General features: G+C 58.3%; 59 protein-coding genes and 1 pseudogene (1 of these 60 running past the window's edge). 39 read left to right on the top strand and 21 right to left on the bottom strand.

The window, feature by feature from the left end:
* Positions 1-97, bottom strand: partial view of a transcriptional regulator FtrA gene (gene ftrA / locus ABLV30_RS10345; RefSeq protein ID WP_109240408.1) — the 5' portion only. 914 nt of this gene lie to the left of the window's left edge; the window shows 97 of its 1011 coding nt (coding positions 1-97); the start codon lies at positions 95-97; its stop codon lies beyond the left edge, outside the window.
* 67 nt (positions 98-164) lie between these two features.
* Here ftrA and ABLV30_RS10340 point away from each other — a divergent pair, with 67 nt between their 5' ends.
* The 7 genes from ABLV30_RS10340 to urtE all read left to right on the top strand — a co-directional run bounded on the left by ABLV30_RS10340 (position 165) and on the right by urtE (position 7496).
* Positions 165-557 (top strand): rhodanese-like domain-containing protein, encoded by a 393-nt coding sequence (locus ABLV30_RS10340; RefSeq protein ID WP_048263392.1) that lies wholly within the window; start codon positions 165-167, stop codon positions 555-557.
* A gap of 149 nt (positions 558-706) precedes the next feature.
* Positions 707-1810: a cobalamin-independent methionine synthase II family protein gene (locus tag ABLV30_RS10335; protein WP_032719179.1), complete on the top strand. Its 1104-nt coding sequence runs from the start codon at positions 707-709 to the stop codon at positions 1808-1810.
* Positions 1811-1987: 177 nt separating this feature from the next.
* Positions 1988-3259, top strand: a complete 1272-nt coding sequence (gene urtA / locus ABLV30_RS10330; RefSeq protein ID WP_014229499.1) for an urea ABC transporter substrate-binding protein — start codon at positions 1988-1990, stop codon at positions 3257-3259.
* 84 nt (positions 3260-3343) lie between these two features.
* Positions 3344-4918: an urea ABC transporter permease subunit UrtB gene (gene urtB, locus ABLV30_RS10325; RefSeq protein ID WP_187228219.1), complete on the top strand. Its 1575-nt coding sequence runs from the start codon at positions 3344-3346 to the stop codon at positions 4916-4918.
* Complete coding sequence (urtC, locus tag ABLV30_RS10320; protein ID WP_014229497.1) at positions 4918-5991, top strand: urea ABC transporter permease subunit UrtC; 1074 nt, start codon at positions 4918-4920, stop codon at positions 5989-5991. Before urtB ends, urtC begins: the two co-directional genes overlap by 1 nt.
* Positions 5991-6788, top strand: coding sequence for an urea ABC transporter ATP-binding protein UrtD (gene urtD, locus ABLV30_RS10315; protein WP_025105756.1), 798 nt, complete (start codon positions 5991-5993; stop codon positions 6786-6788). The genes urtC and urtD overlap by 1 nt, the downstream gene beginning before the upstream one ends.
* Before the next feature lie 9 nt (positions 6789-6797).
* Positions 6798-7496, top strand: a complete 699-nt coding sequence (gene urtE, locus ABLV30_RS10310) for an urea ABC transporter ATP-binding subunit UrtE (protein WP_014229495.1) — start codon at positions 6798-6800, stop codon at positions 7494-7496.
* 500 nt (positions 7497-7996) lie between these two features.
* Here urtE and ABLV30_RS10305 read toward each other — a convergent pair whose 3' ends face one another.
* Together ABLV30_RS10305 and ydeE are read right to left on the bottom strand one after the other, a co-directional pair.
* On the bottom strand, positions 7997-8467 hold the full coding sequence (locus tag ABLV30_RS10305) for a helix-turn-helix domain-containing protein (RefSeq protein ID WP_009654748.1): 471 nt from the start codon (positions 8465-8467) through the stop codon (positions 7997-7999).
* 117 nt (positions 8468-8584) lie between these two features.
* Complete coding sequence (gene ydeE / locus ABLV30_RS10300; protein ID WP_032719177.1) at positions 8585-9778, bottom strand: efflux MFS transporter YdeE; 1194 nt, start codon at positions 9776-9778, stop codon at positions 8585-8587.
* 192 nt (positions 9779-9970) lie between these two features.
* Here ydeE and eamA point away from each other — a divergent pair, with 192 nt between their 5' ends.
* On the top strand, positions 9971-10870 hold the full coding sequence (gene eamA, locus ABLV30_RS10295) for an O-acetylserine/cysteine exporter (protein WP_014229493.1): 900 nt from the start codon (positions 9971-9973) through the stop codon (positions 10868-10870).
* A 32-nt stretch (positions 10871-10902) separates the two neighbouring features.
* Here eamA and marB read toward each other — a convergent pair whose 3' ends face one another.
* Genes marB through marR form a run of 3 tightly spaced genes read right to left on the bottom strand, consistent with a single transcriptional unit; the run spans position 10903 to position 11984 of the window.
* On the bottom strand, positions 10903-11121 hold the full coding sequence (gene marB / locus ABLV30_RS10290; protein WP_004851184.1) for a multiple antibiotic resistance protein MarB: 219 nt from the start codon (positions 11119-11121) through the stop codon (positions 10903-10905).
* Between the two features lie 30 nt (positions 11122-11151).
* Positions 11152-11532, bottom strand: coding sequence for an MDR efflux pump AcrAB transcriptional activator MarA (gene marA / locus ABLV30_RS10285; RefSeq protein WP_004102351.1), 381 nt, complete (start codon positions 11530-11532; stop codon positions 11152-11154).
* Between the two features lie 17 nt (positions 11533-11549).
* Complete coding sequence (gene marR / locus ABLV30_RS10280) at positions 11550-11984, bottom strand: multiple antibiotic resistance transcriptional regulator MarR (protein ID WP_004102349.1); 435 nt, start codon at positions 11982-11984, stop codon at positions 11550-11552.
* 261 nt (positions 11985-12245) lie between these two features.
* Between marR and ABLV30_RS10275 the strand changes: the two genes are divergently transcribed.
* The gene (locus ABLV30_RS10275; RefSeq protein ID WP_004119839.1) at positions 12246-12914 is read left to right on the top strand and encodes a MarC family NAAT transporter; all 669 of its coding nucleotides are present in this window, start codon (positions 12246-12248) and stop codon (positions 12912-12914) included.
* Positions 12915-12990: 76 nt separating this feature from the next.
* Here the strand turns inward: ABLV30_RS10275 and ABLV30_RS10270 are convergent, their stop codons facing one another.
* Positions 12991-14190, bottom strand: a complete 1200-nt coding sequence (locus ABLV30_RS10270) for a sugar transporter (protein WP_014838591.1) — start codon at positions 14188-14190, stop codon at positions 12991-12993.
* Positions 14191-14395: 205 nt separating this feature from the next.
* On the opposite strand from ABLV30_RS10270, the gene ABLV30_RS10265 reads away from it, so the two are divergent.
* Together ABLV30_RS10265 and ABLV30_RS10260 are read left to right on the top strand one after the other, a co-directional pair.
* Positions 14396-15187 carry a PhzF family phenazine biosynthesis protein gene (locus tag ABLV30_RS10265; RefSeq protein ID WP_187228218.1) on the top strand — a complete coding sequence of 264 codons (792 nt, stop codon included), beginning with the start codon at positions 14396-14398 and terminating at the stop codon, positions 15185-15187.
* 9 nt (positions 15188-15196) lie between these two features.
* A complete protein-coding gene (locus ABLV30_RS10260; RefSeq protein WP_064381067.1) occupies positions 15197-15985 on the top strand; it encodes a PhzF family phenazine biosynthesis protein in 789 nt (262 codons plus the stop codon).
* Positions 15986-16104: 119 nt separating this feature from the next.
* Here the strand turns inward: ABLV30_RS10260 and ABLV30_RS10255 are convergent, their stop codons facing one another.
* Positions 16105-17049, bottom strand: coding sequence for an L-lactate dehydrogenase (locus ABLV30_RS10255; RefSeq protein ID WP_187228217.1), 945 nt, complete (start codon positions 17047-17049; stop codon positions 16105-16107).
* A 145-nt stretch (positions 17050-17194) separates the two neighbouring features.
* Here ABLV30_RS10255 and ABLV30_RS10250 point away from each other — a divergent pair, with 145 nt between their 5' ends.
* A complete protein-coding gene (locus tag ABLV30_RS10250; protein ID WP_014229488.1) occupies positions 17195-17677 on the top strand; it encodes a GNAT family N-acetyltransferase in 483 nt (160 codons plus the stop codon).
* Here ABLV30_RS10250 and ABLV30_RS10245 read toward each other — a convergent pair.
* Positions 17631-18509: a LysR family transcriptional regulator gene (locus ABLV30_RS10245; protein ID WP_004851166.1), complete on the bottom strand. Its 879-nt coding sequence runs from the start codon at positions 18507-18509 to the stop codon at positions 17631-17633. The two genes, ABLV30_RS10250 and ABLV30_RS10245, sit on opposite strands and share 47 nt — an antisense overlap.
* 105 nt (positions 18510-18614) lie before the next feature.
* On the opposite strand from ABLV30_RS10245, the gene sad reads away from it, so the two are divergent.
* From sad to ABLV30_RS10210, 7 genes are all read left to right on the top strand, one after another.
* The gene (sad, locus tag ABLV30_RS10240; protein ID WP_049083833.1) at positions 18615-20000 is read left to right on the top strand and encodes a succinate-semialdehyde dehydrogenase; all 1386 of its coding nucleotides are present in this window, start codon (positions 18615-18617) and stop codon (positions 19998-20000) included.
* 204 nt (positions 20001-20204) lie between these two features.
* Positions 20205-21131 carry a glutaminase B gene (gene glsB, locus ABLV30_RS10235; RefSeq protein WP_014229486.1) on the top strand — a complete coding sequence of 309 codons (927 nt, stop codon included), beginning with the start codon at positions 20205-20207 and terminating at the stop codon, positions 21129-21131.
* A complete protein-coding gene (locus ABLV30_RS10230; protein ID WP_004851158.1) occupies positions 21131-21505 on the top strand; it encodes a DUF4186 domain-containing protein in 375 nt (124 codons plus the stop codon). Before glsB ends, ABLV30_RS10230 begins: the two co-directional genes overlap by 1 nt.
* A 107-nt stretch (positions 21506-21612) precedes the next feature.
* Complete coding sequence (locus ABLV30_RS10225) at positions 21613-23025, top strand: GGDEF domain-containing protein (protein WP_004851155.1); 1413 nt, start codon at positions 21613-21615, stop codon at positions 23023-23025.
* An 89-nt stretch (positions 23026-23114) separates the two neighbouring features.
* Complete coding sequence (locus tag ABLV30_RS10220; protein ID WP_134898115.1) at positions 23115-23645, top strand: GNAT family N-acetyltransferase; 531 nt, start codon at positions 23115-23117, stop codon at positions 23643-23645.
* Between the two features lie 111 nt (positions 23646-23756).
* On the top strand, positions 23757-25208 hold the full coding sequence (locus ABLV30_RS10215) for a tagaturonate reductase (RefSeq protein WP_064357368.1): 1452 nt from the start codon (positions 23757-23759) through the stop codon (positions 25206-25208).
* Positions 25209-25537: 329 nt separating this feature from the next.
* Complete coding sequence (locus ABLV30_RS10210) at positions 25538-25978, top strand: GNAT family N-acetyltransferase (RefSeq protein WP_038424555.1); 441 nt, start codon at positions 25538-25540, stop codon at positions 25976-25978.
* Positions 25979-26211: 233 nt separating this feature from the next.
* Here ABLV30_RS10210 and tam read toward each other — a convergent pair whose 3' ends face one another.
* Complete coding sequence (tam, locus tag ABLV30_RS10205) at positions 26212-26964, bottom strand: trans-aconitate 2-methyltransferase (protein ID WP_187228215.1); 753 nt, start codon at positions 26962-26964, stop codon at positions 26212-26214.
* 184 nt (positions 26965-27148) lie between these two features.
* Here tam and ABLV30_RS10200 point away from each other — a divergent pair, with 184 nt between their 5' ends.
* The 6 genes and pseudogenes from ABLV30_RS10200 to ABLV30_RS10175 all read left to right on the top strand — a co-directional run bounded on the left by ABLV30_RS10200 (position 27149) and on the right by ABLV30_RS10175 (position 34885).
* Positions 27149-27949 (top strand): MBL fold metallo-hydrolase, encoded by an 801-nt coding sequence (locus tag ABLV30_RS10200; RefSeq protein WP_025105744.1) that lies wholly within the window; start codon positions 27149-27151, stop codon positions 27947-27949.
* 240 nt (positions 27950-28189) lie between these two features.
* Positions 28190-28609, top strand: a complete 420-nt coding sequence (locus tag ABLV30_RS10195) for a hypothetical protein (RefSeq protein ID WP_004851141.1) — start codon at positions 28190-28192, stop codon at positions 28607-28609.
* Positions 28610-28681: 72 nt separating this feature from the next.
* Positions 28682-29050: a copper-binding protein gene (locus ABLV30_RS10190; protein ID WP_025105743.1), complete on the top strand. Its 369-nt coding sequence runs from the start codon at positions 28682-28684 to the stop codon at positions 29048-29050.
* 13 nt (positions 29051-29063) lie between these two features.
* Positions 29064-30306, top strand: a pseudogene (locus tag ABLV30_RS10185) (TolC family protein).
* Positions 30306-31775 carry an efflux RND transporter periplasmic adaptor subunit gene (locus tag ABLV30_RS10180; RefSeq protein WP_187228213.1) on the top strand — a complete coding sequence of 490 codons (1470 nt, stop codon included), beginning with the start codon at positions 30306-30308 and terminating at the stop codon, positions 31773-31775. The pseudogene ABLV30_RS10185 and the gene ABLV30_RS10180 overlap by 1 nt, the downstream one beginning before the upstream one ends.
* Complete coding sequence (locus ABLV30_RS10175; RefSeq protein WP_064392449.1) at positions 31772-34885, top strand: efflux RND transporter permease subunit; 3114 nt, start codon at positions 31772-31774, stop codon at positions 34883-34885. Before ABLV30_RS10180 ends, ABLV30_RS10175 begins: the two co-directional genes overlap by 4 nt.
* Positions 34886-34920: 35 nt before the next feature.
* Here the strand turns inward: ABLV30_RS10175 and ABLV30_RS10170 are convergent, their stop codons facing one another.
* Both ABLV30_RS10170 and ABLV30_RS10165 read right to left on the bottom strand, forming a co-directional pair.
* On the bottom strand, positions 34921-35211 hold the full coding sequence (locus ABLV30_RS10170; RefSeq protein ID WP_009654750.1) for a hypothetical protein: 291 nt from the start codon (positions 35209-35211) through the stop codon (positions 34921-34923).
* 192 nt (positions 35212-35403) lie between these two features.
* Positions 35404-36594 (bottom strand): MFS transporter, encoded by a 1191-nt coding sequence (locus tag ABLV30_RS10165; protein ID WP_049070751.1) that lies wholly within the window; start codon positions 36592-36594, stop codon positions 35404-35406.
* Between the two features lie 195 nt (positions 36595-36789).
* Here ABLV30_RS10165 and ABLV30_RS10160 point away from each other — a divergent pair, with 195 nt between their 5' ends.
* Both ABLV30_RS10160 and ABLV30_RS10155 read left to right on the top strand, forming a co-directional pair.
* Positions 36790-37236 carry a glyoxalase/bleomycin resistance/dioxygenase family protein gene (locus tag ABLV30_RS10160; protein ID WP_009654757.1) on the top strand — a complete coding sequence of 149 codons (447 nt, stop codon included), beginning with the start codon at positions 36790-36792 and terminating at the stop codon, positions 37234-37236.
* A 49-nt stretch (positions 37237-37285) separates the two neighbouring features.
* On the top strand, positions 37286-37504 hold the full coding sequence (locus tag ABLV30_RS10155; RefSeq protein WP_025105738.1) for a hypothetical protein: 219 nt from the start codon (positions 37286-37288) through the stop codon (positions 37502-37504).
* A gap of 3 nt (positions 37505-37507) precedes the next feature.
* Here ABLV30_RS10155 and ABLV30_RS10150 read toward each other — a convergent pair whose 3' ends face one another.
* The gene (locus ABLV30_RS10150; RefSeq protein WP_042945239.1) at positions 37508-37897 is read right to left on the bottom strand and encodes a VOC family protein; all 390 of its coding nucleotides are present in this window, start codon (positions 37895-37897) and stop codon (positions 37508-37510) included.
* A gap of 156 nt (positions 37898-38053) precedes the next feature.
* Here ABLV30_RS10150 and ABLV30_RS10145 point away from each other — a divergent pair, with 156 nt between their 5' ends.
* Together ABLV30_RS10145 and ABLV30_RS10140 are read left to right on the top strand one after the other, a co-directional pair.
* The gene (locus ABLV30_RS10145) at positions 38054-38674 is read left to right on the top strand and encodes a LysE family translocator (protein WP_109240399.1); all 621 of its coding nucleotides are present in this window, start codon (positions 38054-38056) and stop codon (positions 38672-38674) included.
* Positions 38675-38881: 207 nt separating this feature from the next.
* Complete coding sequence (locus tag ABLV30_RS10140; protein WP_109240397.1) at positions 38882-40069, top strand: YbfB/YjiJ family MFS transporter; 1188 nt, start codon at positions 38882-38884, stop codon at positions 40067-40069.
* Here the strand turns inward: ABLV30_RS10140 and ABLV30_RS10135 are convergent.
* Complete coding sequence (locus tag ABLV30_RS10135; RefSeq protein ID WP_032719157.1) at positions 40052-40888, bottom strand: LysR substrate-binding domain-containing protein; 837 nt, start codon at positions 40886-40888, stop codon at positions 40052-40054. The genes ABLV30_RS10140 and ABLV30_RS10135 overlap by 18 nt on opposite strands.
* 92 nt (positions 40889-40980) lie before the next feature.
* Here ABLV30_RS10135 and ABLV30_RS10130 point away from each other — a divergent pair, with 92 nt between their 5' ends.
* Complete coding sequence (locus ABLV30_RS10130) at positions 40981-42027, top strand: nitronate monooxygenase (RefSeq protein WP_134898107.1); 1047 nt, start codon at positions 40981-40983, stop codon at positions 42025-42027.
* Positions 42028-42058: 31 nt separating this feature from the next.
* Here the strand turns inward: ABLV30_RS10130 and ABLV30_RS10125 are convergent, their stop codons facing one another.
* The 4 genes from ABLV30_RS10125 to ABLV30_RS10110 all read right to left on the bottom strand — a co-directional run bounded on the left by ABLV30_RS10125 (position 42059) and on the right by ABLV30_RS10110 (position 45491).
* On the bottom strand, positions 42059-42718 hold the full coding sequence (locus ABLV30_RS10125) for a methionine ABC transporter permease (protein ID WP_187228212.1): 660 nt from the start codon (positions 42716-42718) through the stop codon (positions 42059-42061).
* Positions 42715-43506, bottom strand: coding sequence for an ATP-binding cassette domain-containing protein (locus ABLV30_RS10120; RefSeq protein ID WP_014229467.1), 792 nt, complete (start codon positions 43504-43506; stop codon positions 42715-42717). The genes ABLV30_RS10125 and ABLV30_RS10120 overlap by 4 nt, the downstream gene beginning before the upstream one ends.
* Positions 43503-44309, bottom strand: a complete 807-nt coding sequence (locus tag ABLV30_RS10115; protein ID WP_032719155.1) for a MetQ/NlpA family ABC transporter substrate-binding protein — start codon at positions 44307-44309, stop codon at positions 43503-43505. The genes ABLV30_RS10120 and ABLV30_RS10115 overlap by 4 nt, the downstream gene beginning before the upstream one ends.
* A gap of 153 nt (positions 44310-44462) precedes the next feature.
* A complete protein-coding gene (locus ABLV30_RS10110; RefSeq protein WP_265800019.1) occupies positions 44463-45491 on the bottom strand; it encodes an isopenicillin N synthase family oxygenase in 1029 nt (342 codons plus the stop codon).
* 271 nt (positions 45492-45762) lie between these two features.
* On the opposite strand from ABLV30_RS10110, the gene ABLV30_RS10105 reads away from it, so the two are divergent.
* On the top strand, positions 45763-46038 hold the full coding sequence (locus ABLV30_RS10105) for a VF530 family protein (RefSeq protein ID WP_014229464.1): 276 nt from the start codon (positions 45763-45765) through the stop codon (positions 46036-46038).
* Between the two features lie 41 nt (positions 46039-46079).
* On the opposite strand, the gene ABLV30_RS10100 is transcribed toward ABLV30_RS10105, so the two are convergent.
* Together ABLV30_RS10100 and ABLV30_RS10095 are read right to left on the bottom strand one after the other, a co-directional pair.
* The gene (locus ABLV30_RS10100) at positions 46080-46268 is read right to left on the bottom strand and encodes a hypothetical protein (protein ID WP_004134116.1); all 189 of its coding nucleotides are present in this window, start codon (positions 46266-46268) and stop codon (positions 46080-46082) included.
* 131 nt (positions 46269-46399) lie between these two features.
* Positions 46400-46609 carry a YdgH/BhsA/McbA-like domain containing protein gene (locus ABLV30_RS10095; RefSeq protein ID WP_004102265.1) on the bottom strand — a complete coding sequence of 70 codons (210 nt, stop codon included), beginning with the start codon at positions 46607-46609 and terminating at the stop codon, positions 46400-46402.
* 333 nt (positions 46610-46942) lie between these two features.
* Here ABLV30_RS10095 and ABLV30_RS10090 point away from each other — a divergent pair, with 333 nt between their 5' ends.
* From ABLV30_RS10090 to ABLV30_RS10060, 7 genes are read left to right on the top strand one after another with little or no spacing between them, the layout of a single operon-like run.
* Entirely contained in the window at positions 46943-47683 is a 741-nt protein-coding gene (locus ABLV30_RS10090; protein ID WP_004102264.1) for an amino acid ABC transporter ATP-binding protein, read from the top strand.
* An 8-nt stretch (positions 47684-47691) separates the two neighbouring features.
* Positions 47692-48390: an ABC transporter permease subunit gene (locus ABLV30_RS10085; RefSeq protein WP_148850175.1), complete on the top strand. Its 699-nt coding sequence runs from the start codon at positions 47692-47694 to the stop codon at positions 48388-48390.
* 9 nt (positions 48391-48399) lie between these two features.
* A complete protein-coding gene (locus ABLV30_RS10080) occupies positions 48400-49152 on the top strand; it encodes an amino acid ABC transporter permease (protein WP_025105727.1) in 753 nt (250 codons plus the stop codon).
* Entirely contained in the window at positions 49142-49984 is an 843-nt protein-coding gene (locus ABLV30_RS10075) for a transporter substrate-binding domain-containing protein (RefSeq protein ID WP_014229459.1), read from the top strand. The genes ABLV30_RS10080 and ABLV30_RS10075 overlap by 11 nt, the downstream gene beginning before the upstream one ends.
* Positions 49985-49988: 4 nt before the next feature.
* The gene (locus tag ABLV30_RS10070) at positions 49989-50528 is read left to right on the top strand and encodes an L-2-amino-thiazoline-4-carboxylic acid hydrolase (RefSeq protein ID WP_032749052.1); all 540 of its coding nucleotides are present in this window, start codon (positions 49989-49991) and stop codon (positions 50526-50528) included.
* A complete protein-coding gene (locus ABLV30_RS10065) occupies positions 50516-51271 on the top strand; it encodes a VOC family protein (protein WP_187228211.1) in 756 nt (251 codons plus the stop codon). The genes ABLV30_RS10070 and ABLV30_RS10065 overlap by 13 nt, the downstream gene beginning before the upstream one ends.
* Positions 51272-51283: 12 nt before the next feature.
* Positions 51284-52072, top strand: a complete 789-nt coding sequence (locus ABLV30_RS10060; RefSeq protein WP_187228210.1) for a pyrroline-5-carboxylate reductase dimerization domain-containing protein — start codon at positions 51284-51286, stop codon at positions 52070-52072.
* Here ABLV30_RS10060 and ABLV30_RS10055 read toward each other — a convergent pair.
* Positions 52069-53025 (bottom strand): AraC family transcriptional regulator, encoded by a 957-nt coding sequence (locus ABLV30_RS10055; protein WP_187228209.1) that lies wholly within the window; start codon positions 53023-53025, stop codon positions 52069-52071. The two genes, ABLV30_RS10060 and ABLV30_RS10055, sit on opposite strands and share 4 nt — an antisense overlap.
* Positions 53026-53133: 108 nt before the next feature.
* On the opposite strand from ABLV30_RS10055, the gene ABLV30_RS10050 reads away from it, so the two are divergent.
* Complete coding sequence (locus ABLV30_RS10050; RefSeq protein WP_014838552.1) at positions 53134-54333, top strand: MFS transporter; 1200 nt, start codon at positions 53134-53136, stop codon at positions 54331-54333.
* Positions 54334-54422 lie beyond the last annotated feature (89 nt).

Here is a 54422-nt window from a genome sequence, read left to right as displayed (position 1 = left end):
ATTCAAAGGTACACAGGCCATCGTAGGCGAGGGCAATAACCCGGTGGCGTGACAACGTCACGGATGGAATTGTCAGGATTTCAGCGTTTTCAGTCATGGTTCTCGGCAGATGTCGCGCAGGCGGTTAATTAAAGTAGTGGTATCACAGACAAGGAGAAGATGCCATGAGTGTTGTAACCGCTATTGCCCCCGCCAGTTCTACCGACGCCGCCGCCTGGTTTCGTCATAAGCTAAGCCTCGAGACCGACTGCGCCGATGTCTACAGCGCGATGCGCGAAGGAGAAACGGATTTTGTTCTGCTGCACGTCGTTGGCAGTGAGGAAACCTTTGCCCGTCGTCATCTCCCGGGCGCCCTGCATTTACCGCACCGACAAATTGATGAAACCAGAATGGCGCGGTGGCCTGATGACACGCTGTTTGTGGTCTACTGCGCCGGGCCGCACTGCAACGGGGCGGACGTCGCCGCCATGAAGCTGGCTCTGCTGGGGCGCCCGGTAAAAATGATGCTCGGCGGCCTGAGCGGCTGGGAAGATGAAGGGTTGCCTTTCGCAAAGTGAATTTATTTCATGTGCCATGAAATATTGTCGTTTGCCGATGAAACCTCTGCATGCCAGTATCTGGACATATAGCCATCCAGAAGTCTATAAATTCAAATAATGAACTATCACGGTGGGTAATTAACTTTGCCCGCCGCTAAGGAGACACCATGCAACGTCATCAGGCCCCGTTCCGCGCAGATATTGTCGGCAGCTTTTTACGTCCGGACGCCATCAAACAGGCCCGTCAGCAGCTGGCCGCCGGCACCATCGACGCGCAGCAGCTGCGGCAGATAGAAAATGAGGCGATTCGCGTTCTGGTGCAGCAGCAGTGCGAGTGCGGGCTGCATGTGGTCACCGACGGTGAGTTCCGCCGCGCGTGGTGGCACTTTGATTTCTTTGACGGACTACAGGGCGTTGAGCGCTACGATTCAGAAAAGGGCATTCAGTTCAACGGGGTACAGACCAAAGCGCACGGCGTTCGCGTCACCGGTAAACTGGCCTTTGGCGATCACCCGATGCTGGAAGATTTTCGCTATCTGAAGAGCATCAGCGGCAGCGCTCAGCCGAAGATGACCATTCCCAGCCCGAGCGTGCTGCACTTCCGCGGCGGCCGGAAAGATATCGACGCGACGGTGTATCCGGATCTCGCCGACTATTTCGATGACCTGGCAACCACCTGGCGCGATGCCATTCGCGCCTTCTACGATGCGGGCTGCCGCTATTTACAGCTTGATGACACCGTCTGGGCCTACCTCTGCTCCGATGAGCAGCGACAGCAGGTGCGCGAGCGCGGCGAAGACCCGGATGAGCTGGCGCGCATTTATGCCCGCGTTCTGAATAAGGCCCTGGAAGGGAAGCCGGAGGATCTGACCGTTGGCCTGCACGTGTGTCGCGGTAACTTCCGCTCGACCTGGATCTCCGAGGGCGGCTACGAGCCGGTTGCGGAAGTGCTGTTCGGCGGCGTTAACATCGACGCGTTCTTCCTCGAATATGACAATGACCGTTCCGGCGACTTCGCGCCGCTGCGCTACGTTCGCCCCGGCCATCAGCAGGTGGTACTGGGCCTGATCACCACTAAAAACGGGGAGCTGGAAAACCCGGAAGGGGTGAAGGCTCGTCTGCAGGAGGCGGCGCAGTACGTCCCGCTGGCGCAAATTTGCCTCAGCCCGCAGTGCGGTTTTGCTTCCACCGAAGAGGGTAACTCTCTGACCGAAGCCCAGCAGTGGGATAAAGTCCGCCTGGTCACCGGCATCGCCGCGCAGGTCTGGTAATCTCTCCATAGCGCAGCGTTGCACTATTTTAAGGCAACGCTGTGCACCCGCCTTTATTCTCCCCGTATTCTGCCGCGCTTTCAGACGCTTTCACAACCTGGCATCGTTTTTGCCTTATCACTTCCGGTGAGTCGTTAATTCATTTTTTTGTTTTTGCGCTATTCAGGAGTGACACACATGCAGCGTCGAACACTATTAAAAGCTTTTGCTCTCTCCGCCTCTGTAATTAGCATGGGCTTCTCCTTACAGGTTTATGCCGCCGACACCATTAAGGTCGGCATTATGCACTCGCTTTCCGGGACGATGGCGATTTCTGAAACCCCGCTGAAAGATGTCGCCCTGATGGCTATCGATGACATCAACGCCAAAGGCGGCGTGCTGGGTAAAAAACTGGAACCGGTAGTGGTAGATCCGGCATCAAACTGGCCGCTGTTCGCCGAAAAAGCGCGTCAACTGCTGACGCAGGATAAGGTGGCGGCGGTGTTCGGCTGCTGGACCTCCGTATCGCGCAAATCGGTTCTGCCGGTATTTGAAGAGCTGAACGGTCTGCTCTTCTACCCGGTACAGTATGAAGGCGAAGAGATGTCGCCGAACGTCTTCTACACCGGCGCGGCGCCAAACCAGCAGGCGATTCCGGCGGTGGAATACCTGCTGAGCGAAGACGGCGGCGGGGCGAAACGCTTCTTCCTGCTCGGTACCGACTACGTCTACCCGCGCACCACCAACAAAATTCTCCGCGCTTTCCTGCACGCCAAAGGCATTCAGGATAAAGACATCGAAGAGGTCTATACCCCGTTCGGCTATAGCGACTATCAGACTATCGTCGCCAATATCAAGAAGTTCTCCGCCGGCGGTAAAACCGCTGTGGTCTCTACCATCAACGGTGATTCCAACGTTCCGTTCTATAAAGAGCTGGCTAATCAGGGGCTGAAAGCGACGGACGTGCCGGTGGTGGCCTTTTCCGTGGGCGAGGAGGAGCTGCGCGGGATTGATACTAAACCGCTGGTGGGCAACCTCGCGGCGTGGAACTACTTCGAGTCCGTCGATAACCCAACCAACAAACAGTTTGTTGCCGACTATCGCGCTTACGCCAAAGCCCACAAGCTGCCAAACGCCGATACCGTGGTAACCAATGACCCGATGGAAGCGACCTGGGTTGGCCTGCACATGTGGGCGCAGGCGGTGACGAAAGCAGGATCGACCGATGTCGACAAGGTGCGTGATGCCATGGCCGGCCAAACCTTCAAGGCGCCGTCAGGCTTTACCCTGACCATGGATGCCACCAACCATCACCTGCACAAGCCGGTAATGATTGGCGAAATTGAAAGCAACGGCCAGTTTAACGTGGTCTGGCAGACCGAAGAGCCGGTACGCGCCCAGCCGTGGAGCCCGTGGATTGCCGGGAATGATAAAAAGCCGGATCACCCGGTTAAAACCGTCAGCAACTAAGCGTTAGACCCCGGCGCTGCGCCGGGGGGAATGATTCAGTCTTCCGGGCCCGAAGCCCGGATTTCCCCGAAAAGGAGAACGACCATGAACGCATTACGCCTCATGTGTTACTTCGCGCTGCTGATGGTCTTGATACCGTGGCGGGCGCAGGCAGCGGACGCCGACGATTTTGTGGCGGCCAATCGCAGCCAGCAGGCTCAGCTGCTGGAACAGTGGGCCGCCGCGCCCGAAGCGCCGCGTTTACCGCTGCTGCGGGCGCTGAAAAGTGAAACATTGCAATCCGATAGCGGCGGTCATGCGTTCCGCAAACAGAGCGACAGCCTGCTGGCGCTGGGCGCGGTTCCGGCGCCCGTCGGCCCAACAAAACCGGTGCGTCTGACCAACCGCCTGCGTAACCTGGCGGCAGGCGCGCTGGCGACGCATCTCCTGGTTAGTGACAACGTCACGGAAAGGGCCGCGGCGGCGAAAACCCTGCAGCGCGAAGCGACGCCTGAGATGGCGGGGCTGCTACAGCAGCGTCTGACGGCGGAAACCGACGGCGCGGTGAAGTCGCAGCTGGAAATTGCGCTGGCCCGTTTACAGCTTGTCAGTCCTCAGCCCGCACAGCGGCTGGCGGCCATCGCGCTGCTCGGCCACTCCGGTGCCCCGGAAACCCAGGCGCTGCTGACGCCGTATACCGATGCCCGGCATGAGCCGGACCCGGCGATTCGCGCGGCGGCCCAGGAGAGCCTGAGTAAAATCCAGCACCGCCTGCTGCTGGGCGATCTTCTCGGCCAGGCTTTTATGGGCCTCTCCCTCGGTTCTGTCCTGCTGCTCGCCGCGCTCGGTCTGGCCATCACCTACGGTCTGCTCGGGGTGATCAATATGGCCCACGGCGAGATGCTGATGATTGGCGCCTACAGCTGCTGGCTGGTTCAGCAGGCGCTGGCGCAGCTGGCGCCGCAGTGGCTGGCCTTCTATCCGCTGATTGCGCTGCCGGTGGCGTTCCTGATCACCGGCGGTATCGGTATGGCGCTGGAACGCACCGTGATCCGCCATCTGTACGGGCGCCCGCTTGAGACGCTGCTCGCCACATGGGGGATCAGCCTGATGCTGATCCAGCTGGTGCGCATGCTGTTTGGCGCGCAGAACGTTGAGGTCGCCAATCCGGCATGGCTCTCCGGCGGCGTGCAGGTTCTGCCGAATCTCATCCTGCCGTGGAACCGTCTGGCGGTACTGGTTTTCGTGCTGCTGGTGCTGCTCTTTACCTGGCTGACGCTGAACAAGACCCGGCTAGGGATGAACGTGCGGGCGGTGACGCAAAACCGCGCGATGGCGGCCTGCTGCGGCGTGCCGACCGGACGGGTCGATATGCTGGCGTTTGGCCTCGGTTCGGGGATCGCGGGGCTGGGCGGCGTCGCGCTGTCGCAGCTCGGTAACGTCGGGCCCGAACTGGGCCAGGGCTACATTATCGACTCCTTCCTCGTGGTGGTGCTCGGCGGCGTTGGTCAGCTTGCGGGCAGCGTGGCGGCGGCGTTTGGTCTTGGCATCTTTAACAAAATCCTTGAACCGCAGATGGGAGCCGTGCTGGGTAAGATCCTGATTCTGGTCTTGATTATCCTGTTTATCCAGAAACGTCCCCAGGGACTGTTCGCCCTCAAAGGGAGGGTTATTGACTGATGAGCCAACCTATTACCTTAACGCTGGCGCGCAAAGCGCCGCGCCCGCTGCGCTGGTTCGGCGTGCTGCTACTGCTGGGCCTGCTAAGTATGCCGTTTCTGGCGCTGCTGCCCGCCACGCATCCGCTGGCGGTCTCCACCTGGCTGCTGACGCTGACCGGCAAGATCCTCTGCTACGCCATTGTCGCCGTGGCGCTGGATTTGGTCTGGGGCTATGCCGGGATGCTCTCGCTTGGCCATGGGATCTTTTTTGCCCTCGGTGGCTACGCCATGGGCATGTACCTGATGCGCCAGGCGGCGGGCGACGGATTGCCGGCCTTTATGTCGTTTTTGTCGTGGAGCGAGCTGCCGTGGTTCTGGTGGGGCACCCAGCATTTCGCCTGGGCTATGCTACTGGTGGTGCTGGTGCCCGGCCTGCTGGCGCTGGTTTTCGGCTGGTTTGCCTTCCGCTCGAAAATCAAAGGCGTCTATTTTTCGATTATGACCCAGGCGCTCACCTACGCCGGGATGCTGCTGTTTTTCCGTAACGAAACCGGCTTTGGCGGTAACAACGGTTTTACCGGCTTTACCACGCTGCTCGGTTTCTCCGTCACCGCCATCAGCACGCGGGCGGCGCTGTTTATGGCCACGGTACTGCTGCTGTTGCTCACCCTGTGGATTGGCTATTTGCTGGCGCAAAGCAAATTTGGCCGCGTGCTGACGGCGGTGCGCGATGCTGAAAACCGCCTGATGTTCTGCGGCTACGACCCGCGCGGCTTTAAGCTGCTGGTATGGACCCTTTCAGCCGTACTGTGCGGCCTGGCGGGGGCGCTGTACGTGCCGCAGGTCGGGATCATCAACCCCAGCGAAATGTCGCCGACCAACTCTATCGAAGCGGCCATCTGGGTGGCGCTCGGCGGTCGCGGAACCTTAATCGGCCCGGTGCTCGGCGCGGGGCTGGTCAACGGCGCGAAAAGCTACTTTACCGTGGCGATGCCGGAGTACTGGCAGCTCTTTCTGGGGCTGATTTTTATTATCGTGACGCTGTTTTTACCGCGTGGCGTTATCGGCCTGCTGCGTAAAGGAGATCGCTGATGCCATTGGATGAAGAGCTATTTACCCGCCAGCTGCCGACGGACCGCTTTCGCGAGCAGACCGATCCGGTACTGCAGCTGGAAGAGATTAACGTCAACTTTGACGGTTTTCAGGCGTTGACCAACCTGTCGCTGCAGATTGGCGTGGGCGAGCTACGCTGCGTGATTGGGCCGAACGGCGCCGGTAAAACCACCCTGATGGACGTCATCACCGGCAAAACCCGGCCGCAGAGCGGCAGGGCGCTTTACGATCAGTCGGTGGACTTAACCACCCTCGATCCCATCGCCATCGCCCGCCAGGGCATCGGGCGCAAGTTTCAGAAACCGACGGTCTTTGAGGCGCTGACGGTGGCAGAGAATCTCGAACTGGCAATGAAAGGTGATAAATCGGTGTGGGCCAGCCTGCGGGCGCGCCTGAACAGCGAGCAGGCCGACCGAATCAGCGAAACCCTGCGCCTGCTGCGGCTGGAGGGCGAACGCTATCGGCCGGCGGGGCTGCTGTCGCACGGGCAAAAGCAGTTTCTGGAAATCGGCATGCTGCTGGTGCAGGAGCCGCATCTGCTGCTGCTGGACGAACCCGCCGCCGGGATGACCGATGCGGAGACAGAATATACCGCCGAGCTGTTCCGCACCCTTGCCGGGCAGCATTCGCTGATGGTGGTCGAGCATGATATGGGCTTTGTCGAAACCATCGCCGACAGGGTGACGGTGCTGCATCAAGGACAGGTGCTGGCGGAGGGGTCGCTGCGCGAGGTGCAGGCCAACGAACAGGTGATTGAAGTTTATCTCGGACGCTAAGGAGCGCGGATGTTACAGGTTAATCAACTACATCAATATTATGGCGGCAGCCATATCCTGCGTGGAGTGGATTTTGCCGCTCGCCAGGGCGAGATCACCTGCCTGCTCGGGCGCAACGGGGTGGGAAAAACCACCTTGCTGAAGTGCCTGATGGGGCTGATCCCGGCGCGCAGCGGCGAAGTGCTGTGGCAGGAGAAGAATATCACCCACCGTAAACCGCACCAGCGGGTACAGTCGGGGATCGCCTACGTGCCCCAGGGGCGGGAGATTTTTCCGCGCCTGACGGTGGAGGAGAATCTGCTGATGGGGCTGTCCCGCTTTCCCGCCCGCGACGCGCGCGCGGTGCCGGAAGAGATTTATCAGCTGTTTCCGGTGCTGAAAACCATGAAGCAGCGGCGCGGGGGCGATCTTTCCGGCGGGCAGCAGCAGCAGTTGGCCATTGGCCGCGCGCTGGCCAGCCGTCCGCAGCTGTTGATTCTTGATGAACCGACGGAGGGCATTCAGCCGTCGGTGATTAAGGAGATTGGCGAGGTGATTCGTCAGCTGGCGAACCGCGGGGATATGGCGATTCTGCTGGTCGAGCAGTTCTATGATTTTGCCGCCGGTCTGGCGGATCGCTATCTGGTGATGTCGCGCGGCGCGATTATCCAGCAGGGCAACGGCGGCGATATGGAAGCCGAAGGCGTCCGCGGGATGGTTACCATTTAACTCGCCCCGGATGGCGGCCTCCCCCCGGCTCGCGCTGCGCTTAGCCGGGCTACAGGTATATAGCAGTCTGCTGGCCCGTAGCCCGGGCAAGGCGCTTTGCGCCGCCCCCGGGGAGTTCGCCACAGGGCGCATTGGATATGATTTCCCGGAGGCGATGCTGCGCATCTGTCCGGGCTACCGCTCGCAGACGGCGATGAACACGTAGCCCGGGCAAGGCGCTTTGCGCCGCCCCCGGGGAGAGAGCCATAGTCCGCACTAGATATGGTTTCCCGGAGGCGATGCTGCGCATCTGTCCACGCTACCGCTCGCAGACGGCGATGGACCTGTAGCCCGGGCAAGGCGCTTTGCGCCGCCCCCGGGGAGAGCGCCATAGTCCGCACTAGATATGGTTTCCCGGAGGCGATGCTGCGCATCTGTCCGCGCTACCGCTCGCAGACGGCGATGGACCTGTAGCCCGGGCAAGGCGCTTTGCGCCGCCCCCGGGAGAAGCGCGCAGAGGGCTATTTGCGCAGCAGCCGCTGCAGGCGCGCCTGACGCCAGCGATTGATCCATTCGCCAAAAACAAACAGGCGCAACCCTTTAACCACCAGCAGCGCTCCCCAGACGATCGCCACCCATGCGGACCAGTAGCTCTCTGCGCCGCTCAGCCAGTTCAGCAGCGCCAGCAGAACGCAAACGACGACGGCCACCGTCAATGAACGGTAAAAACGGCTCTCGCGTTCGACGCGCGCTTTGGCTTCCTCAATACGTAAATCCAGCGACGCTTCGTGGCCCGCCGGCGATTCGCCGCTAATCTCGGCGACGTTTACTTCAAATACCGCCGCAAGCGCGCTGAGCGTCTCGAGGCCGGGACGGTCGCCGTTCTCGATGCGCTGAATGGTGCGCACGCTGACGCCGGCCAGTTCGGCAAGCTGCTCCTGCGACCAGGCGCGCTGCAAACGTAATTGTTTAACCTGATGACTACTGTTCATTGTTTCTATCTCCGGGTGAAAACCTGAGATGGAGTATCATCGAGCGGGCTGTCGGGCACCACGATCGAAACCCGACAGGGACGCGACAGCAACCTGACAGCCGCACGGCGCCCGGCATCAGGCGCGGGCGACCGCGCTACCGTTCCACGGACGAACGTTCATGCCGCGGAAAATCATCAGCCATGCGGCGATAATCGCCAGCATCAATATCACAAACAGCGACCAGTGCGGCAGATGGGTCAGAATCGTCCCGGTCAGCATCGGGTTAAACGCCGCCCCCAGCCAGCCCAGCGACTGGGCGGAAAAGTAGCTGGCTTTCATGCCCGGCGGCGCAATGTTATCGATCAGCATATATTCCCCCGGCGCGTAGATAACCTCTCCGAGCGTAAAAATAGCGGCGGAGACGCCCCACAGCAGCAGGCTGTTATCGGAAATAACAAAACCGCCCAGCCCGAGCACAAAACAGACCGTTCCAAAGGTCATCAGCGGGCGAATATTGCGGGCGGTAAGGCGACGACCAACCGCATACTGCAGCGCCACCACCACGGCCGCGTTAACCGGCAGTACCACCGCAACCACTTTTTCGGCAAAATCGCTGTCCGCTACCACCAGCACATACTGAGAAATGCAGGAAGCGAAAGAGCCGCCGACAAAGGAGGCCAGCAGGCCGGAAAGGGTAAACCACAGCAGAGCGCGATCGCGCAGCAGCACCGACGGCGACCACTGGACCGCGTTATCCTGAGCAATCGCGGCGCTGGTGCGCTGCACAAACAGCTGAATAAATACCAGCGGAAGGGCGGCGCAGCCGGCCGCCAGCCAGAACGGCAGGTTAATACTGTGCATGACCAGCAGAGTGCCGATAGGCGGCCCAACGGTCCAGCCAATATTGAGAAAGGTGTAGTTAAGGGAAAAAATCTGCGCCTTCTTTTCCGGCGACAGCACGTCGGCAAACCACGCTTTCAGCACGGTTGAGAAGACGGAGTAGGCGCAGTTAATCAGCGCGAAGAAAAACACCACCAGCGCGACGCTATTGATCAGAGGAATAGCGATAAAGCCGCCAATAAACGCCAGCACGGCGAGCGTCATATAGCGCTTTTTGTCGAACTTATCGGCGAGAATGCCAAACCCCATGCTGAACAGCACCCCGACGATCAGCGCGCTCGACAGCGCATAGCCGATTTTATCCACCTCCAGCTGGTACTGGCGGGTGAGGTAGATCGTCATAAAAGGTAACGTTGCGCCGCGGCCAATGGTTAACAGCAACGACGAAGCCAGCAGCGCTGCGGTTGAGCGCCTGAGAGTCGGTATCATTTTTTCCTTGCCTGATGTGATGTTATTTTTGTTGTCACGATCACAAATAGCACGCTAACCGGGGCTTGTATAGTTCCCGGGGGGGATGAAAAGCACGCCAGCGCCCTACCGAAAATAATGATCTATGCGGCGGACGAATTATTCGGTAGTTTGATTTTGTTCGCAAAAATTCCAATAACAACCGAGGCGGGTATGACGCGTAAAGACGGGCTGCTGGCATTGCTGGTGGTGGTGGTATGGGGGCTGAATTTCGTGGTGATCAAGGTGGGGCTGCATAATATGCCGCCGCTGATGCTCGCCGGACTGCGCTTTTTGCTGGTGGCTTTCCCGGCGCTGCTCTTCGTCGCGCGGCCAAAAATTCCGCTGAGCCTGCTGCTGGGCTACGGCCTGACGATTAGCTTCGGTCAGTTTGCGTTTTTGTTCTGCGCGATTAGCCTCGGCATGCCTGCCGGACTGGCATCGCTGGTGCTGCAGGCGCAGGCCTTTTTCACCATCATTCTCGGGGCGTTTATTTTCGGCGAACGTTTGCAGGGGAAACAGCTGGCGGGGATCGCGCTGGCGATTTTCGGCGTACTGGTGCTGGTCGAAGCCAGCCTCGGCGGCCAGCATGTCCCGCTGGTGGGCTTTATGCTGACGCTGGCCGCGGCGCTGAGCTGGGCCTGCGGCAATATCTTCAACAAGAAAATTATGTCGCATGCGAGCCGGCCGCCGATTATGTCTTTGGTGGTATGGAGCGCGCTGATCCCGGTGCTGCCGTTTATGCTGGCGTCGTGGATCCTCGACGGCCCGCAGGTCATGGCGGAAAGCCTGCTGCATATCGACCTGCTGACGATCCTGTCGCTGCTCTATCTGGCGTTTATTGCCACCATCGTCGGCTATGGTATTTGGGGGGCGCTGCTCGGCCGCTATGAAACCTGGCGCGTGGCGCCGCTGTCGCTGCTGGTGCCGGTGGTCGGGATGGCCAGCGCGGCCTTATTGCTCGGCGAGACGCTGAATAGCCTGCAGCTGCTGGGCGCGGTACTGATTATGGCCGGGCTGTATATCAACGTATTTGGCCTGCGGATCGTGCGTCCGGGCATGGCGCGGGGGTAAAAAAAAGCCCCGGTCACGGGGCTAAAGGGATTTTACAGGCTTTGCTGGTTGTAATAGGGCACGCCCAGTTCATCTGATTTATCACTGCCAGAGGCCATGTGATTGAAATCAAAAGGCGAATCATTATGTTCGGAAGGAATAATCATCGCATCCCGGTTGTTGTGGCGAACCGGGGTGCTGGTTTGCTCCGCATAACTTTGGCTCGAGACCAGCGCCAATAGCACGATGGCGGCGGAAGCGAATAGTTTCATGATTTCCTCAATACGTCTTTTTGCAGGCGGTTAACAACAGTTATTTAATGGGAGCAGGTAGCGCGACTCGCCCGGCACGTTGGTAATACGATACTGGTGCGGCGGAACATCGAAATAGTTCTTAAAAGTTCGCGTCAGCGTTTGCTGCGATTCAAAGCCATAGCGTTCGGCCAGGTATAAGATAGGCTCGTTGCTCTGCTTCAGCTTCTGCGCGATCTCGGTCAGCTTACGGCTGCGGATATACTGTCCCAGCGAGTGACCGGTCTCTTTCTTGAACATTCTTTGCAGGTGCCACTTGGAGTAACCTGAGCGCTCTGAAACCTTCTCCAGCGACAGGGGCGATTCCAGGTTATCCTCGATCCACGACAAAATACTATGGATAGTGATGGCGTCGTTATTGCGTCTGGACATCATCTTACCTCTTCTTATTACGACAGAACTTTTTTGAGTAAACACTCAAGAGTGGCCACTTCATCCGTCGACAGATTTTTTGTTAGTTCCTGGTGCAATTTCTGACCCACAACCTGATGACATTGCTCACAAAGGGCTGCGCCGTCTGGCGTTAACTGTACCAGCACGCCACGCTTGTCAGTCGGGTTGGGTAACCGTTCAATCCAGCCTTTACAGACCAGGCGGTCGAGCATGCGCGTCATTGCGCCTGGGTCGACCGAAAGCACGGTTTTCAGCTCAACGGGGGTAATACACACTTCGCAACGAATGGAACAGAGCACCCGGAACTGGGTGGAAGTAATATCCATCGGCGAGAGATAGTCGTTGAGCAGGCGATCTTTTTTCTGGTTAACCATCTGGATCAAGCGGCCAAGAGGGATCATTTCGTTAAACAGGTCGCTTGTACTTTTCACAATGGTTGCCCAGGCAATGACTTAGTTGCGGGAGATATTATTGCCTAGGCAAATATAAGTCAACCTGATGAATTAGCCGATGCCACGATTTGCTAAAACGAATTGTTGTGAGGCAGGTCACTCTATTTCACGTTGTTATCTTATGATTTGAAGGAAGGGTGAATGCGTCCTGAGGAGAACGGGTACAATCTGGCAACAGACGATATACTCAGCACGCGTCATTTTTTTGATAATCCAATATTGACAGGACCTTAATTCACTATGATGGATCTTTTTAAAGCGATAGGCCTGGGACTGGTAGTGATTCTACCGCTGGCGAACCCGCTGACTACCGTGGCGCTGTTCCTTGGCCTGGCCGGGAATATGAATAACGCCGAGCGTAACCGTCAGTCGCTGATGGCCTCGGTTTATGTGTTCGCCATCCTGATGGTCGCCTGGTATGCCGGCCAGGTGGTGATGAACACCTTCGGAATTTCGATTCCCGGTCTGCGTATTGCCGGCGGCCTGATCGTCGCCTTTATCGGCTTCCGCATGCTCTTTCCCCAGCAAAAAGCCCATGATTCGATGGAAGCTAAGCTGAAATCGGAAGAGCTCGAGGATGAACCGACGGCGAATATCGCCTTCGTTCCGCTGGCGATGCCAAGCACCGCAGGGCCGGGGACAATCGCGATGATTATCAGCTCAGCGTCTACGGTAAAGCACGGGGCGAGCTTCCCGGACTGGGTTGTGCTGGTCGCGCCGCCGATTATTTTTGCCCTGGTCGGGATTATCCTGTGGGGCTGTCTCCGCAGTTCCGGGGCAATCATGCGTCTGGTCGGGAAGGGCGGCATTGAGGCGATTTCCCGCCTGATGGGCTTCCTGCTGGTCTGTATGGGCGTGCAGTTTATTATTAACGGCGTGCTGGAGATTATTTCCACTTATCACGCCTGACGGTCATCGCCGTCCTGATACCAGACGTAAAAAAACCTGCCGATCTCACGGCCGGCAGGTTTTTTTAGCAGCACGATCAGGAGTGATGCGGCTGCTGATCTTCCAGCGACACCGGCCAGCGGCGGAAAATCATCACCGCCCACACTAACGCGACGACCGCAGGGATCGCCCCGACATAGCCAATGGACGCCATTGACAGATGGGTACTGACCTGGCTGCCCACCAGCGCGCCCGCGCCGATGCCGATATTAAAGATCCCCGAAAATAACGACATCGCCACGTCGGTCGCGTCCGGCGCCAGCGCCAGCACTTTGACCTGCATACCGAGACCGATAATCATGATCGCCACGCCCCAGAAGACGCTCAGCAGCATCAGGTGGTTGGCGTTGTGCGAGGCGGGCAGCAGCAGCAGCAGGCACGCCAGCAGCAGGCCAATCGCCGCGTTAATTAACCCGGACGCATGCAGGTTGCCGAGCTTACCAAAGAGGATGCTGCCGACGATGCCCGCGCCGCCCAGGGTCAACAGCAGCACGGTAGCAAAGTTGCCGCTCAGGCCGGCGACCGTCTGAACGAACGGTTCAATGTAGCTGTAGGCGGTATAGTGCGCGGTCACCACAATCACCGTCAGCAAATAGATGCTCAGCAGCGCAGGGCGACGGAACAGCACCGGCAGGCTTTTCAGCGACCCTGAGTGCTCGCTCGGCAGCTTAGGCAGCAGCTTGATCAGGCAAACCATGGTAATCAGCGCGCCGAGGCCGATGACCAGGAACGTGGTGCGCCAGCCAAAGTATTGCCCGACGATACGGCCAATCGGGATACCGAAGACCATCGCCAGCGCGGTACCGGTGGCAATCAGGCTCAGCGCCTGCGCGCGTTTACCCGCAGGCGCCATTCGTATAGCCAGCGCCGAGGTGATTGACCAGAACACCGCGTGGGCAAAGGCGATACCGATACGGCTGATCACCAGCACGTTGAAGTTCCAGGCCAGGAACGACAGCACGTGGCTGGCGATAAACAGGATAAACAGGCCAACCAGCAGGCGACGGCGCTCCATCTTGCTGGTCAGCAGCATAAAGGGCAGCGACATCAGGGCGACAACCCAGGCGTAGATCGTCAGCATAATCCCAACCTGCGCCGTTTCCATGCCAAAGCTGTCGGCGATATCCGACAGCAGGCCCACGGGCGCAAATTCGGTGGTATTAAAGATAAATGCCGCAATCGCAAGCGTGACTACGCGCAGCCACGCGACCTTGCGTGAAACCGTATTTGTCATCATAAGTTCAGGGCTGGTTACAAAGAGGAAAGAAGTGGGACGATCTTAAAACGATTGCTGCTGAAAATACAACCATTTTGTGATCTACATCTCATTTTCGCTTCAGCCAGATTTTCGGTACTAACGGATTAATTTTTCTATTAAACGTGTGGATTTCTCACGTTTATGTCATGTTATCGATAAGTAAAAAAAATAGAGGGACAGAACAATGCAGGAAATTAGCTTTTATCTGGTGGATGCCTTCAGCGATCGGAGCTTTGGCGGCAACGCGGCGGCCGTCTGCCCGCTGACCGAATGGCTGCCGGACGAAACGCTGTTGAAAATGGCGCAGCAGCACAATCAGTCGGAGACCGCGTTTTTTGTGCGTACGGATGAGGGGTATGAGCTACGTTGGTTTACCACGCTGGATGAGATCAACCTTTGCGGCCACGCGACCCTGGCGGCCTCGCACGTCATTTTTGAATATTTTGACCACCCCTCATCGACAATCGTATTTAGTACCCGCTTTGTCGGCGAGCTTCGCGTCACGCGCAGCGGCGACTGGCTGACCCTGGATTTCCCGGCCTGGGCGACGACCGCCGTTGAGCAGCCGCCTGCGGAGCTGCTGGGCGGGCTGGGGCTGAGCGACGCGGTGGAAGTCCGCGTGGCGCGTGATTACCTGGTGGTTTTAGCCGACCGCCAGCAGGTGGAAGCGGTGCGTCCGGATATGCAGCTGCTTGAGCGCCTCGGCAAAATGATCTGTATCAGCGCCCCGGACGAAGAGTATGACTTTGTCAGCCGTTTCTTCTGTCCGGGCGAGGCGGTGGCGGAGGACCCGGTCACCGGCTCGGCGCACAGTATGCTGATTCCCTACTGGGGCGAGAAGCTCGGCAAAACGGACATGCAGGCGCGGCAGGTGTCGGCCCGCGGCGGCGACCTGCGCTGCCAGTGGCGGGGCAACCGGGTTCTGATCGGCGGTCAGGCTACTACCTACTTAATCGGCACGATTACGCTTCGTTAAGGAGGGACGATGACGGAAATTCCTTTTTATCTGGTGGCGGCGTTCAGCGACCAGCCTTTCGCCGGCAACCCGGCTGCGGTATGCCTGCTTAAAAAGTGGCTGCCGGATGAGCTGCTGCTCAAAATGGCGCAGCAGCACAACCAGTCGGAAACCGCGTTTGTGGTACCTGAGAGCGATGGTTTTGCGCTGCGCTGGTTTACCACCCGCAATGAGGTCAATCTCTGCGGCCACGCCACGCTTGCCAGCGCGCACGTGATATTTCATCACCTGGATTATCCTGATGCGCTGATTCACTTTGCGACCGCTTCTGGTCGGCTGACCGTGAGCCGCGAGGGCGACTGGCTGACCCTGGATTTCCCGGCGGGAGAAACGGAAGAGCGCGAGCCGCCCGCGGAGATGCTCTCCGCGCTGGGGATTGAGCGCTACCTGCATGCCCGCAAGGGGCGCGCATGGCTTATCGAACTGGCCTCCCGTGACCAGGTCGAAGCCCTGCGGCCGAATATTGCTGCGATGACGCCCGGCGAACATAAAGTGACCGTGACCGCCGCGGGCAGCGGGGAATATGACTTCGTTAGCCGCTTTTTCTCACCCGGTGAAGCGGTGTGGGAAGATCCGGTAACCGGTTCGGCGCATACTATGCTGATCCCCTACTGGAGCGCAAAGCGGGGTAAAACTCAGCTGCTGGCGCGACAGGTTTCCGCGCGCGGCGGCGATATGCGCTGCGAGCTGAAAGGAAAACGCGTATTGATGAGCGGCCAGGCGGTGACCTATTTAAATGGCGTAATAACGCTACGCTAGCTCACCCGTCATCATAAGACGGGATCGGCAACAGACCCGCCGATCCCGAATCCGAGTGGGTTACACGGCAAACTTATCCTGCGCGCTATTTCTGCGAAACCCGCAGGGAAAATAGGCCATCACGGTAGACGGGCGATATTGGCTTTAATCACTTCGATAGAGTGGCGGAATTTCTCCGCTTCATCATCGGCCAGCTGCAGCTCAATAATCTGCTGCACGCCGCTTTGCGTCAGCACCGCGGGAACGCCAGCCGCCGCGCCGGTTACGCCATATTCCCCGTCAAGAATGCACGACACCGCCAGCGCGCGATGGCTGCCGGTGAAAATATTGCGGCAGATTTCGGCGATGGTTCCGGCGACGCCGTACTCCGTGCAGCCTTTGCCGGCGTAAATCTCAAACCCCAGCTTGCGCACTTTTTCGGCAATCAGCTCCCGGTCGAGAGCCTGGCCGGTATGTTTGTGGTAAACATCGGCGATGGCGGAGCCGTAAACCGCCGAGTGTGACCACACCGGAAACTGGGTATCGCCATGCTCGCCAAGAATAAAGGCGTCGATGCTTTGCGCGCCGATATCCAGCGCCTGGGCCAGTACCCGGCGTAAGCGCGTCGTGTCCAGCCAGACGCCGGTACCCAGCACCTGGCCGCGCGGCAGGCCCGAAAGCTGCCACACCTGCCAGGTGATGATGTCGCAGGGGTTGGTGGCAACCAAAAAGATGCCGTTGAAGCCGCCGCGCATCATCTGCGGGACGATGCTTTTGACGATTTTTGCCGTGTTGGTCAGTTCGTCCAGCCGGGTTTGACCCGGCTTGAGCGCGCCGCCGGAAACGGTGATAACCGCGATATCGACATCGGCGCAGTCGCTGGCTTCCCGGGTGGAAATCGTCATCATGCCCGGCATGTAGGCGGCCGCGTCGCTCAGGTCCTGAGCGTGCGCTTCGGCGCGTGGTTTATTGAGATCGACAAGGATCAGCTCCTCGCAAATATTCTGGTTTAACAGGGCGTAGGCCGCTGAGGCGCCGACGTTTCCGGCCCCGACAATCATCACCTTGCGCGCTTTGGTATTCATCGTATTTTCCTGATAAAAGACGTTATGTCGCAAAATTACTGCCTCTCAAGGGGGGAGCGCAAGTCGGGTCAGAAGCTATAAGTTAATGCTATGGCGGCTCCGCGGACGCCCCGCGCTACAGTACGCTCAAAAAAGGAGCTTCTTTATGTACACTATCGCCGCGACCCCGCTAAATCACCCGGACCTGACCGCCTTAATTGCCGAGCTGGACGCATACCAGCAGACGCTCTACCCGGCGGAAAGCAATCATCTTATCGACCTGAGCGCGCTACCGGCGGCGTCGGTCATCGCGCTCATTATCCGCGATGGGCAGCACCGGGCCGTCGGCTGTGGGGCCATCGTGCTCGGCGAAGAGGGGATTGGCGAGATGAAAAGGGTGTTTATTCACCCGGCCCATCGCGGCCAGCAGCTGGGGGAAAAACTGCTGGCGGCGCTGGAGAAAGAGGCGATAAATCGCGAATGCCATACCGTACGCCTGGAAACGGGCATCCATCAGCACGCCGCCGTCGCGTTATACACGCGCAATGGCTACCAGACCCGCAGCGCCTTTGCGCCGTATCAGCCGGATCCGTTAAGCATTTTTATGGAGAAGCTGCTGCTTGTCGATCTTCGTTCAGCAGCGCTATAAACGCCTCGAGCTGGCGAGTTTTCGCCCCGCGCCGCCAGACCAGCCAGGTCGTCAGCCAGCGCCACTCTTCGGCCAGCGGCCAGGCGGATACCTGCTGATGGCCCGGCATACTCTCCAGCATACTGCGCGGCATCAGCGCCAGTCCGGCGCCTGCAATGACGCAGGCCAGCATCCCGTGGTAGGACTCCATCTCATGGATCCGCCCCGGGGTGGCGCGATCGGCGTGGAACCAGCTCTCAAAATGACGGCGATAGGAGCAGTTGGCGCGAAATGCGTAGACGCTGGCGCCGTTCACTTCGCTGGCGCGGGCGATGGGCGGGTGGCCAAAGGGCGCGACGATCATCATCTCTTCCGGGAATACCGGTAACCCCTCCAGCCCCGGGTGCACCAGCGGACCGTCAACGAACGCTGCGCTCAGATTTCCCTCAAGTACGCCGTCGATCATGGTGCCGGAAGGACCGGTGGAGAGGGCCAGGTGAATCTTGGGATAGCGCTGATTAAAATGCGCCAGGGTAGGGGAAATGCGCACGGCGGCCGTACTCTCCAGCGAGCCGAGCGAAAACAGCCCCTGAGGTTCATCTCCGGCGACCACCATCCTCGCTTCATCAACAAGGGCGAGGATCTGCTGGCTATAGCGTAAAAAGCTGTGCCCGGCGGGGGATAACCGCAGCCGCTGATTTTCGCGAATAAACAGTTCGACGCCGAGATCCGCCTCCAGCTGGCGGATGCGTGTAGTCAGGTTTGACGGCACGCGATGCACCTTCTGCGCGGCCTGGGTAATGCTGCCGGTGCTGGCGACGGCGTTGAACATCTCAAGCTGGGTCAGATCCATGGTGTTCTTCTTTTGTGAATGGGTTGCTTAATATTATTCATTTTTAATGAAAGGAAGGGTAAGCCAGAATAAGGTCACTTCGCAATCAACACAGAGAGAAAAACGATGAATTTATCTGCTACTCATGCGATTTCCGTGAGTCCGACCACCGGTGAAACTTTGTCGTCTGTGCCCTGGGCCAGCGAACAGCAGGTCGATGCGGCCATTGCCCTTGCGGAACAGGGGTATCGTCAGTGGCGCAACGTCAGCGTGGCGGAGCGCGCGGCGACGCTGCGTAACGTCGGTAGCGCGATGCGCGCCCGTGGCGAAGCGCTGGCGCAAATGATTAGTCGCGAAATGGGTAAACCGATTGCCCAGGCGCGCGGCGAAGTGGCTAAATCCGCCAATCTTTGTGACTGGTATGCTGAACACGGCCCGGCGATGCTCAATACCGAGGCGACGCTGGTTGAAGACAATAAAGCGGTGATTGAGTACCGCCCGATGGGGGCTATCCTCGCTGTCATGCCGTGGAACTTCCCGGTGTGGCAGGTGCTGCGCGGCGCGGTGCCCATTCTGCTGGCGGGCAACAGCTATCTGCTTAAGCATGCGCCAAACGTGCTGGGCAGCGCGGCGATGATCGGCGAAATTTTTGCCGCTGCGGGCGTGCCGGACGGCGTCTTTGGCTGGGTGAACGCCACCAACGATGGTGTTTCGCAAATGATTAACGATCCGCGCATCGCCGCGGTGACCGTCACCGGCAGCGTGCGCGCCGGGAAGGCCATTGGCGCACAGGCCGGCGCGGCGTTGAAAAAATGCGTGCTGGAGCTGGGCGGCTCCGATCCCTTTATCGTGCTTAACGATGCCGACCTTGACGAGGCGGTGAAAGCGGCGGTGATAGGTCGCTACCAGAATACCGGTCAGGTCTGCGCCGCGGCGAAGCGTTTTATCGTCGAAGCGGGCATCGCCGAGGCCTTTACGCAGAAATTTGTCGCCGCCGCTGCCGCGCTGAAAATGGGCGACCCGCGCGATGAGCAGAACTATATTGGGCCGATGGCGCGGTTCGATCTGCGCGATGAGCTGCACGAGCAGGTGAGCGCGACCCTAAAAGAGGGGGCGACCCTGCTGCTGGGGGCGGAAAAAATCGAAGGCGCCGGCAACTACTACGCGCCGACGGTGCTCGTAAACGTTACCGCGGAGATGACCGGTTTCCGCGAGGAGCTGTTTGGCCCGGTGGCGACGATTACCGAAGCCCGCGATGCCGATCACGCGCTGGCGCTGGCTAATGACAGCGAATTTGGCCTTTCAGCAACGGTTTACACCACCAGTGAAGCGCAGGCCCAGCGTTTTGCCGATGAGCTGGAGTGCGGCGGAGTGTTTATCAACGGCTACTGCGCCAGCGATGCCCGCGTGGCGTTCGGCGGCGTGAAGAAAAGCGGATTTGGCCGCGAGCTCTCCCATTTTGGTCTGCATGAATTCTGCAACGTGCAGACCGTCTGGAGAGATCGCCGCTAGCCTGCGGAAAAATCCCCGGGTTGCGGTTAACGCCTTTCCCGGGCTACCGATTCGTGCGATTTGCGGGTTTGGTAGCCCGGGCAGGCGCCCCGCTGACGAGCGAACCATCCCCCTGGCGACGCGAGGGCGAGAAAGAGGCTGTTTCTTCGCGTCCCGTGCGCCTATAATTACCGCCCGAATTTTGTTGTTGGCAAGGAGCCGCGCGTGGCGACGGTAATGAATAACGCAATGCTCGATGCCATTTTGGCTGAAGTCAGGCCGCTAATTGGTCGCGGTAAAGTGGCGGACTATATTCCGGCGCTGGCCAGCGTCAGCGGCGATAAGCTCGGCGTGGCTATCTGTACGGTCGACGGTCAGCACTACAGCGCCGGCGACGCGCACGAGCGCTTCTCTATCCAATCTATCTCGAAAGTCCTGAGCCTAGTGGTCGCGATGAACCACTATCAGGAAGAGGAGATCTGGCAGCGGGTGGGTAAAGATCCCTCCGGCCAGCCTTTCAACTCGCTGTTGCAGCTGGAAATTGAACAAGGCAAACCGCGCAACCCGTTTATTAATGCCGGGGCGCTGGTGGTCTGCGATATGCTGCAAAGTCGTCTCAGCGCGCCTCGTCAGCGGATGCTGGAAATCGTGCGTCGTCTGAGCGGTGTGGGCGATATCGCCTATGACCCGGTGGTTGCCCGCTCGGAGTTCGACCATTCGGCGCGCAATGCCGCGATAGCCTGGCTGATGAAATCCTTCGGTAATTTCCATAACGATGTCGCCACGGTGCTGCAAAACTATTTCCACTACTGTTCGCTGGAGATGAGCTGCGTAGAGCTGGCGCGCACCTTTCTGTTTCTTGCCGACCGAGGTATCGCTCCGCACCTTGAGACGCCGGTTATCGCCCCCATTCAGTCGCGGCAGGTCAACGCGCTGATGATGACCAGCGGCATGTATCAGAACGCCGGTGAATTTGCGTGGCGCGTCGGTTTACCGGCGAAATCCGGCGTCGGCGGCGGGATTGTGGCCATCGTTCCGCAGGAGATGGCGATTGCGGTCTGGAGCCCGGAGCTCGATGACGCCGGGAACTCGCTGGCCGGGATCGCTTTACTGGAAAAACTCACTCAAAAACTGGGGAGGTCGGTATTCTGATGGTGCCCATAGAAAACCTGTTTGCCCGCCTGCAGCGCTCCACTTTTCGCTCCCGTTTTCGCCTCGGCGTGAAAGAACGGCAGTATTGTTATGATAAGGGCGCGGAGGTTATCGACCAGCACGCGGCGGACTTTATCGCCAGTCGGCTGGCCCCTGCGCAAATTCCTAACGACGGTAAGCAGACCCCGATGCGCGGACATCCGGTGTTTATCGCCCAGCATGCCACCGCGACCTGCTGTCGCGGCTGTCTGGAAAAGTGGCACGCGATCCCGCGGGGGCGCGGCCTCAGCGACGAAGAGCAGCGCTACGTGGTGCAGGTGATTCACCACTGGCTGGTGATCCAGATGAATTCGCCGGACCGCAGCAGACCGTAATTCATCGGGCGGCGGTATATGCCTGATAATTATTCTCATGATATGATGAACCGCTTACTAATTATTAACATAATAATTGCCTGAAACAATTAGACGGATAATCATGAATGTCTCCACTGTCGATTCGGTCATTCACGCTGTTTCGTGAGGAACAGCCCGTGCGTGATGCGCTGGTGTTGTTCACTTTAACGCTACTACTGCATTTCTTTGGCGCGATGCTGCGTCTGGTACAAGAATTGTCGTTCTTCTGGCCGCTGAACGCGGTAATGGCGGGGATTTTTGCGCGTTATATCTGGCTAAATCGCAGCTATTTTTACGCCGTTTGTTTTGCCGCCATGCTGGTATATGACGGTTTAACATCTCGTTGGGGAATGGGGTTCGCCTCCTTTCTGATCAACTTCTCCAATATCGTTTTTATCGTCACCCTGGCGCAGCTCATTTTGTGGGATAAGCGCCGGGCTGATTCGATGCCGGGACCGATAAATGCGCTAAGCCTGTTTTGCTACTGTCTGCTGGCGGCGCTGCTCTGCGCGGCCGTCGGGGCGCTGGGTTCGGTAGATGTGGAACGCGCCACGTTTATTCCCCAACTGGCGGACTGGTTTAGCGAACAGTTTTCGACTGCTGTGCTGATCCTGCCGTTCATTTTAACCCTCACGCTCCCTTCGGCGTTCGGGCGTTTTCGCCTGCGTCAGCTGTTGCCGGCGATTGCGCTGGTGCTGTCGATTGTGCTCGGCGTGGCGGTGGGCGGGGCCGGGAGCATAACCTTCCCGTTACCGGCGCTGATTTGGTGCGCGATTCGCTATCCGCTACCGTTAACCTGCCTGTTGACCTTTATTACCGGGATTAGCGAAATTCTGCTGGTGGCGAACTCGCTTATCCATCTCTCCCCCGATACCCGGATGCAGCCGTGGCAGCTGTTTTCAACGCGCCTGGGGATTGCTGCGATGCTGATCAGCCCCATCATCGTCGCTTCCAGCGTTGAGGCGATTAATAACCTGGTCAAACAGCTGGCCCTGCGCGCTGATTTCGACTTCCAGACCCGGGTCTATTCTCGCTCCGGGCTAAGCGAAGCGTTGAAACGTCAGCCGATCGCGGAAAACGAGCTGCTCACCGTGATGGTGCTCGACATCGACGGCTTCAAGCAGGTTAACGATCGCTGGGGCCACGAGTGCGGCGATTGTATGCTGGCCCAGTTTGCGCAGCAGGTGCGGCAGCTGGTGGGTGAAGAGGGCATGGTGGCGCGTATTGGTGGAGAAGAGTTTGCCGTCGCGGCGCTGACCTCATCCGCGCGAGACGGAGTGCTGCTGGCGGAAAAAATTCGCCAGGGCATCGAGTCGCAAACCTTCACCTGGGGGCAAAACAGGATCCAGCTGACCATCAGCATGGGGCTGGAGAGCCGGGCGCCAGGTTCAGCCAGAATAACGGATCTGTTCAACCAGCTGCTCATGGTCGCCGATGATTCTATGATTCGGGCAAAAAAAGCCGGACGCAATCGTATTTTTACGCAAGAAATGGTGTGAATCGTACATAAGAAAATACGATGGTAATTCCGCTTGTGTTAAATATAAGTTAAAAACATAGTGATGTGGTCAATTTCAAGGAGTTACCTATGGCCACATCCTTTTCTCTGCGCACGCTGTCGCGTGACGATATTCTTGAACACCTTCCTGAATTAACCGACATCCTCGTCAGCTGCGTCAACGGCGGGGCCTCGGTGAGCTTTATGCTGCCTTTTTCCCCGGAAACCGCGACGGCGTTCTGGCTGCGAATGGCGCAGAGCGTCGCCGCCGGTGAGCGCATTGTTCTCGCCGCAGCGGATGCGCAGCAGCGGCTTGTTGGTACGGTACAGCTGATTACCGACCAGCCGGAAAACCAGCCGCACCGCGCCGATGTCGCCAAACTTCTGGTTCACCAAAATGCGCGGCGTCAGGGGCTGGCGAATGCGCTGATGTCCCGACTGGAAGCCATCGCGCGCGAGCAGGGTAAGAGCGTTCTGGTGCTGGATACGGCGACCGGCAGCGGAGCAGAAAACTTTTATGTACAGTGTGGTTGGGAAAAAGCCGGGGAAATTCCACGCTATGCGCTGATGCCCGACGGCGAGCTGACGGCAACATCGCTGTTCTATAAATTTCTGTCATAAATTTTATATTGCATACAGCTTTGATCAAAACAGGGTTTCACTTGCGTAAAAACCTGATAACTTATTGGACCAATTACTCAGGTTGTATGACTACTCTATGAGGGAACCCTTGTGAAAACACTAAACCGTCGCGATTTCCCGGGCGCGCAGTACCCTGAACGTATCATTCAGTTTGGCGAAGGTAACTTCCTGCGCGCGTTTATCGACTGGCAGATCGATCTGCTGAACGAGCATACCGACCTGAATGCCGGGGTGGTGATCGTGCGTCCGATTGAGAGCTCATTCCCGCCGTCCCTCAGCACCCAGGATGGCCTCTACACCACGATTATTCGCGGCCTGAACGAGAAAGGGGAAGCGGTCAGCGATGCGCGTCTGATTCGCTCGGTAAACCGCGAAATCAGCGCCTATGCGGATTACGATGAACTGCTGCAGCTGGCGCACAACCCGGATATGCGGTTTGTGTTTTCCAATACCACCGAAGCGGGTATTAGCTACCACGCGGGCGACCGCTTCGACGATGCGCCTGCGGTGAGCTATCCGGCTAAACTGACCCGCCTGCTGTTTGAACGCTACAGCCATTTCTCCGGCGCGGCGGATAAAGGCTGGGTCATCGTTCCCTGCGAGCTGATTGATTATAACGGTGAAGCGCTGCGGGAACTGGTGCTGCGCTATGCGCAGGAGTGGGCGCTGCCGGAAGCGTTTGTGGCATGGCTGGATGAAGCCAACGCTTTTTGCTCTACCCTGGTAGACCGTATTGTGACCGGCTATCCGCGCGATGAAGCCGCGCAGATTGAAGAGCAACTGGGGTATAAAGACGGTTTCCTCGATACCGCCGAACATTTCTACCTGTTTGTCATTCAGGGGCCGAAATCCCTGGCCGCCGAGCTGCGCCTCGATAAGCTACCGCTTAATGTGCTGATTGTTGACGATATTAAACCGTACAAAGAGCGTAAAGTGGCCATTCTTAACGGCGCGCACACCGCGCTGGTGCCGGTCGCCTTCCAGGCAGGCCTGGATACGGTGGGCGAAGCGATGAACGATGCGGAAATCTGCTCATTCGTCGAGAAGGCGATTTATCAGGAGATTATTCCGGTTCTCGATCTGCCGCGCGATGAGCTGGCGTCCTTCGCCAGCGCGGTAACCGGTCGTTTCCGTAACCCGTACATCAAGCATCAGCTGCTGTCTATCGCGCTGAACGGCATGACTAAATATCGTACCCGCATTCTGCCGCAGCTGCTGGCGGGCCAGAAGAAAGAGGGGGCTCTCCCGACGCGTCTGACCTTTGCGCTGGCGGCGCTGATCGCCTTTTATCGCGGCGAGCGTAACGGTGAGAACTATCCGGTTCAGGATGATGCCGAATGGATGGAGAGCTATAAGGCGCTATGGGCCCAGCATCGGGATGCGCAAATTACCACCGGCGAGTTGGTAAAAGCCGTACTGTCCGTTGAATCCCACTGGGAGCAGGACCTGACGAAAGTGCCGGGTCTGGTTGATCGGGTCACGCAGGATCTGGATGCTATTCTGCGCGACGGCATGCGCGCCGCCGTTAAGCCATTATGCTGATACTCTAAAGTCCGCTGACGGACGACCAGAATAGCGTCGATTGTGTCGGCCGGGTAAGGCGTCAGCCGCCGCCCGGCACTCATCCGGGCACATTCCTGAAGCGATGGAGCATCACTCTCAACCCGGCAGCTGCCGGGTTAGTTTGGCATTCGCATTAGTTACAACATACTGATGTGTTTTTTTATAAACGCAGATCTGAAAGATTGTGCCCATTTCGTCCGGCAGCGGAAACAGGGGCAATTAAGAGAAAAAGATGAATTGTGCCCCCGGCGGTTGAACAAATTATCTGACTGGAAAATAATGGCTTATCCAAACGAGGGATGAGACCCATGGTCATTGAAATTCGTGAAGTGAGCCAGCAGGACAAAGCGCAGTGGCTACAGCTTTGGGAAGGCTATACCCGTTTCTACGGTAGCCCGCAGCCATCCGACGTCACGGAATATACCTGGCAGCGGATGCTTGATTCCGCTTCTCCCATGCTGGGTCGGGTTGCCCTGGCGGATGGCAACATCGCTGGATTTGCGATTTGTGTCCTTCACGAAGGCACCTGGGTAAAGACGCCTGTTTGCTATCTGGAAGATCTGTTTGTTGCCCTGCCGATGCGCGGAAAAGGCATCGCCAGGGCGTTGATGCAGGCGCTGCAAGCGGAAGGGAAAGAGAAAGGGTGGTCGCGGCTGTACTGGCACACTCGTACTGATAATCCGGCCCGGCGTCTGTATGATGAATTTACGCCCGCCGATGACTATGTTCGTTACCGCGTGACGCTCTGAAAATCTGAGATTAAGAAGTTATTAAGATTTCCCCTGTAAAACAGGGGAAACGACTCAGGAGTAACAAAATGGAAAAACGCATAGAGACGGTTGTGAACCTCATCATGTTTCTTTCGCTGTTGGCCACCGCATGGGATCTCTCTCTGGTCCATCATCTGTCCTGGTAAACCTGGCCTACGGCGCCTGCTTCCTGCGCCGTAGCGTTCTCTCCCTCTTTTTACACTCCGATGACGCTAGCGGCGCGCGACGATAAACAGGCGCGGAAATCGCAGCAGTACCTTTCCGTTACACTGTAACGGATAGTGCTGTTTCAGCCGCTCCAGATAGCGTCCGAGAAACGCCTGGCGCTGCTGTTCGTCAAGCGGTTGTAAAAACGGTCGCAGGCCCGTTGACTGTAGCCATTCAATAATGGCCTGGTGCGATGCCAGCGGGTGATGGTAGGTGGTGCGCCAGATATCCACCTCGCAGCCGCTGGTGGTCAGCATATCGTAATACTCCGACACATCCGGCAGCGGCTGCCGCCCACTGGCCGGATGCCCCAGCTCTTCAGCAACCTGACGCATCAGCACGTGCGAGGGCTCTTGCCAGTTCACCGGCATTTGCACCGCCAGTACGCCGTTTTTCGCAAGATTGCTGACCAGATATGGGAAAAGGCGCTGATGATCCGTGAGCCACTGCAGCGAAGCATTGGCATAAATCACGTCCGCCGGCCGCTCGGGGCGAAATGTAGCGATATCCGCCTCGACGAACCGGCAGTCCGGTAGCCGCCGGGAGGCCTCTTCCAGCATGGCCGGAGAATTATCAACGCCGATAATCGTGGCATCTGGCCAGGCATCGCGCAGCAGAGCGGTACTGTTGCCAGGTCCGCAGCCCAGATCAACGGCCAGCGTGGCGGGATGGTGGGTGATGCGGGCGAGAAGCTCGGCGGCGGGCCGCGTACGCTCAGCCCCGAATTGCAAATAAAGTGAAGGATTCCAGTCTGCCATAGCGCGCTCCGGTTAAGAGAAACTCGTTCATCAGCATAGACGGCAATGCTTATCTGGCAACTAAACAGAATCAATATGTTACTTTGTTGTGACGCTGTCACTTTTCCTTATGCAGGGTTCATCACGGCATCCCCGCCAGCGGTTGGCTACAGTAGGCGTCGCAAACCAGGGGGATGGTCATTAAATGGCGTTAATCATTAAGGTGTTACTCGAAAACCGGCTCGGCAAGGGGCAGGACAGCCTGCTGCAGGCGAAACCCGGATTAAGCCTGCTTGTGGAGGATGAAACCAGCCGGGTGCTGTTTGATACCGGGCCAGACGGCACGTTTCTTCATAATGCGCAGCGTATGGGCGTCTCTTTATCTGACCTGACCGCCACGGTGCTCTCCCATGGACATTACGATCACTGCGGCGGGGTGCCGTGGCTGCCGGACAACAGCCGTATTATTTGTCATCCGCAGATTGGACTCACCCGCTACTCGGCGTTATCTCTCGCAGGACGCAACTGGAAAGTCAAAAAGCTGTCGCGAGATATCGACTACTCCCGCCACCGCATGGAGTACAGCCGCGAGCCGGTGGCGATCGGCGAACGACTGCTGTGGTCCGGTGAGATTACGGTCGCTCACCCGCGTGCCTATGGCCTCCTGACGGGTCAATCCCAGGGTGAGGACTATATTGTCGATGAAGGCGTCCTGATCTACCGCTCGACGCGAGGGTTAGTCATTATCTGCGGCTGCGGACATCGCGGATTGATCAATACCGTTCGCCACTGCCAGAAGATCACCGGCATCCAGCAGATATACGCCATCATCGGCGGTCTTCATCTGCGCAGCGCGCCGCCGTGGGCAATTCGTCAGCTTAGACAATTCTTGCGCCAGCAGAAGGTCGAGGAGGTGATGGCCTGCCACTGCACCGGTTCATGGGGGCGCTGGTGGCTAGCGGAGAGTAGCGCGCCGGCAACCGGCGATACGTTGGTGCTGGAATAATAATCGCGTTCACTTTTGCTAATTACATATAAATAACATTTTTGCTATTTATTAAATACATTATCCGCCGGCTATACACCTTCCCCCAAGGGGAAGGTCAAATACTGATATCCCTTTTTGGTGTAAATATTTATAGAGAAACTTCATTCTATTTAACCTGGAGTTTTCTCTTTGAAATATCGTTTAATTCTTGCAGTGAGTATGATTTAATCCAGCGGTCGTCTAATTGCGAATATCACTATGATTCAGTCACTACAGGCATTATTTAAACAAGCAACCCGGCGCCGGCTTCGTATCCGCGCAGGGCTTGTTATTGCCTGTTGGTTACTGCTCAACCTTCAGCTCGCCGTCGCGGCGCACCATGGCGGCCAGCAGCAGCCCGCGGCGCCGCAGGTGCAGATTCACCATATTGTCGATGGCATGATGAACATGCCCGGCATGGAAAACGTCGGCCAGAAAGTTATCTGTGAGAAGCACTGCGACCCCGATACCGCGCAGCCTAACTCTTTAACCTCTCTACAGCTGAACGCGCTCCCCTCCGAAACCGCGCTACTCGTGGTTTCCCCGCAGCAGGAGACCTGCGCTGAACGTATGGACTGGCGCACGCCGCCGGTCACCGGTCCGCCGGTTGAGATACGCTTCTGCCGTTTCAGGGAATAACGCACCGTTAAAAACATCCATCAGATCTGCCCGGTCTGCGGGCGACTTTATGTTTTTTTCGGAGACTTTATTATGCGTTCGACCTCTATTTTTCTGCTTATTACCAGCGTACTGACCTTTTCCTTCAGCGCATTTACCGCCAGCGCGGAAGACGCCGCGATGCACCATCACACCATGTCCTCCATGGCGGATATGCCGGAGATGAAGAAGGCGGATGATTCCGCCACGCTTTATTCGGCCAGCGGGGTCATTAAAGCCTGGCGCGACGATGCCGTCGTGATTGCCCACTCTCCGGTTACCGAGCTGAACTGGCCGGCGATGACCATGAGCTTTGCGCTCGCTGATAACCACGATAAAAAGCTGGCAGTGGGAGAGCAGGTCGATTTCACCTTCCGCCAGGCCGACTCCGGCTACGCGATCGTTTCAATTACCGCGCGATAATTCCGGAGTCATTATGCACATCTTCAATAAGGCGGCCTGCGGGCTGCCGCTTTTACTATCGCTGATGTCCACCAACGGCTGGGCAACGACGCTCGCGGAGGCCCTGTCGGCGGCGGAAAACTACTCCGCCGAGCTCTCCGCCAACGATCATCAGGTTAACGCTTTGAAGAATATGGCGGATTCCGCGATGCAGCTCCCCGATCCGAAGCTGAAATTTGGTATTGAAAACGTCCCGCTGGGCGGCAATAACGCCGGCCGTCTCACCCGCGAGGGGATGACCATGCAAAGAGTTGGCGTGATGCAGGACTACGTCAGCAGTACCAAGCGTGAACGGAAAGCCGACTCCATTACCGCCGAGGCGCGCCAGACCGCCGCTAATGCCGATGTTATTCGTGCCCGGCTGCAGCGGGAAACCGCCCAGGCGTGGCTGGCGCTGGCGCTGGCGCAGAAGTCGCTGCGCTCGGTGCAGACGTTGATTAGCGAAACGTCCCGGCAAATCGACGTACAAAAGGCCGGCGTCAGCAGCGCCAGCGCCAGTCCCAGCAGCGTGCTGGACGTTCAGCTGGCGCTGAATGCGATGAAAAATGAGCAGGATAACGCCCGCCGCGATGTACAGATCGGCACGCCTGTTGCAGCTCACCGGGAAGGAGATCCGCGATATCTCCGGCCCGCTGCCGCGCATTGAACGTCTGCCTGCCGACGAAGCCGACTTAATGGCCGGGATTAAACTTCACCCGGAAGTGATCCAGGCCGCCAGAGAAGCCGATCTGGCGAAAGCGAAATCAGGTCAGTCGGAAGTCGCGGCGATCCCCGACGTGGGCGTTGAGGTTTATTACGCCCGACGCGGTGATGATTATGACGACATGGTGGGGGTCATGTTTACCGTCGATATGCCTATTTTTCAGGGCAAACGTCAGGACAAAGACCACGCAGCGGACGTCTCCCGTACCTATGAAGCCAACGATCGGCTGACGTTATTGATGCGCGAACATCAGGCGCAGCAGTATCAGCTGATTTCGCAATATAACGCCGCGAAAGCCATTTACGATCGCCAGCAAAGCGAGATGCTGCCGCTGCTGCGCAAGAAGGTGAGTCTCGTCAATGCCCAGTATCGGGGCGGCAGCTCCGCGCTGCCTGAACTGCTCGCCGCCCGTCGCGATCTCCTGAGCGGAGAAATTGCCAGCAACAATGCGGAGAAAGCGCTTGCCGATGCGTGGGCCGCTATTCGCTACCTTATTCCACAGGATGTTAAATAATGAAGCTTAAATCTGCTCTTACCCTTGTGGCGCTGGTCGTCGCCCTTGCCGCCGCGGGCGGCTACTGGCTGGGGTCGCGAAGCGCGCCGATGCCCGCCGCTGGCGGCGGCCAGGCGGAAACGGGCCGCAAAGTGCTGTACTGGTACGATCCAATGGCCCCCGCTACGCGCTTTGATAAACCGGGTAAATCGCCGTTTATGGATATGGATCTGGTGCCGCGCTACGCCGATGAAGGCGCGGGAGAAGACGCCGGGGGCGTGCAGATTAGCGCCCGCCAGCAGCAAAACCTTGGCGTCCGTACGGCGAACGTCTCCCGCCAGACGCTGGCGATGAAGCTCAATGCTTTTGCTACCGTGGCCATTGATGAGCGGGGCGTTGAAACGGTACCGGCGCTGGCCAGCGGTCTGATTGAGAAACTTTACGTCAACGCCTCCCAGCAGTTTGTGAAAAAGAACGAGGCGCTGGCGGAGCTGTGGATCCCGCAGTGGGCGGCGGCGCAGCAGGAGTATCTGGCGGTGAGGCGGCTGGGCGATAGCGGGCTGACCGCCGCGGCCCGCGACCGCCTGCGGCTGCAGTTTATGCCGGAAGCGGTTATCCGTAGCGTTGAGCGCAGCGGTCAACCGCAAACCCGCATGACGGTGCGCGCGCCGCACGATGGCTACGTCAGCAAGCTGGATGTGCGCACCGGCGCGCAGGTCACGACAGCCCAACCGCTGTTCGAGCTGGCCAGCCTCGATCCGGTCTGGATCGTGATTGATTACCCGCAAAGCCAGGCCAGCCTGCTGCGCGAAGGCAGTAAGGTGACAGCCACCACCGGCAGCTGGCCCGGTATGGCGTTTCAGGGAACCGTCAGCGAACTGCTTCCCGACCTCGAAGCCACCACCCGTACGTTGAAAGCCCGCGTAGTGCTGAATAATCCGCAGCATCGGCTCAAGCCGGGCATGTATTTGAACGTTGAGCTGGCTGAGGCGCAGCAGGAGAGCGCCGTTCTGGCTATTCCGGAAGAGGCATTAATTGCCACCGGCACCAGCAATCGGGTGCTGATCGCCGACGGCGAGGGGCATTTCCGTCCGGTCGAGGTGACCGCAGGGCGAACGCAGAATGGTCTGGTTGAGATTAAATCCGGCCTCGAAGCGGGCCAAAAGGTGGTGACTTCCGGGCAGTTCCTGATTGACTCCGAAGCCAGCCTGCGCAGCGCGCTGCCGCAAATGGCCGGGCAAGAGGAGGAAGCAAAAAGCTACTCAGCGCAGGGCGTTATTAAGGCCGTGAACGATGAGGCGGTAACCATTGCGCACCAGCCGGTACCGGCGCTGAAATGGCCGGCGATGATCATGGATTTTGCTATTACGCCGCAGCTGCGGGAACAGATGCGGCCCGGCGAGTCGGTGATGTTTCACTTCGTCCTGACCGATGAAGGGGCGCGAGTCACCTCAATGATGCCGCTGAACGGCGCTAAGGAGCAGCCATGATTGCCGCCGTTATCCGCTGGTCATTGCGCAACCGCCTGCTGGTATTGCTGGCGACGCTGATTATGGCCGCCTGGGGCGTCTGGTCGGTACAGCAGGCGCCGCTGGACGCGCTGCCGGATCTCTCCGATACCCAGGTGATCATTCGCGTGAGCTATCCGGGGAAAGCGCCGCAGATTGTCGAAGATCAGGTGACCTACCCGCTGACCACCACCATGCTGTCGGTGCCGGGAGCGAAAACCGTGCGCGGCTTTTCGATGTTCGGCGATGCTTATGTCTATGTGCTGTTTGATGATGGAACGGACCCGTACTGGGCGCGCTCCCGCGTGCTGGAGTACCTGAGCCAGGTCCAGAGCAGCCTGCCGGCGGAAGCGAAAGCGTCGCTGGGGCCGGATGCCACCGGCGTCGGCTGGGTGTTTGAATATGTGCTTACCGACAAAAGCGGCCAGCATAGCCTCGGCGACCTGCGGGCGATTCAGGACTGGATCCTCAAATATGAACTGAAAACCGTGCCGGATGTTTCGGAGGTGGCCAGCGTCGGCGGAATGGTCAAAGAGTATCAGGTGATCCTTAATCCTGACCGGCTGCGGGCGCTGAACGTCACCCACGAGCAGGTGATTAGCGCGATCCAGAGCGCCAACCAGGAAGGGGGCGGTTCGGTGCTCGAGCTGGGCGAAGCCGAATATATGGTGCGCACCACCGGCTACCTGAAGTCCATCGACGACTTTAACCAGGTGGTTATCGCTGCGCGCAGCGGCGTGCCGGTGCTGCTCTCCGACGTCGCCAGCGTGCGCCGGGGACCGGCGATCCGGCGCGGCGTCGCCGAGCTCAACGGCCAGGGCGAGGTGGCGGGCGGGATAATCATTATGCGCTCGGGTAAAAACGCGCTCAGCACCATTAACGCGGTAAAGGCCAAACTGGCGGAAGTGCAAAAAAGCCTGCCCGCAGGCGTGGAGATTGTTCCGGTCTACGATCGTTCGCAGCTGATTAAAAACTCCGTCGAGACCCTGACCCATAAGCTCATTGAGGAGTTTATCGTCGTGGCGGTGGTCTGCTCGCTGTTTCTGTTCCACTTCCGCAGCGCGCTGGTGGCGATGATCACGCTGCCGCTGGGGATCCTTGGCGCGTTTATTGTGATGCACTATCAGGGCGTCAGCGCCAATATGATGTCGCTCGGCGGGATTGCGATCGCCATCGGGGCCATGGTCGATGCGGCAATCGTGATGATAGAAAATATGCATAAGGTTCTGGAGCAGTGGCGGCACGAGCACCCTGAACGCCAGCCGTCCTCCGCCGACTACTGGCAGATTGCCCAGCACGCGGCGTCGGAAGTGGGGCCGGCGCTGTTTTGCAGCCTGCTGATTATCACCCTGTCGTTTATTCCGGTGTTCACCCTCGAAGCGCAGGAGGGCAAGATGTTCTCGCCGCTGGCCTTCACCAAAACGTATTCGATGGCGGTGGCCGCCGGACTCGGGATCACCCTGGTGCCGGTGCTGATGGGCTACTTTATTCGCGGCAAAATTCCTGATGAAACCGCCAATCCGCTCAACCGCTGGCTGATTCGCGCCTATGAGCCGCTGCTGGATAAAGTTTTGCAGTGGCCGAAGGCGACGCTGGCGGCGGCGGGCCTGCTGCTGGTTGCCACGCTGTGGCCGCTGGCGCAGCTCGGCAGCGAATTTCTGCCGCAAATTGACGAGGGTGACCTGTTGTATATGCCCTCCACGCTGCCGGGGATCTCCAGCCGCGAAGCCGGACGCTTGCTGCAGCAGACCGACCGTCTGATCAAGACCATTCCTGAAGTGCAAAGCGTATTCGGCAAGGCCGGGCGGGCGGACAGCGCTACCGACCCGGCGCCGCTGACCATGCTGGAAACCACGATTCAGTTCAAGCCGAAAAGCGAATGGCGGCCCGGCATGACCATGGATAAGCTGATCGAGGAGCTCGACAATACGGTGAAGGTACCGGGGATAGCCAACGTCTGGGTACCGCCGATCCGTAATCGCCTGGACATGCTGGCGACCGGCATCAAAAGCCCGGTCGGCATCAAAGTGAACGGTAACAATCTGGCGGAGATCGAAAAGACCGCCGAAGAGATTGAGCGCATCGTGCGTAGCGTACCGGGGGTGACGTCGGCGCTGGCGGAACGCCTCGACGGCGGCCGCTATATCGATATCGCTATCGACCGGGTGAAAGCCGCCCGCTACGGCGTGTCGGTGAAGGAGCTGCAGTCAATCGTCGCCAGCGTCGTCGGCGGCGATAACATCGGCGAAACCATCGAGGGGCGAGAACGTTACCCGATCGGCGTCCGCTACCCGCGCGAAATGCGCGACTCGCTGCAAAAGCTGCGCGATCTGCCGGTAGTGACCAGCGGCGGGGCGCAGGTAGCGCTCTCGGAACTGGCGGACATCACCATTACCGACGGCCCGCCGATGCTGAAAAGCGAAAACGCCCGCCTGTCGGACTGGATCTACGTGGATATTCGCGGGCGCGACTTAAAATCCGCAGTTGATGAAATGCAGAGCGAGGTCGGCAAACGGGTCAGGCTGCCGGAAGGCATCTCGCTGACCTGGTCCGGGCAGTATGAGTACCTCGAGCGCGCCACCGCGAAGCTGAAAATCGTGCTGCCGTTTACCCTGATGATTATCTTTATCCTGCTTTACGTCACTTTCAGCCGCGTTAAAGACGCTCTGCTGATTATGGGAACTTTGCCGTTTTCGCTGATCGGCGGCGTCTGGCTGCTCTGGCTGCTGGGCTACAACCTGTCGGTAGCCGCCGCCGTGGGCTTTATTGCGCTTGCCGGCGTGGCGGCGGAGTTCGGGGTGATTATGGTGCTCTATTTGAACCAGGCGATCGCGAAACGCCGCCCTGAGCTGAACGATCGCGCGCTCAACGAGGCGATTCATGAAGGGGCCGTGCTGCGCGTGCGCCCGAAAGTGATGACCGTGGCGACAATCATGGCCGGACTGCTGCCGATTATGTGGGGAGGGGGCACCGGATCGGAGGTGATGCAGCGTATCGCCGCGCCGATGATCGGCGGGATGATCACCGCGCCGCTGCTCTCGATGCTGGTGATCCCGGCAGTCTATCTCCTGACGCACCGTAACAAACGCTAAAGTACAACGCCCGGGCCAGGCGGCTCGGGCGTGAATCAGTCGGCGTTCTTAAGATCTTCCGCGCGTTTGGCGGTGGCGTAGACAAAATCGAGCATGGGTTCAAGGTCGGTATCGTAGCCGGCCTGAATGATTTTGCCGCGCAGCCATTCGATCTCGCTGGTAATATCCGGGTGGAATATATTGTTGTCCTGCGCTTTACGCAGCCACTTGAGCAGGAAATTATTTTTCCCGCGGATACCGCCTGATTTCTTCGATTTTGCGTGTATTTTCAGCGCCACCAGAATGCAGTAATAGAAATGAACGCGCTGATTAAAACTTTGGTGCATGTCTTTGTTCCCGCCAGAATCAGGTTGCGGACGGGCATGGACCTTAAACATGCGGTCTCTGATATTCACCCGTACCACCATCGCGCCGCTTGCCGGACGCTGAGGCGATGGTGGCACGGAAGCCGAATTGCCGTCAATTATTGATTAATTTTTTACCCATATTTGCGCCGGTTATCTTTCGACGATGCCTCCTCAGGTTCGCGGTAAAGCAGCGCGTTGTTGCAGGTAAATGCGCAAAATCAAGATAAATGCCAGCGCGACCACCGCCGCCGCCAACAAATAAATAGTCTCCAGATCGTAATAACCGGCCACCCAGCCGGCGACCGGGCCGGTTAATCCCAACGCCAGATCGAGAAAGGCCGAATAGGTGCCCAGCGCGGTGCCCTGATTCTGTTCTTCAACCTGTTTCACCGCTTCCACGCCAAGCGCCGGGAAGACCAGCGAAAAGCCCGAGCCGGTGAGAAAGGCGCCCATTCCGGCCATCCACGCCGAGGAGGCCGACCAGATGATCAGCAGGCCGATACATTCGATCGCAAAACAGATTAACGATACCCGCACGCCGCCGTAGCGGGTAATGGTGTTGCCCAGGATCAGGCGGATGCAGATAAAACCGATGCTGAACAGGGAGAGGGTAAACGCCGCGCCTTGCCAGCTATGGGCGGAAAAGTAGAGGGTAATAAAGGTTGCGATAACCCCAAAACCGACGGTACCCAGCGCCAGCCCCAGCCCGTAGGGCCAGATTTTGCGCGCCACCACATGAAACGGCGCTCTGATCCCCGCCGTCACGCTGACGTCCTGCCGCGTACGGGCATAGAGCAGGCCAACCGCCGCCGCCAGGATCACCACGGCGGCAAATCCGCTGATGCCAAAATAGCCGTTAAGCATGACACCCAGCGGGGCGCCGACCGCCATGGCGACGTAGGTCGCCACGCCGTTCCACGAGATCACCCGCGAAGTGTGAATCGCACCGACGGTTTTGATCCCCCAAAGGGTCGCGCCGGTGGCGGTAAAACTTTCCCCTACGCCGAGGAAAATGCGCCCCACCAACAGCGCGGCAACGGCCAGCGGCGGCGAGGATTGCAGCAAGACCGCGAGCAGCGTGAAGAGACCGCTGAGCAGGCAGCAAACAATCCCCCGACTGACGACTTTTTTCGGCCCCCAGATGTCGGTGTAGCGGCCCGCATGCGGGCGGCTGATCAGGGTTGAGATGTACTGAAGGCTGATGACCACGCCGGCGATAAAGGGGCTATAGCCCAGCTGATAGTGGATATAGCCCGGCAGTACGGCGAGCGGCAGGCCAATAGAGAGATAGCAGATACAGGTAAAAACAACGATAGAAATAATACGCAGATTAAGCTGAGTGGTGCTGGCGGAAGTGGTCATAACGCGAAGTATTGAAAACCAAAGGGAAGCTAAGCATAGCGCAGCGCCGTCGGGCGCAACGAGCAGAGCATGCGTTTTCTCAATGATTCAGGCAAACGCACTAAAAATAGTCATGAGAAAAGAGGATTCTGGGCAAGTCGTGCGCGGCAGAGTATAAAATCTGTTAACGCATCACGGATAATGACAGGAGAGAGTATGGAATACGATTTAGACGGTATGGATGTGCTTTTTGTCGCCGGCTTTGGGCCGATAACGCAATCGACGCCGGCCAGCAGGGAGTTTTATGTGGCTGCGCTGGGCCTGCCGCTAAAACCGATGCCCGGTAACGAAGAGTATCTGCTGACCGAACATGACGCCATCGGCGGGGTAAAACATTTTGCCCTGTGGCCGCTGGCGCAGGCGGCGCGCTCCTGCTTTGACGCCGATCTCTGGCCTGACTATCTGCCGGTGCCGCAGGCGTGGGTCGAGTTTGAAGTGCGCGATATCAACACCGCCACCGACGCGCTGAAGGCCAGAGGCTATCGTCTGCTGGTGGACAACCGCATTGAGCCGTGGGGGCAAACCGTCACGCGGCTGCTGAGCCCGGAAGGGCTGCTGACAGGGATTACCGTGACCCCGTGGCTGCGCGAGGGCAAAGCCTAATGGCATGCATGAGCCGCCCATCATCCCCTGCGATCGGCAGGGTGATGGAATGCTGATTTATGACGTATTCGGGCGCCATATTGGCGTCCAGCGCCAGGGCGAACGCTGGCTACTTTTCCGCGTCGATCTGAACGAGCAGAAATGTTCGCCGCTGCGTGGGATCATCATCCCGGACGATCTCCCGGAGGCGGAAATTCCCGGCTGGCTGGGCGATATTTTTCACGAAGCGGCAAGCCCGCGCCATCCTGACGTCCGGCTTATGGAGTAGCGTCTATGGCCAGCTTCTGTTTTGCAGCACCACGCGATAACCGTCGCCGTCGACAAAGGTTTTACCGTTCACATTCCAGTACGGATTGAACGCGCTGACCGGCGCAAAACCGGCGGTCAGCATTTTCGCACACTGTTCCCGCCATTCCGCGGCTTCCGGGTAATAAAGCACCAGCAAATCTTCCTCGCCCGGAGAGGGCTTCACCGGATGATGATGGCAGAGGGTGAATTCAAGATGCCAGCCGAGATCGCGGCGTCCGACCATCACGCCGCTAAAGCCGTCATGATCGGCAAACTGCGCGATTTGCTCCAGCCCCAGGCCTGTGCAGTACATGTGGCTACTGAGTGAAAGGTCGGTGACCGGCCTGGCGATGCGGATAGCGTTAAGCGTCATAACAGCCTGTATCGATAAAGGTTTGGTCGATTGACTGTATCCGCTTTTGCGGCGGCCATTTGTCACAAAGAGCTTTTAACGCGCCCGGCAAAGCGAATTTATTCGATTGTCTCTGCGGCGGGTTTTATCTAGAATCTTCGCTTTCGGAGAGAGAAAATGTCCGTTGCTGATTCCCTTCTTGCTTACTCTTTTGCTGCCCTGTTGCTCACCCTTACCCCAGGCCTGGATACCGCTTTAATCCTGCGAACCGCGACCGTTGAAGGCGGAAAAAAAGCCTTTCAGGCGGCGCTGGGCATTGATACGGGATGTTTTATCTGGGGGGCTGCGGTCGCCTTCGGTCTTGGGGCGCTACTGGCGGCATCGGAGCTGGCTTATGACCTGCTCAAATGGTGCGGGGCCGCCTATTTATGCTGGCTGGGCATTCAGTTAATTCTCAAGCCGCGCGGCCATTTTGTTCATCAGGACAGGGCGACGGCGCCGGCAAGTAACTGGTTTTTAAAAGGGATGATGGGCAATGTGCTCAATCCGAAAATGGGGATCTTTTACGTCTCTTTCCTGCCGCAGTTTATTCCGGCCGGCCACTCGCCCATCGTCTGGACGTTCCTGCTGGTCGCCATCCACGTGGCGATCGGGACGCTCTGGTCGTTAACGTTAATCCTGACCAGCCGTTCTGCCGCTCGGCTATTAAAGACGCCGCTATTTATTCGGTGGATGGACCGCGCAACCGGCGGCCTCTTTATGTTATTTGCTGCCAAACTGGCTTTTAGCCACCGTTAAATCCCTCTGGACAAGGATGTCCAGCGCCTCACTCCACATTTCGTTACTCGCCGAAGCATCCCGCGGCCGTTGCCGTAAAGTTTCTCCCCGCAGGCCGGGCGCTGCCGCATGGCGCTGCTTGCGCATCGTGGTAAGCGAAATCATAATAAATAGAGAATTATTGTTAGTTATAATTCTTTATTTGAGAATAATAATGGAGGGGAGTGGGTGAACGTTTTTGCAACCAGGCCGGAATGGAAGGCCTTTCTGCTGGCGCTGGCCGGTTCGGTCGTGCTGATCGTTGGCATGGGCTATGGCCGGTTTGCCTATACCGGGATCCTGCCGCTGATGCTCAATGAGCAGCTGCTGACGCTGCGTGAAGGTAATCTTGCCGCTTCGGCGAACTATGCCGGCTATCTGGCCGGCGCGCTGCTGCTGGCGAAAGCCAGGCCCGCGGACGCCAGGTGGCTAAGCCTGCTTTCCGCACTGTTGACGCTGGTGTGCCTGGCCTTACTGGCGTTCCTGGTTTCCCCCCTGGCGATTATTGTGGTGCGCGGAATTGCCGGATTACTCAGCGCGGTGACGCTGATCGCCGCCTCCCTCTGGCTACTGCAGCATATGAAGCACCCTAACGGCGCGCCGGTGCTTTTTTCTGGCGTCGGAATGGGGATATTCTTGTCGGCGGAATTTATCTCCCTGGGGAAGGCGCTGGCGCTCTCCAGCCAGCAGATATGGCTGATATGCGCGATAAGTTCTGGCGTGCTTTTTGTTCTCGCGCTGCGTCTGCTGCTGAGCCCCGCCGACTACCTTATCGCTTATCAACCCGCCGCGAGCGCACACCGCGAGGAGGGCGAGGGGCGGGTGCGGGAGGCGTGGAAACTGCTGCTGATTTATGGCCTGGCCGGCTTTGGCTACATTATTACCGCCACCTATCTTCCGCTGTTTCTCAGCGGTTCGCTGAACGTTATCGATCCGGTGCAGATCTGGGCCATTTTCGGCCTCGCCGCCGTTCCCTCCTGCTTTATCTGGCACCGGCTGGTCATTAAGCTCGGCTACCGCCGCGCGTTTACCCTTAATTTGCTGATTCAGGCAATCGGCGTCATTCTCCCGGCGTGGAGCCATGCGTTACCGTTTTGCATATTAAGCGCGCTGCTGGTGGGTTGCACCTTTTTGGGCACCGTGACCATCGCGCTGTCCGAGGGGCGGCGGCTTAATCATCTGGTTTCGTTCAATATGATTGCCGCCATGACCGCGACCTACGGCATCGGGCAAATCGTCGGCCCGCTGGTTGCCGGAACGCTGTATGACCGCAGCGGGTCGTTTAATCCTTCGCTGAGCGCGGCCGCCATTGCGCTGCTGGCTGCCGCCGCGCTGGTGGCGGCAGGGGCGCGGCGAGCGTCAAAGGTCGGAGGCTGATTCCAGAAGCTGGCGCATTTTCTCGAGAGCGGGGGACGCGTAGCCTTTGCGCCAGATAAGCTGGGTGATCGCCTGGCCAACCGGCCGCAGCTGGCTGGCTTCGGGCAGCGTCAGGGTATCGAGCACGCTCTGCGGCACGATACCGGCATAGCCGCCGGAGGCGACGCAGGCGAGCATCGCGTGATAGGAGCCGACGTCCTGGATCTCGCTCTCCACCTCCTCTGATTGCGCCAGAAACGCTTCGCCCATCGCCCGGTAGGTACAGCCCTGCGCAAAGGCGGCAAAGCGAAAGCGCTGTGGGCTGGCGGGAAGCACCAGCAGCAGCTGTTCTTTAAAGATGGATACGTACTCCAGGTCATCGGGCGGAGGCGTTCCCTGCGGCAGGCTCACCAGCGCGCAATCCAGCGCGGCGTCCAGCACCTGTTGGGTCAGCTGACGGGTGGGCTGGGTTTTGAGGGTGAGCGTCACCTCCGGGCACAGCGCGCGAAACCGGGGAAGCAGCGGCGGCAGGCGGCTGGCGGCGGTGGCGTCCATCGCCCCCATGCGTAAATTGCCGCCCGGCGTCGCCGGATGCAGCGCCTGTCTGGCCTCTTCGGCCAGGCTGAGGATCTTCAGCGCGTAGCCCAAAAAATGTTCACCGGCGGGGGACAGCAGCATCCTTTTATTGCCGCGGGCAAACAGCTCCACGCCCAGCTCCTCTTCCAGCTGGTGAATGCGGGTGGTGATATTGGACTGGGCGCGCCCCAGCCGCTTTGCCGCGCGGGTGACGCTGCGCTCTTGCGCCACCGTTTTAAAAATCTCTAATGTGGTGTGGTTCATATTTTTATTCTTAATTTGAAAATAATGTTGATCTTATCATCTCTAAAAGAGATTTTAATGGCCCGAACGCACAAATTTCAACAGGGCAAACCATGAGCAACAGGCTTACGCAGCAGCTTGATATTGATTACCCCATTATTCAGGCGCCGATGGCCGGCGTGTCGACGCCGGAACTGGCGGCAGCGGTCAGCGGGGCCGGCGCGCTCGGCTCGCTGGGGCTGGGCTCGTCAACCGTAGAGCAGGCTGAAACGCTGATTAACCGGACCCGGCACTTAACTACCCGTCCGTTTAACGTCAATCTGTTTTGCCACGCCCCGGCGGTAAGGGATCCGCAGCGTGAAGCCCGGTGGCTGGCGCGGCTGCGCCCGGAATTTGCGCGCTTTGGCAGCTTGCCGCCGGAGACGCTGGCGGAAATTTATCTCAGTTTTCAGCAGCAGCCGCGGATGGCCGAGTTGCTGCTCGACCTGACTCCGGCGGCGGTGAGCTTTCATTTTGGCGTGCCGGATCGTGAAACCCTTCGCCGACTGCGGGAAAAGGGGATCGTCACTCTGGCGAGCGCGACCAGCGTGGCAGAGGCGCTGCTGGCCGTAGAGCAGGGAATCGATATGGTGGTGGCGCAGGGCTACGAGGCCGGCGGCCATCGCGGCATCTTTGATCCGCTGGCGCCCGACGGGCAGATGAGCACCTTTACTCTGGTTCAGACGATAAGACGGCATACCGATATTCCGCTTATCGCCGCTGGCGGCGTGATGGACGGCGCGGGAATTAACAGCGTAATGAACCTGGGCGCAGACGGGGCGCAGCTAGGGACGGCGTTTCTGCTGTGCCCGGAATCGTCCACGGATGGCGGATACCGTGAGGCCCTTAAAAGCGCATTTGACGGGCAAACGGTTTTAACCTCAGCCATTTCCGGACGCCCGGCGAGATGTCTGGTTAACGGCTGGCGTGAAATAAACGATCCGCCGCTGATTCCGGCTTATCCCGTGGCTTACGACGCCGGAAAGGCGCTGGCATCGGCGGCGAAAGCGCAGGGAGATCGTCAGTACGGTGCGCACTGGGCCGGGCAGGGAGTGAGCCTGATTCGCGAGCTGCCGGCAGCGGAGCTGATACGCACCCTGGTGCGCGAAAGCGGGTTTTAATCGCGGATGGCGCGCGGCCACCCGCTTATTGTTAACGACGGTGGGCGAGGCCGCGGACCAGACGGTCGCCGGCCATCTGCACGCCCTGCACCAGCGCGACCAGAATGAGCACGGTACCGAACATCACCTCGTTATTGAAGCGCTGATAGCCGTAGCGAATGGCCAGATCGCCCAGTCCGCCGCCGCCAATCACGCCCGCCATCGAAGAGAAGCCGATCAGCATAACGATGGTCAGCGTGATGCCGGCCAGCAGCGTCGGCAGCGCTTCCGGCAGCAGCGATTTAAAGATCACGTGCCAGATATTGCCGCCCATCGATAAAATCGCCTCGATACGCCCGTAATCCACTTCATCCAGCGCGTTCTCCGTCAGCCGCGCAAAGAACGGAAAGGCGCCAATGGTGACCGGAACCACCGCGGCGGTACTGCCGAGGGTGGTGCCAATAATCAGCCGGGTGAACGGGATCAGCGCGATCAGCAGCACGATAAACGGCAGCGAACGACCAAGGTTGATAATCGCGCCCAGCACGGCGTTGAGCTTCGGCATCGGCGCCAGGCCGTTGCGGCGTGAAACAAACAGCAGCACGCCGGTCGGCAGCCCGAGCAGCACGGTAAACAGCGCCGCCAGGCCGACCATATAAACGGTATCTACCGTGCCCTGAAGCAGCAGCGGCCAGAGATCTTCCCAACTCATGCTACTCCGCATAATGGCCTCCCGTGAAAACCGTGGCGAGCGAGGAAATCCCGCTCTGCCTGAGGATCGTGCAGCAGCGACTGCCGTAGCCGCGACCATGGCGCCACCAGCAAATCGGCAATTCTGCCGCTTTCAATAATCTCCCCGTGCTCCAGCAGCGCCGCGTGGTCGCAGAGGGTTTTCACCACTTCCAGCTCATGGGTGATCAGCACGATGGTGAGGTTCAGCTTTTGGTTGATATCCGCCAGCAGGCTGAGCACCGAGGCCGTGGTCTCGGGGTCGAGGGCGCTGGTGGCCTCATCGCACAGCAGCACATCCGGCCGCGCGGCCAGCGCGCGGGCGATCCCCACGCGCTGTTTTTGCCCGCCGGAAAGCTGTGACGGAAAGGCGGCGGCTTTATCCGCCAGCCCGACCAGTTCCAGCAGCTCCGCCACCCGCGCCTGGCGGGCGGCTTTCGGCACTTTGGCTATCTCCAGCGGCACCGCGACATTGTCGGCGACGCTGCGGGCGTGAAGTAAATTAAAGTGCTGGAAGATCATGCCGGTACGCAGCCGGTACTCGCGCAGCGCGGTTTTATCCATCCGGGTAATATCGTTCCCGTTCACAATAATGCGGCCCGACGTGGGCCGCTCCAGCAGATTCAGGCAGCGTATCAGCGTACTTTTGCCTGCACCGCTGCGGCCGAGGATGCCGTAAACGGCTCCTCTCGGCACCTGCAGAGAGACATCGTTTAGCGCCGGTCGGCCTGTTCCGGCATAGGTTTTACTCAGCCCGACAATCTCAATCATGACTGAGGAGCTACCGGGATCACCGAGCCGTTATACTGCTTACGAATAAATTCGGCGACCTGCGGCGAGGTGAGGTCTTTGGCCAGCGCCTTGATGCGCGGATCGTTCGCCAGCGCCGGCGTTGTCACCAGAATGTTGGCGTACGGGTTGTTGGTCGCGCTCTCCAGACCCAGCGCGTCTTTGGCCGGCACCAGCCCGGCTTCCAGCGCGTAGTTGCCGTTTATCACCGCCAGGTCAACGTCATCCAGCGACCGCGGGATCTGCGGTGATTCAATCTCAAGGATTTTCAGGTGCTTCGGGTTTTCCACGATATCTTTCGGCGTTGCCAGGGTGGTCGCCGGGTCGGTGAATTTTGCCGCCAGCTTAATCAAACCCTGATTTTGCAGCAGGAACAGCGCGCGGCTCAGGTTAGTGGTGTTATTCGGTACCGCCACGGTGGCGTTCTCGGGCAGCGATTTAAAATCTTTATGCTTGCGCGAATAGATCCCCAGCGGCTCAATATGGACGGTCGCCGCGACGGCGAAGGTTTTGCCCAGCGCTTTTTCCTGATCTTTCAGATAGGGGACGTGCTGGAAGTAGTTGGCATCGACATCGCCGTTGGCCAGCAGTTCGTTGGCGTTAACGCCGCTGGTGAGTTCGACGATTTTCAGGTCGAGGCTGGGATCGATCTTCTTAATGTAGTTAAGGATCTCGGCGTGCGGCACCGGGTCCGCGGCGACGCGCAGCGCGGCGGCCTGGGCGGAACTCCATGCCAGAGAGAGAGACAGTGCAACCCCTGCCAGTTTAAATGCGGCATATTTCATCATCTTATTCCTTGTGTTGTTGTTATGTTTATACCCGTCATACTTCAAATTGCATGTGCGTTGGCTGCGCGCGCTCACCCGAATCACTTACCAGAGTAAGCTCATCGGGATTCACTGACTTGCCGCCTGCCTGCAACCCGAATTATCTAGGGTCTACACGATCAATTGCTCGGCGCGTTCGCGAAAAACATCCTGGTAGTAGCGCTCGGCGACATCAGGATGCGAACGCAGACGCCCTTTCAGGTAATTCCAGCCCACCTCGCGCAGCAGCGGGTTTTGCGGGTCGCTATCCGGTCCGAGGGCTTCGCGGGCCAGCTCGTCGGGCAGCGTGTAGACGGGGACCACGGCATTCAGCTGGGCGCCGAGGAAGAAAGCGATCGACAGCCGCTGCTGGTTGGCAGGCGGCGAAACGACCCGGTGCACCGTTGCCCGCAGATAGCCGTTGGTTGCCAGCTCCAGCAGCTCGCCGATATTCACCACAAAGCTGCCCGCCAGCGGGGTCGCGTCAATCCAGCGGTCAGGGGAGACTTCGACCTGCAATCCTTTCTGCTCATCCTGCAGCAGGAAGCTGAGGAAGCCGGAGTCCTTATGCGCGCCAACGCCCTGGGCGCTCTGGGTCTCCTGCTGGCCGGGATAGCGGATCAGCTTGATATGTTCATTGGGCTTATCGCCATACAGGCCATCGAAGGCATCCAGCGGCAGGCGCAGCGCTTCGGCGAAGGCGCGCAGCAGGGTTATCCCAACCTGGGCCATTTCCCGTTGCCAGGTCAGTAATGTGGGTTTGAGCGAGGGCAGCGCCTCTGGCCAGAGATTCGGCCCCTGCAGGCGCTGCCAGCGCGGCGCGCGTTCGCTAAGCTGCAGGGCCGGGCGCTCGGCGCCGATATCGAACTGCTCGCGCCAGTCGGGTTGACCGCGGGTTAATTCAGAAGCGGCGCGGTTGTAGCCGCGAAAATGCGGAGAGTGAATCATTGCCACCCTCTGCTTTTGATCGTCGGGCAGGGCAAAAAAGGCGCGGGATTGCTGCTGCACGGCCTGCTGCAGCGACTCATCGACGCCGTGGTTGATCAGATAAAAGAAACCGATATCGCGGGCGGCGTGGCGCAGGTCGGCGAGAAACGCCGCTTTTTCAGCGGGGTCCGCGTAGCGGGCCAGATCCAGTATCGGTAAGGTTGTCGCGTTCATTGTGTTCTCCGAAGGCGGTATTCAGTTGTTTTCGTCGATTCAGATTCAGGGTTCGGGGACAACAACAGCGCATGATCGATTCCTCAGTCGGGTGGTTGAAGCCAGCTTGCCTTAAGCGAAAATAATCAACCAATAACGTTCTTTTCTAATTTATGACCGTGGAGGGTTCTGTGCTTTTGCGAATTTTGGATAAGGGGGAGGCGGGGCTGTTGCGATTGGCGTCGGGAGCCAGTATGGTGAGCAAAATTTTTAATTCAGGTAAAGAGACGCAATGCAGCACCCAAACGATCCTCTGCACGGCATCACGCTGGAAGCGCTGTTAAACGCGCTGGTCGCGCGATATGGCTGGGCCGAACTGGCGAAACGCATCAACATCAACTGCTTTAAAAGCGAGCCGAGTATTAAGTCGAGCCTGAAGTTTTTACGCCGCACGCCGTGGGCGCGTAAAGAAGTGGAAGCGCTGTATATCGATTCGTTGTCCGATACCGATACGGCAAAAGCGGAAGCGCCGGCGGATAATCCGTGGGCACACTGGCAGAAAAAGTAGGGCGCGCAGCGGATAATTCCGCGCGCGCCCTGGGCTGTGTGTTACTGAAGATTGCCTGCGGTCAGGCTCTCTTTATCAAAGGCATGGCTGACATCAATATGATTCTGATGCACGGACGTGTCGATATTTGAACCTGCCTCCGGACGCGCAAAGCTATTCTCTGCAGCCATCGCCCCGGACGAAAGTGTAGCGGCTAACAGCAGTGCGGTGACTACGCCGATATTTTTCATATTCTGTTCCTTATTTCATCGTGTTGTCGCTGTCGCCTGTGTCTTCCGGCGGCCCGGCAATATTGTTATATACCCTAAATAATTCGGGTTGCAGGACAACGCACATGCAACTTGAAGTATGACGGGTGAGTTTATTTCGTCAGTTCTGCGGTCATATGCACGCGGTTATTGAACTGAGCGCTGGTGATTTTGTAAGAGGCGCCTTGCTCTGCGGCCTGAGCGGCAATTTTGGCTTCTGCGCGGTCCAGTGTGGAAGCGCTGGCGCTGATGCTCTGCGCAAACGTACCGAAAGAGATCATAGAGAGTGCGGCAACTGCAACGAAAGTTTTGATGGATTTCATGGTCGTATTCCTTAAGCGTTTTGTCAGTGTTGGAGCGTTGTTGCCCTGATGTGATAAATAATAGGCCGACGACGCGATGATTAAAATCGAAACAATTTGTTCTCATTGTTCAGTAAATTTGAATAAAAAATGTCGGTTACCGCAATCCTGTTTTGCAAATAAGGTTTAATTACAATCAAGCCTCATTGTCATAACAAATATATAAAAAGTTATTTTTTGACTTTCGATAGATGATTTTCTTGTTTGCTATCATCTGAACGGCGGCAATATAGTTTTTGTACAGCAATAAATGCCGGTGTGCGGCAAATAATCATTATTCACGAATATCTCATTATGATAACGCTCAATAAGATCAGTAAAAGCTTCTCCGGTGAAAGAGTGCTAAAAGAGGTATCGCTTAGCATTCATTCCGGCGAGATTATTTGCATTATTGGCCCCAGCGGCTCGGGGAAAACCACGCTATTACGTACGCTTAATTTCTTAGAGCCTGCCGATAGCGGGCAAATAAGAATAGATGATGTGGCGCTGGATTGCGCAAAAGCGGGAAAAAAGGAGATTGAAAAACTACGGTCAAAAACCGCTATGGTTTTTCAATCGTGGAATCTTTTTCATAACCTTACCGCACTGCAAAATATTACCGAAGGACTGATATACGCTAAAAAACGCCCGCGGCAGGAGGCGCTGGCTATTGCTGAACGACTCTTAAAGCAGGTGGGGTTGCTGCATAAAAAAGACCACTATCCGCACAGTCTCTCCGGCGGCCAAAAGCAGCGTATCGGTATTGCGCGGGCGCTGGCCATTAACCCCGCCGTTCTGCTGCTGGATGAACCGACCTCAGCCCTGGATCCGGAAAAAGTCGGTGAAGTGCTGGAGCTTATTCAGACCATTGCTGCCGCGGGCCAGACGATGATCATCGTGACCCACGAAATGGCGTTCGCCCGTCAGGTCGCTTCCCGGGTGGTATTTATGGAAAACGGCGAAATCGTTGAACAGGGCCCGGCGGAACAGATATTTGGCGCGGCGCAGCAGGGCCGAACCCGGGCGTTTCTTGCGCAACTGCACTATCATGCCTGAGGCTGATGATGAACAATAACCCGCTGTTTAGCTGGCAGGATATCGCCGGAATAGTGCCGAAGCTGCTGGAAAATTTACCCGTGACCCTCGGTATAACGCTGGCGTCGCTGCTGCTTGGTTTAACGATCGCGCTGCTGATTGTGCTGCTGCAGTTTAGCCGCTTTAGGCCGCTCAGCGCGGCGGCAAATGGGTATACCGACATTCTGCGCGGCGCGCCTCTGGCGCTGCTGATCCTGCTGTTTTTCTTCGGCGGCAAATTAATTTTGACCGCGCTGGCGCTGCCGCCGCTGTGGATTAGCGATACCACCTTTGCGGTGCTGTCTATTTCGGTCAGCATCAGTCCCTACTTTGCAGAAATGATGCGTTCAGCGTGGCGCGCGGTGGATAGTGGCCAGAAAGAGGCCATTATCAGCCTGAATATTCCCTGGCATCAGGGAATACGGCGGATTATTTTCCCCCAGGGGCTTATTATTGCTATTCCCGTCTTTGGCAATCTTTTAATTAATCTCGTAAAAATGACCTCGCTGGTCAATATTATTGGTATTGTGGATATTTTTGGGCGGGCACAAAAGATTTCGCAAAATAGCTACGGGGCGAAACAAGTCGCGGCATTTATTAGCGTGATTATCGTCTACTGGGTGCTGAATAGTATTATTCTCTATTTTACCACTCGTATTGAAAAGAAATATCAGTTCCTGCTGGAGTGATAAATTAACATGTTTAGCCTGGCGTTCATTCGCGACAATTTTACGTTTATTTTAAGCGCGCTGCCGGTCACCCTGACGATAACGTTATTATCCTTACTGTTTTCCACTTTGCTGGGCGCAGCGCTGGCGTGGGCGATTATTCGTCAGGTACCCGGCGTTCAATGGCTGGCGAGGGTATTCCTCTCCTTTGGCCGTTCGGTCCCGGTCCTGGTGATGCTGTATTTCTTTTTTTACGTCTGGCCGTGGATTGCCGCCGGGCTGTTTGGCGGCCCGCAGGACACGATGTACCGCTATAAACTCTCGCCGCTGGCGGCGGCGGTCACCGCGCTGTCGCTGATCTTCAGCGCTTATTTCGCCGAAACCTTTCGCGCGGGATGGAATGCGGTTGATAAGGGGCAGCGCGAGGCCGCGTGGTCAATCGGGCTAAGCGGATTCACGCAGTTCCGACGCATTATTTTTCCACAGGCGGCGGTATCCGCGCTGCCGAACTTTACCAGCGTGCTGATCGATCTGATTAAAGACACCTCGCTGGTTTACACCATCACCGTTGTTGATCTGATGGCGAAAGCCAATATCGCCGCCGCGCGCGGGTTTCATTTTGTCGAAGCCTACTGCGTCGTGCTGGTGATTTATATCGTGCTGTGCCTGGCGATTGCCAGAGCATTGCGCAGTGCAGAAAGGTTTCTGAGCGCCCGCTGGCAAGGAAACGCAGAAAAGAGTGTTCCACGGTTATCATTTTGGGGAAGGTATTTTGAAAAATAAAATTTTACTGGTGAGTGCGCTGGCGTTGGCAATGGGAATGAACGCCGCGCAGGCGGTTGAAAAAAGCGCAAACGCGAAAACGGTTGAGGTTGTCGTCAATGCTAACGGTTTTCCCTTTAGCTTTGTTGACGATAACAACAATATTACCGGTTACGATGGCGACCTGTTAAAGGTGCTGGACCAGCGTTTAACCGACTATACGTTTCATTTTAATGCGGTCTCGCGCGATGCGATGATCGTCGGCCTATCGACCGGCGCCTATACCCTCGCGGCGGATCACTTTTATCTCACCAAAGAGCGGGCGGAAAAATACGACCACTCCGGCGAGCCGACAGGGATCAGCGATTTGCGCCTGATTGTGCGTAACGATGAGAACGATATACATAATCTCGGCGATCTCGCCAGCGGGAAGAAAAAGCTGGTGCCGATTCATACCTCCGACGCCCGTTATACGGTGATTGAAAACTACAATAAAAAACATCCAGGCCAACAAATTAACCTGCAGCCCAACGGCGAGCAGTCCGCCGCCGATATCTTTAAAGCGGTAGCTTCCGGGGAATACGATGCGGCGATTTACCCCATTGGCGCGCTGCTGGCGTTAAATAAGGCGCTAAATCTTAATCTGAAAGCGTCGGATTCCGTCGGCCTGTTTCCTAACGTCTATTTGTATAAAAAAAATACCGATCCGCAGCTAATCAAAGCGATTGACGCGCAGCTGGTTGCCCTGAAAAAGGACGGCACGCTCGCTGAGCTCTCGCGGAAATGGTACGCCGAAGATGTGTATGCCCTGCCGGGCGCCAGCGACGTGAAAGTGAATACCGACTGGGAATAAGCGCATGACGCAAATAAGCTCGGAACCGGCGCATAACGCCGCCACCTTAAACGATGAGGTGACCCTGGCGCTGCGCGCCATTACTGAAAAACGCGCGGCAACGATCGGTTACCTGTTGGACGAAAGCCGACAACGCCATATCGCGGATGATTCTGTCCGTGAAGCAATACGCCACTATGGCCGCGATATCGGGCATAAGCTGCGCGCGCAAATGCGCGATCGAAAAGATTTGCAGGAGTTTGCCGGGCTGTTTACCCGCGGTCTGGAATCTCAGGTTTATGAGATGGAGCCCGTTAGCGCCAGCCGGGCCGAATTTATCGTCCTGTTTCACTACTGTCCCTATGTCAACTGCTGGCGGCAGCAGGGGCGAGGCGCCAGCGAAATTGAGACGCTGTGCGATATCTGCATGGAAGGCGATCGTGCGCTAACCGACGCGTTTCCGGGGCTGCATTTAGAGGTGCAGACCGCGCTGGCTCGCGGCGATGCCGCCTGTCGGCTGCGTTTTTATCAGGCAGAGGAGCGGGAGGGCGAATGGCAATCTTAACGTGGGACCACGCGGTCCAGTTTGTTAATCAGCCGGAAGCGGCGATTCAGGCGCTGAGCGGGCAACAGCTCAACGCGGTGGCCGGTGGACACCACCCGGGCTGGGGGACCAGGAATGCGCTGAGCTATTTCGGCCTGACCTATATCGAATTTCTGGCGATTGCCGATGATGCAGAGCTGCTTTCCGCCGCGGAGAAGTTTTTACTCTCCCGGGATGCGTCGCGGCTGCTGCCGGATAATGAAGCGCTGTATCGGGTGGCGCTGCGTAGCGACGATATTGAGCGCACGCATGCGGAGTTGCACGAGCAGGGCCTGCGGGTTTCGCCGATCGTCAACGGCCAGCGCGACGATCCGCAGGGCAACGTTATCCGCTGGCGGATCTTCACCATTGACGGCGATTTTGACGGCCTGGTCTATCCCTTTATTCTGCAATGGGGGGAAGAGGATGACGCCCGGTTGAGCCGCCTGCAGGCACAGGGTCTCGCTGCGCCGCATCCTCTGGGGGAGATTGAACTGCAGCGCGCGGTTTTCACGGTACAGCATCCTCAGGCGGTGCGCGACCGCTGGCAGCTGCTGTTTGGCTTTGCCCCGCAAGGCGAGCAGGGGCTGGCGGTGGGCGGTCGAGAGTTTCTTTTCCGTCAGGGCGCGGCGAACCAACTGACTGAACTGGTGTTTCGCGTTGCTGACCCGGCGCTCAAAGGCCGACGCTTTCGCGTTGGCAACGGCGAATATCTTTTTGAATAAGGAGTAAGACTCATGACCAGGGTCCATTTTTTTGGCGCCGGACAGATGGCGGAGGCGATTATTCGCGCGTCATTAAGCCACGGTGCGCTGCGGGCGGACGCGATCTCGCTGGAGGATATCGACAGCGCGCGAGTCGAGGCTCTGCGCGCCCGTTATCGGCTGTCGGGCGACGGTGGCGTAAACGAAGCCGCTTTGCTGGTGCTGGGGATCCGTCCGCAGGACGATCTGGCGGGGGTGGCGAACCGCGTGCGCTCGCAGCTAAACGGCTCGACGACGGTGGTTTCTCTGATCGCGGGGGTGACCCTGGAAAAGCTGGCCTCCCTGTTTGGTGCGGCAACGCCGATTGCCAGGGCGATCCCCAATACCCTGACCGATACCGGATTTGGCTATAGCGGCGTGACCTTAAACCCCCACGCCAGCGCGGCTGAGATCGAGCCGTTTCTGCGCGGCTTTGGCAAAGTGCTGTATCTGCCTGAGCGGTTGATCGATATCTTTACCGGCTTTGGCGTCGCGGGCCCTAACTATATTTACTACTTTATTGAGTCCCTTACCGATGCCGGCGTACTGGCGGGGCTGCCGCGGCCCCAGGCAACGGAGGTGGTGCTGGAAAACCTGCTCGGCGCGGTCGAGATGCTGCGCCAAAGCCAAAAGCATCCGCGCCAGCTTCTGGATATCAACAACTCCCCGGCGGGCGTCGGGATCCACGGTCTGTATGAGCTGAACAACAGCGATTTTGCCGCTGGGCTTCAGCGCAGCGTACTGGCGGCGGTCAGGCGCACCCGTGAACTGGGACAGTGCTAAAATCCTTCTTCCCGCGACAGATCGCGCAGCGCGCCCGGCGCCTTTCCGATAATGCGTTTAAAGGCGCGGCTGAAGGCGGCATGAGAACTGTACCCCAGCCTGAAGGCCACTTTTTCCAGCGCCTGACCCTCATGGGAAATGTACTGCACCGCGAGGCGCATACGCAGCTCGGTGAGATAGCGGGCGGGCGTGGTGCCGGTGGCGGAGAGGAAGCGTTCAGCAAATACCGAACGTGAAATTCCCGCCTCTCGGGCCAGATCCTCGACTTTCCAGTTAATGCCCGGCTGCTGATGCATAACGTAAATGGCTTTAGCCAGCTTAGGATCGCGCAGCACCTGTACCCAGCCGGTGGCGTTGCCGCAGCCACACTCCACCCAGCCGCGGACAATCAGCGCGGCGACCACATCGGCCAGCCGCGCCAGAATGCCGGCGTAGCCCGCCTGTCGAGTGAGGCTTTCGCGTTCCATGGCCGCCAGCATCGGCGGGATCTCCGGACGGCTGGTCAGCAGGCTGCTGACCAGCATCACTTCGGGCATCGCTTTGACCAGCGGCTGCATACCGCCCAGCTCAAAGTCCATACAGGCGCTGAAGATAATGGCGCTGTCGCTTTTCGCGTCGTCGCAGGCGTTTTTGACGCAGCTTACCGAGTCGCAAACCGGTTCGCTGGGCAGTCTGGACACGTTAACCACCGTTGCCTGGTCATCGGAGAGCAGCACGTGACCATCGCCGTTCGGAATAAACAGCGCATCGCCGCTCTGCAGCATCAGGCGCTGGCCGCTGACCATGCGCAGCAGTACCGGTCCCCGGCTGATAAAGTGGAACTGCGCTTTACCGGGTACGAAGCCGAATTCGACGCCAAAAGGGCGGGAGATTTCGATGCGGCGGTAGTTGACGCCGGAAAGGCGCATGCCGCGCAGAAGTTCGCTGGTGAGATCGAGGGCGTGCTGAGTCATAACATCATTCCCGGACGAATTATCAATAATCAAGGAGTATGCATCATAGATCGTCCGAACAGAACCGCCTAATCTTAACGAAATGTTAATTGTTCTGGAGAGATGTTTATGAGTTCCTGCATTGCAGCTGAAGAGAGCCAGGCCAACGCCAGGCCCGCGTGGCGCGCCGTCTATGCGCTGGCGCTGGGGGTGTTTGGCCTGATTGTCGCCGAGTTTCTTCCTGCCAGTTTGTTAACGCCGATGGCGGCAAGCCTGGGCGTTAGCGAAGGTATGGCGGGGCAGGCGGTCACCGCGACGGCGCTGGTGGCGTTAGTTACCGGGCTGCTGATCACCACCGCGACGCGAAATATTGACCGCCGCTGGGTGCTGATGTTCTTCTCCGTTTTGCAAATTATCTCCAGCATGATGGTGGCCTTCGCCGGTTCGCTGGAGTTTTTGCTGCTGGGGCGTCTGCTGCTGGGAATCGCCATCGGCGGCTTCTGGTCGATGTCGACCGCGACCACCATGCGTCTGGTTCCGGCGGCGATGGTGCCGAAAGCGCTGGCGATTATCTTTTCCGCCGTTTCCATCGCGACGGTGGTTGCCGCGCCGCTGGGCAGCTATTTCGGCGCGCTGATCGGCTGGCGCAACGTATTTCTTATCTGTGCGCTGCCGAGTGTGGTTGCGCTGCTCTGGCAGCTGTGGGTTCTTCCTTCCATGCGTCCGGAGAGCGTCGGCAGCTTCGCTACCCTGTTTAAGGTGCTGCGTCGGCCAGGTATGATTGGCGGCATGCTCGCGACAATCCTGATTTTCAGCGGCCACTTCGCCTTCTTTACCTATCTGCGTCCGTTCCTCGAAACCGTGGCGCAGGCCAGCGTCGAAGGGGTTTCTCTGATCCTGCTCGGTTTTGGGGTAGCGAACTTTATCGGCACCTCGATTGCCGGACATCTGTTGGCCCGAAGCCTGCGCCTGACGCTGGCGCTGGTGCCGCTGGCAATGAGCGTGCTGGCGCTGATGATGGTAACGTTCGGCCACGTCGCGCTGCTGGACGGTCTGCTGGTGGCGATGTGGGGCTTTGCTTTTGGTCTGGTGCCGGTGGGCTGGTCGACCTGGCTTGCCACCACGGTGCCGGATGAAGCTGAAAGCGCGGGCGGCCTGCTGGTGGCGTCTATTCAGCTGGCGATTAGCGCCGGTGCGGCTGGCGGCGGTGCGGTATTCGATCTCAACGGCGCGAGCGGCGTTTTTGTCGGCAGCGGCGTGCTGCTGGTCAGCGCCATGGTGATAGTGCTGTTTGCGGTAAGAGTCAAGCCAGTCGTGAGCGAGGAGTAGGGCCTTTCAGGGCTACAGCACCGCAGATTGCTGTTAACCCGTAGCCCGGGTAAGGCGTTTACGCCGCAACCCGGGGAATATGCCGTGAC

This window comes from Klebsiella sp. CN_Kp113 (assembly GCF_040064585.1).
Classification (GTDB): domain Bacteria; phylum Pseudomonadota; class Gammaproteobacteria; order Enterobacterales; family Enterobacteriaceae; genus Klebsiella; species Klebsiella michiganensis.
The sequence above is the reverse complement of the archived record's forward strand: the minus strand, read 5'-3'. Positions and strand labels throughout refer to the sequence as shown.

Excerpts from the sequence above, each read along its gene's own strand:
- ABLV30_RS10340 (WP_048263392.1), top strand. The coding sequence starts at position 165 with ATGAGTGTTGTAACCGCTATTGCCCCCGCCAGTTCTACCGACGCCGCC.
- ABLV30_RS10335 (WP_032719179.1), top strand. The coding sequence starts at position 707 with ATGCAACGTCATCAGGCCCCGTTCCGCGCAGATATTGTCGGCAGCTTT.
- urtA (WP_014229499.1), top strand. The coding sequence starts at position 1,988 with ATGCAGCGTCGAACACTATTAAAAGCTTTTGCTCTCTCCGCCTCTGTA.
- urtB (WP_187228219.1), top strand. The coding sequence starts at position 3,344 with ATGAACGCATTACGCCTCATGTGTTACTTCGCGCTGCTGATGGTCTTG.
- urtC (WP_014229497.1), top strand. The coding sequence starts at position 4,918 with ATGAGCCAACCTATTACCTTAACGCTGGCGCGCAAAGCGCCGCGCCCG.
- urtD (WP_025105756.1), top strand. The coding sequence starts at position 5,991 with ATGCCATTGGATGAAGAGCTATTTACCCGCCAGCTGCCGACGGACCGC.
- urtE (WP_014229495.1), top strand. The coding sequence starts at position 6,798 with ATGTTACAGGTTAATCAACTACATCAATATTATGGCGGCAGCCATATC.
- ABLV30_RS10305 (WP_009654748.1), bottom strand. The coding sequence starts at position 8,467 with ATGAACAGTAGTCATCAGGTTAAACAATTACGTTTGCAGCGCGCCTGG.
- ydeE (WP_032719177.1), bottom strand. The coding sequence starts at position 9,778 with ATGATACCGACTCTCAGGCGCTCAACCGCAGCGCTGCTGGCTTCGTCG.
- eamA (WP_014229493.1), top strand. The coding sequence starts at position 9,971 with ATGACGCGTAAAGACGGGCTGCTGGCATTGCTGGTGGTGGTGGTATGG.
- marB (WP_004851184.1), bottom strand. The coding sequence starts at position 11,121 with ATGAAACTATTCGCTTCCGCCGCCATCGTGCTATTGGCGCTGGTCTCG.
- marA (WP_004102351.1), bottom strand. The coding sequence starts at position 11,532 with ATGTCCAGACGCAATAACGACGCCATCACTATCCATAGTATTTTGTCG.
- ABLV30_RS10275 (WP_004119839.1), top strand. The coding sequence starts at position 12,246 with ATGATGGATCTTTTTAAAGCGATAGGCCTGGGACTGGTAGTGATTCTA.
- ABLV30_RS10270 (WP_014838591.1), bottom strand. The coding sequence starts at position 14,190 with ATGATGACAAATACGGTTTCACGCAAGGTCGCGTGGCTGCGCGTAGTC.
- ABLV30_RS10265 (WP_187228218.1), top strand. The coding sequence starts at position 14,396 with ATGCAGGAAATTAGCTTTTATCTGGTGGATGCCTTCAGCGATCGGAGC.
- ABLV30_RS10260 (WP_064381067.1), top strand. The coding sequence starts at position 15,197 with ATGACGGAAATTCCTTTTTATCTGGTGGCGGCGTTCAGCGACCAGCCT.
- ABLV30_RS10255 (WP_187228217.1), bottom strand. The coding sequence starts at position 17,049 with ATGAATACCAAAGCGCGCAAGGTGATGATTGTCGGGGCCGGAAACGTC.
- ABLV30_RS10250 (WP_014229488.1), top strand. The coding sequence starts at position 17,195 with ATGTACACTATCGCCGCGACCCCGCTAAATCACCCGGACCTGACCGCC.
- ABLV30_RS10245 (WP_004851166.1), bottom strand. The coding sequence starts at position 18,509 with ATGGATCTGACCCAGCTTGAGATGTTCAACGCCGTCGCCAGCACCGGC.
- sad (WP_049083833.1), top strand. The coding sequence starts at position 18,615 with ATGAATTTATCTGCTACTCATGCGATTTCCGTGAGTCCGACCACCGGT.
- ABLV30_RS10230 (WP_004851158.1), top strand. The coding sequence starts at position 21,131 with ATGGTGCCCATAGAAAACCTGTTTGCCCGCCTGCAGCGCTCCACTTTT.
- ABLV30_RS10225 (WP_004851155.1), top strand. The coding sequence starts at position 21,613 with ATGTCTCCACTGTCGATTCGGTCATTCACGCTGTTTCGTGAGGAACAG.
- ABLV30_RS10220 (WP_134898115.1), top strand. The coding sequence starts at position 23,115 with ATGGCCACATCCTTTTCTCTGCGCACGCTGTCGCGTGACGATATTCTT.
- ABLV30_RS10210 (WP_038424555.1), top strand. The coding sequence starts at position 25,538 with ATGGTCATTGAAATTCGTGAAGTGAGCCAGCAGGACAAAGCGCAGTGG.
- tam (WP_187228215.1), bottom strand. The coding sequence starts at position 26,964 with ATGGCAGACTGGAATCCTTCACTTTATTTGCAATTCGGGGCTGAGCGT.
- ABLV30_RS10200 (WP_025105744.1), top strand. The coding sequence starts at position 27,149 with ATGGCGTTAATCATTAAGGTGTTACTCGAAAACCGGCTCGGCAAGGGG.
- ABLV30_RS10195 (WP_004851141.1), top strand. The coding sequence starts at position 28,190 with ATGATTCAGTCACTACAGGCATTATTTAAACAAGCAACCCGGCGCCGG.
- ABLV30_RS10190 (WP_025105743.1), top strand. The coding sequence starts at position 28,682 with ATGCGTTCGACCTCTATTTTTCTGCTTATTACCAGCGTACTGACCTTT.
- ABLV30_RS10180 (WP_187228213.1), top strand. The coding sequence starts at position 30,306 with ATGAAGCTTAAATCTGCTCTTACCCTTGTGGCGCTGGTCGTCGCCCTT.
- ABLV30_RS10175 (WP_064392449.1), top strand. The coding sequence starts at position 31,772 with ATGATTGCCGCCGTTATCCGCTGGTCATTGCGCAACCGCCTGCTGGTA.
- ABLV30_RS10170 (WP_009654750.1), bottom strand. The coding sequence starts at position 35,211 with ATGCACCAAAGTTTTAATCAGCGCGTTCATTTCTATTACTGCATTCTG.
- ABLV30_RS10165 (WP_049070751.1), bottom strand. The coding sequence starts at position 36,594 with ATGACCACTTCCGCCAGCACCACTCAGCTTAATCTGCGTATTATTTCT.
- ABLV30_RS10160 (WP_009654757.1), top strand. The coding sequence starts at position 36,790 with ATGGAATACGATTTAGACGGTATGGATGTGCTTTTTGTCGCCGGCTTT.
- ABLV30_RS10155 (WP_025105738.1), top strand. The coding sequence starts at position 37,286 with ATGCTGATTTATGACGTATTCGGGCGCCATATTGGCGTCCAGCGCCAG.
- ABLV30_RS10150 (WP_042945239.1), bottom strand. The coding sequence starts at position 37,897 with ATGACGCTTAACGCTATCCGCATCGCCAGGCCGGTCACCGACCTTTCA.
- ABLV30_RS10145 (WP_109240399.1), top strand. The coding sequence starts at position 38,054 with ATGTCCGTTGCTGATTCCCTTCTTGCTTACTCTTTTGCTGCCCTGTTG.
- ABLV30_RS10135 (WP_032719157.1), bottom strand. The coding sequence starts at position 40,888 with ATGAACCACACCACATTAGAGATTTTTAAAACGGTGGCGCAAGAGCGC.
- ABLV30_RS10130 (WP_134898107.1), top strand. The coding sequence starts at position 40,981 with ATGAGCAACAGGCTTACGCAGCAGCTTGATATTGATTACCCCATTATT.
- ABLV30_RS10125 (WP_187228212.1), bottom strand. The coding sequence starts at position 42,718 with ATGAGTTGGGAAGATCTCTGGCCGCTGCTGCTTCAGGGCACGGTAGAT.
- ABLV30_RS10120 (WP_014229467.1), bottom strand. The coding sequence starts at position 43,506 with ATGATTGAGATTGTCGGGCTGAGTAAAACCTATGCCGGAACAGGCCGA.
- ABLV30_RS10115 (WP_032719155.1), bottom strand. The coding sequence starts at position 44,309 with ATGAAATATGCCGCATTTAAACTGGCAGGGGTTGCACTGTCTCTCTCT.
- ABLV30_RS10110 (WP_265800019.1), bottom strand. The coding sequence starts at position 45,491 with ATGAACGCGACAACCTTACCGATACTGGATCTGGCCCGCTACGCGGAC.
- ABLV30_RS10105 (WP_014229464.1), top strand. The coding sequence starts at position 45,763 with ATGCAGCACCCAAACGATCCTCTGCACGGCATCACGCTGGAAGCGCTG.
- ABLV30_RS10100 (WP_004134116.1), bottom strand. The coding sequence starts at position 46,268 with ATGAAAAATATCGGCGTAGTCACCGCACTGCTGTTAGCCGCTACACTT.
- ABLV30_RS10095 (WP_004102265.1), bottom strand. The coding sequence starts at position 46,609 with ATGAAATCCATCAAAACTTTCGTTGCAGTTGCCGCACTCTCTATGATC.
- ABLV30_RS10090 (WP_004102264.1), top strand. The coding sequence starts at position 46,943 with ATGATAACGCTCAATAAGATCAGTAAAAGCTTCTCCGGTGAAAGAGTG.
- ABLV30_RS10085 (WP_148850175.1), top strand. The coding sequence starts at position 47,692 with ATGAACAATAACCCGCTGTTTAGCTGGCAGGATATCGCCGGAATAGTG.
- ABLV30_RS10080 (WP_025105727.1), top strand. The coding sequence starts at position 48,400 with ATGTTTAGCCTGGCGTTCATTCGCGACAATTTTACGTTTATTTTAAGC.
- ABLV30_RS10070 (WP_032749052.1), top strand. The coding sequence starts at position 49,989 with ATGACGCAAATAAGCTCGGAACCGGCGCATAACGCCGCCACCTTAAAC.
- ABLV30_RS10065 (WP_187228211.1), top strand. The coding sequence starts at position 50,516 with ATGGCAATCTTAACGTGGGACCACGCGGTCCAGTTTGTTAATCAGCCG.
- ABLV30_RS10060 (WP_187228210.1), top strand. The coding sequence starts at position 51,284 with ATGACCAGGGTCCATTTTTTTGGCGCCGGACAGATGGCGGAGGCGATT.
- ABLV30_RS10055 (WP_187228209.1), bottom strand. The coding sequence starts at position 53,025 with ATGACTCAGCACGCCCTCGATCTCACCAGCGAACTTCTGCGCGGCATG.
- ABLV30_RS10050 (WP_014838552.1), top strand. The coding sequence starts at position 53,134 with ATGAGTTCCTGCATTGCAGCTGAAGAGAGCCAGGCCAACGCCAGGCCC.